The sequence below is a fragment of the Sporosarcina jeotgali genome, assembly GCF_033304595.1.
Classification (GTDB): domain Bacteria; phylum Bacillota; class Bacilli; order Bacillales_A; family Planococcaceae; genus Sporosarcina; species Sporosarcina jeotgali.
Genome location: NZ_CP116341.1, coordinates 220,343 through 278,013 on the forward strand (window position 1 = coordinate 220,343; position 57,671 = coordinate 278,013).

A 57,671-nucleotide genomic window follows, 5' to 3' on the forward strand; every position below is an offset into this window, starting at 1 on the left:
CAGGGGGTGACACATAGGGATGATGGTCGCCGTATTTTTAGCAGCCATGATTCCTGCGACTTGTGCGACCGCGAAGACATCCCCTTTTTTATTTTTACCGTCTTTAATTTGATTGTAAATCGTTTCGTTGACCAGGATGGACGTGCTCGCAACAGCAGTTCGGGATGTAATGGATTTGTCGGATACGTCGACCATGCGTGCGCGTCCTTGGTCATTAAAATGAGTGAGTTCAGACATTCGAATCATTCCTTTCAACTCTGATACACTTAGTATAACAGAAGAAAGCAGGTGCTTTTGGTGGAAATAAGAAAGCCGATCCCGGTTGCTGAAGCAGTAGCGCAAGTAATTGGACACGTTCAACGGTTAGGAACCGAATCGATTTCATTGGAACAGTCTATGGGCCGTATTTTAGCTGAACCAATTGTTGCCCGGCACAATGTCCCGCCATTTGACCGGTCACCGTATGATGGATTTGCGATCCGGGCAATAGACAGCAAAGGAGCATCAGGTGATAACCGTGTTCCGTTTAAAGTCATCGGAGAAATTGGTGCGGGCTACGTAGGCGGGCTGCCAGTCGGACCGCATGAAGCGTATCGAATCATGACAGGCGCTCAAATCCCTGAAAGTGCAGATGCTGTTGTGATGTTTGAACAGACAGTTGAAACTGAAGAAGGATTTACGATTAGAAAACCATTTGAAACCGGGGACAATATCTCTTACGCAGGAGAAGATGCTTCTAAAGGCGAGATGCTGATTCCGAGCGGTACTCTTATTCATGCAGGAACGATTGCATTGCTTGCGACTTTTGGATATGCAGATGCAGTGGTTTATCGGCAGCCGGTCGTCGGGGTCTTATCTACGGGAACGGAATTATTGGACGTGTCGGATGACTTGGTGCCGGGTAAAATCAGAAACTCCAATGGCCCAATGGTGAAAGCGCAGCTAAAGCGACTGGGCGTACCATACAAATCATATGGCACTTCTTCAGACGACTTGGATGCGTGCACAGAAGTGATTGAGCGTGCGCTGCAAGAAACGGATGCACTCATTACAACAGGCGGCGTTTCAGTAGGAGATTTCGATCATTTGCCTGCCATCTATGAACGGTTAGGTGCAAAAGTGTTATTCAACAAAGTTGCCATGCGTCCGGGAAGTGTGACGACGGTTGCAGTCCTGGGAGACAAGTTCTTATTCGGACTTTCGGGCAATCCATCAGCTTGTTTTACAGGATTTGAATTGTTCGCACGTCCTGCCTTGCTGTCACTGATGGGATGCACGGCACCATATCTGCCTTATTTAAAAGCCAAATTAGCAGAGGATTTCACAAAACCGAACCCATTCACTCGATTCATCCGTGCGGTGTGGCAAATGACTGGTAACGGTGTAACCGCAGCTCCAGCAGGATTCAATAAATCCAATGCAGTATCATCGATTGCCCGAGGAAACTGTCTAATTGTGTTACCAAGCGGTACAAGAGGGTATTCTACAGGGGATGAAGTGGATTTATTGCTGATTGGCGCGGAACAAGGTGCAGAGGATTGGGTCCTTTGAAGACGCTCCATATTGTTGGCTATAAAAACAGCGGAAAGACGACGCTGCTGGAACGCTGGATCGGTTATGTGAAAGCGAAAGGACTGACGGTTGCTGTGCTGAAGCACCATGGCCACGGGGGACAGATTGAGCTTCCTTCAGCAAGCACGGATACCAGCCGTTTTTTCGACAAAGGCGCAGATGTGACTCTCGTTGCTGGCGGCGGCAGTGCCCAGCTTTTATTGAACAATGAGCCTTCGTTTGAAGCATTAAAAGCGCTAGTTACATACGATTCACCAGATGTGCTGCTGATTGAGGGCTATAAAGAGGAACGCGGGGAAAAGGTTGTCCTCATTCGAAAGGATGAAGACTGGGGTCCGTTGCAAGAACTTGAAGGAATTCAGCTGATCATTGGGGAAGTCGACTCTAGTGATTATCCAGTTATCAGAGAACGAAGCGATGCGGTGCAGCTCGATAGCTGGTTTGCAGATTGGTTGAATAGGGAGGGACATTATGAAACCATTTGAAGTGGTGGAAGCACCGATTGAAGCGCAAGTATATTCGGATTATGTGCTCCATGCGGGCGCCGGCGCGGTCACAGTGTTTACGGGTCACGTTCGGGAATGGACGCACGGCGTACGAACCGTCTATTTAGCGTATGAAGCATACGTACCAATGGCGGAAAAAAAGCTCGCGGAAATCGGTGCGGAAATGGAAGCGAAATGGCCGGGGGTCAAAGTTGCGATTGCACATCGTATCGGTGAATTGCACATATCTGATATTGCAGTCGTGATCGCGGTTTCATCTCCGCATCGAAAAGCAGCTTACGAAGCGAATGAATACGCAATTGAGCGTATTAAAGAAGTTGTTCCCATCTGGAAAAAAGAGATTTGGGAAGACGGAGAAGAATGGCTGGGCGCCCAAAAGAAATATCCTGACAAAGGAGTGGATTCTGTATGATTCGCGTTCAATATTTTGCAAGACTAAGAGAGCTTGCCGGTAAAGGCCAAGAAACGCTGGACCGTGAACAGATGACTGTGCAACAGCTGTTAGACTGGGCGGAAGAGACTTATCCTGGCTTTGGTAAAGATGATATACAAGTGGCGGTGAATGAAGAATATGCTCTTCCTGAAGACGTCATTCAATCAGGTGATGAGTGTGCGTTCATTCCACCTGTCAGTGGAGGGTGAGGTCGTGATTGGTATCGTATTAGCAGGAGGTCAGTCGAGACGGTTTGGGTCGCCTAAGGCATTCGCAACGTACAATGGAAAATGCTTTTACGAGTATGCAATCGCTGCATTAACGCCTCATTGTACCGAAATTGCAGTCGTCGCCAGACCTGAAGACGCTGCCCGCTTTCCTGGCACACTGCATGTCACCACGGATCTGCAAGAGTTTGCGGGGCAAGGCCCTCTAGCAGGGATTTTAACAGGAATGAATACCATTCAAAGCGACTGGTATGCGGTGCTGCCGTGTGATGTTCCGTTTGCAGATGACTCGATTATCCGGGAATTAATGAACCACCGGGCGGGCAACCTGTCCGTTGCGATCGAAGAAGACGGAAAGTGTCATCCGCTGCTCTCCATTTGGAGCAAGGGGGCGGAACCGCTGATCCGCTCATCGCTCGAGATGGGGAACCGAAGTGTCCGGCCGCTCATTCAACATTGGGTGGATGGACAAGCATTATTGGGGATGAAGCCATCACTTTTTAATAATGTAAACAGGCCTGAACAACTAGAAGGGAGATGACAGCATGGAGCCAATAACAGATAAGTTTGGCCGTCCGATTCGGGACTTGAGAATATCCGTGACAGACCGCTGTAACTTCAGATGCTCCTATTGCATGCCGAAAGAGATTTTTGGAGACGATTATGTATTCCTTCCCAAAAATGAGTTGTTGTCATTTGAAGAAATTGAACGTCTGGCGCACCTTTTTGCGAAGCTTGGCGTGAAGAAGTTGCGGCTAACAGGCGGTGAACCGCTTATGAGAAGAGGACTCCCTGAACTTGTAGAGAAACTGATGCAAATTGAAGGAATTGAAGATATCGGGCTTACGACAAACGCCGTGCTGCTCGGTCAATATGCAAAGCCATTATATGACGCAGGCTTACGCAGGTTGAATATTAGTCTGGATGCACTGGACCCGGTATTATTCGGAGAGATGAACGGCCGCGGAGTCAAGCCTGAAGTCATACTTAAAAATATCGATAAGGCTCACGCGTTAGGGTTTACGATAAAAATGAACATGGTCGTGAAAAAAGGAACGAATGAGCAAGAAATTCTGCCCATGGCCCAATACTTCAAAGAGCGCGGCATCACGTTGCGATTCATTGAATTCATGGATGTCGGTAATGACAATGGCTGGAGCTTTGAGAAGGTTGTGACGAAGAAGGAGATTTTGGAACGGCTGCAAGGTGTTCATGAACTTGATCCGGTGGAAGAAGAGTATTATGGCGAAGTGGCGAAGCGCTGGCGGTATAAGGACAACGGAGCCGAGGTTGGTTTCATCACATCGGTATCTGAGTCATTCTGTTCAACGTGCACACGTGCTCGTCTTTCATCCGAAGGGAAGTTATTTACGTGTTTGTTTGCGTCAGAAGGATTCGATGTCCGCGCGCTCATTCGTGATGGGGCGACAGACGAAGAACTTGCTGCAGCAGTAACGGGAGTATGGGAAAATCGTGCAGACCGTTATTCAGATGAACGTACAGAACAAACGGTGAAAAATCGCAAAAACAAAAAGATTAACATGAGTTATATCGGAGGCTGACTAACAGCCTCCTTAACTAGTCGGGGGGATTTGAACATGACGGGACGAAACGAACCATGCCCATGCGGCAGCGGTAAAAAATATAAAAAATGCTGCGGGAAAGTTGGCGATGATCTGCTCAGTGCTGTCGTCAATGAAGAGCTTGACCGTATACTAAGTCAATTTTTCGATACATATCCAACGGAAGACAAGCGCGAATCCATGATGCTTCTCATGCGTCAGTGGGCTGAAAAACTTCGTGGCAGCTGGGAACCGGCGCATATTGAAGAAGCAGCCTCTGAATTTTATTTATTCGTAGAAGACAATTCACAATGGAAAGAGTACATCCGCAAGCAAGAAATCGCTGCGGCCCGCGGCACGGTGCAGGATGTTTTAAAGAAATGGGAAGAGCCATTTATGCTGCTGGGTGAAATTACAGCGGCAAAGCCAAATACGCTGGAGATTACAAAGCTATTGACGGGCGATGTTATTGAACTTGCGCGCATAGAGGGAATGCCTGCAGATGAAGGTACGTTGCTGTTTGGCGTTGTTCTGCCGGATACGCGCCGCGGTGATAATGCAGTAGCACCGGTTTCATCTATGCTGTTTTTAGCGAAATGGAGCAAACAGACGAAAAAATCCTTGCTTGAATTATGGGAGAAATCATCCGATCAAACGCCTGAGGAGTTCATCCGCAAACATACGCTTGAAATCTATGAGCTGCTCGTAAAACGCAGCATGGCTTCTATGAATGAAATGATTGAAGATGTGCTGGCGCCGGCACAGTTAACTGCCTTGAAGCAGCTTGACGAAAAACTTGCAGAAGCAGATGAGCCTGCAGATGTCAGAGAAATGCTTCAGAAATTAGCGGTTGCTTACTTTTTGAATACGGAAGTAACGGATGATGCTGAACTCGATGGGTCTGCGTTTGTACAGGCATCACTTCAAGTCGGACAGTCGTTATCACTTGTGAAAGACGGGACTGCGATTGAACCGGCAGAGGATACGGAAGAGGTTGAACGCTTCGCGAAAGAATTGAGAGAGTTATACGATGCAATGATGGCAGACGGAGACGCTGCAGCCGCTGCAATTTACGAAATTGGTACAGACCCAAGACCGACAGAATCGGAGTTATGGGAAACGGCGATGACGACTTCAGGTGTTGTCGAACCAGAGCGCCGTCCGGGGGTAGATGAAGGGCGTGCACAGCGGCTTGCATATGAAGCGTTTGGCGCAGAAGACGAAGAAACGCGCCGGAAGCTGGCAGATTCGGCATTGTCCATTGTTCCTGACTTGTCTGACGGGTTATTGCTGAAAGCAGAAACGGAAGAAGATGTAGAGAAGGCAAGCGGGCTTTATGAGCGGGCGATTCGGGAGGCGAGTAAGCGTTTCGAAGCGGGCGAGAACCCGTGGCAAAACATTCCGAATCGGCCGTTCATGCGTGCCGCATTTTCATATGGCACTCATTTGTTCATGCACGGGGAGTTCAACGAAGCTGCCGAAGTGTTCTTGGATCTCGTTCGCATGAATACGACCGATAACCAAGGGGCGCGCTATGAAGCGATGGCTTCGCTGATTCATGCAGGACGTTTCAACGAAGCAGGAGAGTTATTAGTTCGTTACGAACGCGGATCGGAAAACGACGCCACGTATTGTTACTTGGATTGGAAGCTCGAAAACGAAGCATCTGGCGGCGAGTCCGAGGAAGAGGCGGATATGCTGAAGAAAGCATCTGCAGCAAACGGCAACGTCATGCATTTGATGGCGTTCCGTGCCCAAACGATTGAATACCCGCGCCACGAGCGTCTTGAACCGGGCAGTAAAGAGGAATCTCGCTATATTTGGCTGTTGTTGAATGGACCAAGCGGCGTGAAGGAAACATTGGAAAAAAGAAAGCAAAGCGCTGTAAAGTAATCTTTTAGCGATGGAGTCATCGTATAGACAAAGTGAAGAGCGGAAAAGATTTGATTGGTTAAGGGCACTAAGTGCTTGGCTATTTTTTGCGAGGACGGGAGTCACTGCTAGATGGATGTGAGGAAGGATAAAGCTCATAAACTTCTGGAAGCGCTCATAACTCGTGAAAATAGCTCATAAACATAGGAATATGCTCATAAAATCTGGGATAGCGCTCATAAATTTTGAAAAATGATCATAAGTCCAGAAATGTGATCATAACTCATGAAAAAAGCTCATAAAACATGAAACGTGCTCATAAACTCCAAGCGCAACGCAATTGCGCACCCAATAAACAACCAAAAAAGCTGTCCGCAGAAGCGGGCAGCTTTTCGTATTCATTTAAAAATTATTTTCCGCCTAACAAATCGAATAATCCACCTGCAACGCTGCCTTCGCCTTTAGAACTGCTCCCTGGCATTTGAGGTGCGGAAGCAAATACCCGGCTTGCAAGACGTGAGAACGGAAGGGATTGAATCCATACAGTTCCAGGTCCGCGCAATGTTGCAAAGAATAGTCCCTCGCCACCGAAAAGTGCAGTTTTCACACCTTTTACAGTTTCAATCGAATAGTCAATGTCGTGCGTCATTGCAACTAAGCATCCAGTATCTACACGTAATGATTCCCCGGGCTGCAGTTTCTTTTCAATGATGGTCCCGCCAGCATGCACAAATGCCAGACCGTCACCTTCCAGCTTCTGCATAATGAACCCTTCGCCGCCGAAGAATCCAGTACCGAGCTTGCGCTGAAACTCAATTCCGACAGATACACCTTTAGCTGCTGCTAAAAATGCATCCTTCTGACAAATGATTTTGCCGCTATGTTCACTTAAATCCATAGGAATGATTTTTCCTGGATAAGGGGAGGCGAATGAGACATGACGTTTGCCGGATCCAGTATTAGTGAAAGTCGTCATGAACAAACTTTCTCCAGTCAGCACCCGTTTGCCGGCACCCATAATCTTTCCAAACAAGCCGCCGCCACTGCCTGATCCATCGCCAAAGATGGTTTCCATTTCAATGTGATCTTCCATCATCATGAGGGCGCCAGCTTCAGCTACGACCGTTTCCTGGGGATCCAGTTCAACTTCAACAAACTGCATGTCATCGCCGTGAATTTTATAGTCAATTTCGTGATTATTCATTGTCAGTACCTCCGAGTTTAAATTTGTTACTCAGTTATACGTTGCGGCCAGGAGGAAGGTTTCATTAATTCGCAGTGCAAGTTCCTTTTTCCCGCAGCTCTTTCACTACTTTAATTTGACAGCACAACTTCGAGATATCGTCGGCATACATTGTAGATGAAAAGTGTTCTTGAAACGAAGCCGTAACGGATTCCAAAATCGTCGGCCCGCTATTTCCTGTGACAAGCTCTTCTAAAAGAAATGTTACATATTCGATTCCTTTTTCTTCCCGATCTTTTTCGAAACAAGAAAGGAAGTTACGGAGTTCTTTCATGAGAACTTCTTTAGTATTTTCGTTATCTGTGTATGTCAACTTGTCTAGCAATGCTTTACCCAGCAGTTTATCTCCGCTGGCTGTCATCCCCGCCATTAGATCGTCAAGCCGCCGAATTGCGAATGGAACAAGCTGCTCATAATTGAATGAATTCTTTTCTCTTCCGCCGATTTTCACGAAATGATGGATATGCTGCATCATACCAACGAGCATCACAGCTCCATCCGCATTATAGGGTTCAGACTCTGGACCATACACTTCGAGTAACCGTCCGGATAACCAGGAGATTTCGGAGAGGTATTGTTTTTTTACGAAAGATCGCATCTCTTTATCATTAGAGAAGAAAACCGCTTCATAGATAGGAAGTAAATTACGTTCCCGGTCAACATGTGCGCGAGTTACAATTTGCATCGCAAAAATTGTTTTGTCGGTTCGATCTTGTCCTAGAAGTAACTTGCGTCTTCTCGTGATTGATTCTTCATTGGCCATTTCAAGAATGGCCAATAGGCATTCATTCTTTGAAGTGAAATAATTGTAAAATGTACCTTTTGAAATTCCTGCTGCTGTTAAAATATCTTGTACGGAAGTTGCAATAATCCCTTTATCTTGAAAAACTTTTTGAGCAGCTAGAATCACTTTCATTTTGCGCTCGTTCATTACATCACCTTTTTGTTTTAAGAGTATACTGGTAGTCTACTCCCAAAACCCTTATTTATCAATGTAATTAATTCTCCGGAATTTTTTTGTTGATTTATTTGGACTGTGAGTATAAAATGTTCTTCATGATGTTTTTCGAACTTCGAACTAACTAGAAAATGGAGGAATTGCTGGATGGACACTACTGAACAAGTTAAGAAAATGCATGATAAGCCGCCATACGGCATTATTGCGATACTATTCATCGGGGCATTTGTCGCGATCTTGAACAATACATTGCTCAACATTGCACTCCCGACAATCATGGACGAATTTAAGATCACCCCTTCGCAGGTGCAATGGTTAACGACGGGCTACATGCTTGTCGGCGGTATAATGATGCCGGCCAGCGCTTTTTTCATTCTTAAATTTAAAAACCGACACCTATTTTTAACAGCGATGACGTTGTTCTCATTAGGAACTCTTTTGGCGATTGTCACGCCGAACTTCTCATTATTAGTTGCAGCACGAATGATTCAAGCTTCCGGTGCAGCACTTCTAATGCCACTTTTAATGAACGTCATGCTCGTTGCGTTTCCTATTGAAAAACGCGGGCAGGCACTTGGTTACTTCGGACTTGTCATGTTTACGGCTCCGGCGATAGGACCAACACTTTCAGGTTTCGTCGTGGAACACTATTCATGGCGTGCATTATTCATCATCGTGTTGCCGATTGCACTATTCACGATGGTCTATGCTTATTTCAAACTGCACAATATTACACCGAATAAACCAGTCAAAGTCGATGTCTTTTCTATCGTACTTTCAAGTATTGGATTCGGCGGACTGCTTTACGGATTCAGTTCAGCGGGAAGTAAAGGCTGGTCAGCGATTGAAGTGTACGGAACGATCATTATTGGTGCCATCGGTCTTCTACTATTCGTGACTAGACAGCTTAGAAAAAAAGATCCGATGCTCGATTTCAAAATCTACAAGTATCCGATGTTTGCGCTCTCGTCAGTCATTTCGGTCGTCGTATCGGTTGCTATGTTCTCTGGTATGATTCTGACACCGCTTTACGTTCAAAGCGTACGTCACATTTCACCTTTAGACTCTGGATTACTGATGCTGCCAGGTGCGGTTTTGATGGGAATTATGTCTCCGATTACAGGAAAGCTGTTCGATAAATACGGACCCAAAGCGCTTGCAATTACAGGGCTAGCGATTACAATGCTGACAACGTATATGCTGAGCCAACTTACGATGGATACAGGCTATTACGAACTGATGTTTATATACAGTGCGCGGATGTTCGGATTATCCATGGTGACAATGCCGATTATGACAAACGGTATGAATCAGCTGCCGATGGTATCGAACCCGCACGGTACGGCTATGAACAGTACAGTTCAGCAAGTCTCCGGTGCAATTGGTTCCGCGATTCTATTGACACTTATGACAAAACGCGCGGAATCAGCAGGTGCTGATATTGCAGCGGATGCAGCGAAGTCAGGCAGTCTGCCTACAGATGCAGCTGGAATGGCTGACTTCAAAGTGCAAGTAGCCCAGCAAGCTCAGCTCGACGGTATTAACCATGCGTTCTTCATCTCAACAGTTATTGCAGGTGTCGCACTTGTATTAACGTTCTTCATGAAACGTGTGATGCCGCCGAAGTTTAAAGATCAAGCTAACCCGCTGAAGCCAGCGGAAAAGCAGGCTCAAACACAGCTGAATAGCGACAATGCATAATCAAAAGCCTTCTATTGGGATGGAATTTCCAATAGAAGGCTTTTTGTTTGGAATTAATTCAATTAAGCAGGCTCATCTCTATCCCGCGAAAGGAATGCCATGCTTTCACCTAACACTATCACGCGACCAATTAATAGGACTGGGGAGAGCGCTCATAACTGGCGGGAAGTGATCATAACCATGGAAAAGAGCTCATAAACCGCGGAAAGTGATCATAACCCCGGGGAAGCGCTCATAAACCGCGGAAAGTGATCATAACCACGGAGAAGCGCTCATAAATCTAGGAAAATGATCATAACCATGGAGAAGCGCTCATAAACCGCGGAAAGTGATCATAACCACGGAGAAGCGCTCATAAATCTAGGAAAGTGATTATAACCCCGGGGAAGCGCTCATAAATCACAGAAAGTGATCATAACCCATAACCCTAAGGCTGCTTACATAACATCACACCGCACCCCTCAATCAGAATCTACAACTATCTACCGAAAGGAAATACTTAACTCCTGTCGAATAGAATAAGAAAGGGCTTACAAATCTATCAACCTATTTTGAAAGGGGAATGCAGCAATGAAACTGAACAATTACATCAATGGACAATGGGGTACAGATACAGGAGCAGACTATACAGCAGTGAAAAATCCTGCAAACGGGAAGACACTTGCGGAAGTACGGTTATCCACCGCAGATGACGTCAGCGAAGCGGTCGCTGCCGCGAAAGCCGCTCAAAAGAAATGGGCGCGTGTCCCTGCGCCGAAACGGGCGGATTACTTATATGAAATCGGTCGGATCATGATTGAAAAGAAAGAGCATCTATCCCAAGTACTCACAAAAGAAATGGGGAAAGTCATAGAAGAAGCGCGCGGTGAAGTTCAAGAAGGCATCGACATGGCTTATTATATGGCAGGCGAAGGCCGCCGTCTCTTCGGTGAAACGGTGCCATCTGAACTTGATAACAAATTTGCGATGAGCGTTCGTGCGCCAATCGGTGTCGTCGGATTGATCACACCGTGGAACTTCCCGGTTGCGATTGCTACGTGGAAATCGTTCCCGGCAATTGTTGCGGGCAACACATTCATTTGGAAGCCGGCTACTGAAACACCGATGATGGCGTATGAAATGGCGCTCATATTTGAAGAAGCTGGTTTGCCTGAAGGCGTGGCGAATGTCGTATTCGGAAGCGGCGGCACAGTCGGAACTGCAATGATTGAAAACCCGGATGTCCGTGTTATTTCATTCACCGGATCGACGGAAACAGGACGACGCGTCGCAGAGCTGGGCGGGCGCCACTTGAAAAAGGTATCCCTTGAAATGGGGGGCAAAAACGCAATTATCGTCATGGACGATGCGGACATTGACCTCGCAGTTGATGGCATCCTCTGGAGTGCATTTGGAACCGCTGGACAGAGATGCACTGCATGCAGCAGGGTCATCGCGCATACGCATATAAAGCAGGAACTTGAGCAAAAGCTGCTGGAAGCGATGAAAGGTTTGACCATTGGCGACGGGGCAGACGAATCGAACAAAATCGGTCCGGTCATTAATGCAAAAGCACTCGAGAAAATCAGCTATTACGTGAACGTTGGGAAAGAAGAAGGAGCGAAACTGCTGGCAGGCGGAAATACGCTGACGGAGGGCCATTATACAGGCGGGCACTACTTCGAACCGACCCTTTTCACAAACGTTGCAGCAGACAGCCGTCTCGCACAAGAAGAAATCTTCGGACCTGTCATTTCCTTGATTGAAATCAGCAGCTTGGAGGAAGCGATTGAAGTGAACAATAGTGTCGTGTATGGCTTGTCCAGCTCGATATTCTCTCGCGATGTCAACAAGATTTTCCAAGCACAGCGTGACCTCGATACAGGGATTGTCTATGTGAATGCTGGAACTACTGGTGCAGAAATCCACTTGCCATTTGGCGGGACAAAAGGAACGGGCAACGGTCACCGTGACTCAGGTGTTGCGGCGCTTGACGTCTTTACGGAGTGGAAAAGCATTTACGTTGATTTCAGCGGCAAGCTGCAGCGGGCGCAGATCGATAACAACTAAAAGGAGGATGATTGGATGAAAGTCGTCGTATTAGGTGCAGGGTTAATGGGAAAAGAAGCCGTTCGGGACTTGGTGAAGAGCGATGAGGTCACAGCTGTCTATTTAGCGGATCAAGACGTTCGAAAAGCGGAGAATTTTGCAGATGAACTTTTGTCCGACAAACTTAGTATTTTAGTACTGGATGCTCGCAATGAACTACAGCTGAGTGAAGTCATTGCACTCGGCGACGTCGTCATCAATGCCTTGTTCTATACATTCAATGAAACGGTTGCCAAACTGGCGATAGCAGCTGGCGTTCATAGTGTAGATCTCGGCGGACATATCGGCGGAGCAACAGATGCTGTTCTTAATATGAAAGAACAAGCCGAAGCGCGCGGAGTCACGCTTATTCCAGACTTAGGGGTGGCGCCTGGGATGATCAACATTCTCGCAGGTTACGGTGCGAATAAGTTGGATCATGTAGAATCCATCCGTTTGTTTGTTGGCGGTGTACCCGTCAATCCTGATCCGCCGTTTAACTACAACATCGTGTTTTCATTGGAGGGCGTATTTGATCACTACACGGACTCGTCACGAGTAATCCGGGATGGCAAAGTTTTAGAACTGCCATCACTGTCTGAAATTGAAACCGTCTATTTTGAGGATTTCGGCAACATGGAAGCTTTCCATACATCAGGCGGCACATCGACACTCATTGAATCCTTTCCGGATGTCAAAACGCTTGAATACAAGACTTTGCGCTATCCAGGACATGCGGAAAAGTTCCAATTGCTCGTCGACCTGGGCTTGCTGTCACGTGAATCGACCATCCAAGTTGATGGGAAGCCGCTGCGTGTGCGTGACGTCATGCGTGCGCACCTAACACCGCAAATGCTGCTGGGTGACAAAAAAGATGCAGTCCTGCTCCGCGTTCTCGTAAGCGGTGAAGCTTCCGGCATGCCAGCAACTTATGAATACAACATGACCGTAACAAAAGATACGGATATGAATGAAACCGCAATGGCTCTCGCGACTGCAAATACCATTTCGGTGGTTGCACAAATGATTGGCGGAGGTACGATTACGAAACGCGGCGTTTATCCGCCTGAATCGATCGTACCGGGCGAACTCTATATCGAAGAGATGGGCAAACGCGGGGTCCTCATTACCGAAACTATTCATACAGGTGAAGCTGCACGCTAATCCGAGCACTTCGAGGAGGGACAGAAATGGATTTCAACTTTACGGAAGAACAGCAGTTGCTGCGTAAAACAGTGAGACGTTATGTCGATGATCGAATCCTTCCGAATATCGCAAAGTGGGATGCGGAGGGTGGTTTTGATCCTGAAGTTTGGAAAGAACTTGCTGAACTCGGGTTTATGGGGACGTGTATTCCCGAACAGTACGGCGGAAGCGGTATGGACTATAATGCGCTGGCTATTTTGTGTGAAGAACTGGAACGCGGGGATACCGCGTTCCGAACCGCGGTATCGGTTCATACGGGTCTGAATTCGTTAACGCTTCTGCAGTGGGGAACGGAAGAACAGAAGCAGAAGTATTTGATTCCCCAAGCTAAGGGGGAGAAAGTCGGTGCGTTTGGTCTGACGGAGCCCGGTGCGGGATCAGACGTTGCAGCAATGGGATCTACTGCTATTCGTAATGGAGAGTATTATGTATTGAACGGTCAGAAAACTTGGATCTCATTATGCGACAGTGCCGATCATTTTCTCGTCTTTGCCTATACGGATAAATCGAAAAAACATCACGGAATATCTGCGTTCATCGTGGAACGGACGATGCCCGGTTTTTCATCCAGAGCCATCAAAAACAAATACGGCATCAAAGCCGGGAATACGGGCGAACTGTTTTTTGAAGACATCCGCGTACCAGTTGCGAACTTGCTTGGAGAAGAGGGAGAAGGGTTCAAAATCGCCATGTCTGCACTCGATAACGGTCGTTTCACAGTTGCTGCAGGTGCGGTAGGTTTAATTCAAGCCTGTATGGAAGCGAGTGTTGCGTATTGTGAAGAACGCAGTACATTCGGAAAGCCGATTGGACAGCATCAGCTCGTTCAGCAAATGATTGCACGGATGGAAGCAGGTTATCAAATGAGCCGTTTGCTCGTCTATCGGGCCGGGGAGATGAAAAACACAGGGCAGCGAAATACACGTGAAACGTCGCTGGCTAAGTGGCAAGCGTGCGATTTTGCCAATCAAGCTGCGGACGATGCTTTCCAAATCCATGGAGCCTATGGGTATTCGGACGATTACCCCGTAGCGCGGTTCTTGCGCAATTCGAAAGCTCCGGTGATCTATGAAGGAACACGGGAAATCCATACGATTATGCAAGCGGAGTATGTGCTTGGATATCGGCAGGACAAGCCCCTCAGCAACATGCTGCCATCTTGGCCATTTGACGAAAACGTGTAACTATCCTGCTTCAAAACCGACTCATCTAGTAAAGGAGATGAGACTATGTACAAAAAAGCTGTACTTGCGGTGGCGGTCGGGGCTGCGGTTGTCTTATCCGCGTGCGGAACGGTCCATGCCCCCGTGAAAAAAGAAGAATCGAAGCCAGACAAAGCAGCTGTAAGTTTTGATGAAGACGACTTTTTGAAACTGAGTGACCCGGCTAACGAGCTCGGTAAGCAGCTGGTAACCATGGTAAAACCAGATGAAGACGGCAATGTTTTCGTATCTCCAGTCAGTCTCTTGATGGCATTGTCCATGCTTCAAAATGGGGCGAATGGAGAGACAAGGGACGAAATTCTGGAAGCGGTACAATTAAAAGGCATGGATGAAGAAGCCATTAATCGTGCGAATGCATCGTTGCTGGATTATCTTCAGCGTTCAGACGAAGAGTTGACGCTGAAAACAGCAAATTCCCTATGGATGAATGATACTTACACGCTTCAAGACGCTTTCAAAAGTGTCATCCATGACTATTTTTCAGCGGATGCAGAAGAAATCGATATCAGCGACTCGAAATCTGCAGCCCGTATAAATGCCTGGGTGAAGGCTTCGACGAACGGTAAAATTGAGAAGATGGTTGACGCACCCCTGGATAGTGATCTTGTCATGTATTTGATGAATGCAGTGTACTTCAAAGGATCTTGGACGTATCCGTTCAACGAAGAAATGACAGAAAACGGGATCTTCAATCTTGAAGACGGCAGTGAAGCAACAGTGCCATTCATGACGCTGCACGAATCTCTTCCTTATTTCGAGAATGACCAGTTCCAAGCGGTCTCGCTGACTTACGGGGATGAAGGAAAGATGACGATGGACGTGTTTGTGCCGAAAGAAGGTCAAGACGTGGAGTCCTTCCTAAAGTCATGGACGGCTGAAAACCGTACAGCATGGAACGATTCTTTTGAAACTGCGCCCGGCTCAATCCGGATGCCGAAGCTTCAACTGGACTATGAAGCGGATATGAAAGCCCCGCTAATGGAATTAGGGATGCAAAAAGCCTTTAATGGCGGATCAGCGGATTTAAGTTTATTGGTACAAGAAGAAAAAGAAAGATTATTTGTCAGTAAGGTGAAACAGAAGACGTATCTATCGATTGATGAAAAAGGGACAGAGGCGGCTGGCGTCACTTCCGTTACAGTGAGTATTGAATCAGCACTTAGCGGCGAGCCGTTTGAAATGTCTGCAGACAAGCCATTCTTCATCACCATCCGCGACAAAGAAGCAGATGTGTTGTTGTTTGCAGGGAAGATTGCAAATCCTGTTCAAGGAAACTAGTTGTTTAACGTCTCGATGCCAGCAAAGGTCATTGAGACTTTTTCTTTTATGATGAATATATGTCTGATAAATCTAATAAAATAGTTTTTTATTGGAAACTATGATAAAATAGAGTAGTTGAAATGAATCAGCATTTTTTTGCACTAGATTGTGAAGAATTTCACAAGAGAGGGGAAACTAAAATTGAATATTACGATTGTTGGTTCAGGGCACGGAGGTTCTACCGCGGCAGCTTGTCTCGCGCGCGATGGTCACCAAGTGAGTATGTTGAAGCTAAGCAATCAGCCAAACGAGCATTTCGCAAGACTGGAAGAAACAAAGTGCATCACATTGAAAGAGGGGGAAAAGGAACAAACCGTCCCGCTTCATGCTGTGACACGCAATCCTGCAGAAGTAATCCCACACGCAGATATTATCCTCATTTATTACGTCTCAAATTACCACAAGTCCCTCGCGAGCGCTCTAGCTCCGCACTTGCAAAAGCATCAAACGGTTTATATTTGTCCGGGGTATCTCGGCAGTATATTCTTCTTGCATGAGTTAAAACGAATCGGCAGAACAGGAGACGCACCGCTATTTGCAGAAGGTGAAACGCTGCCGTACAGCTGCAGAATTACAAATCCAGGTGAGGTTACACTGTATTCCGTGAACTACGGTCATCCAATTGCGACCATTCCGGCTGATCGTGTTCAAGAGGCATGCCGCACGTTAAAACCAATTCTCGGCAATTGTATTCCGCGTGAGCATATTGCTGAAGTGGCACTGCACAACCCGAACCTCATTATGCATACCGTCGGGATTGCATTAAACGCAGCGTACATCGAAAACTCGGATGGTCAATTTTCGATGTATACGGAAGGGTTCACTCCATCTACATGGAAAGTGGCAAACGAGTTAGATCAGGAAAAGATGGATATGCTTGAAAAGATCGGTTCGAAGCCCCGTTCATACATTGAAGAGTTCAAAGTGCGCACGTTCACTGACCCGGATGCCCAATCAGATGATGAAGCGTTCGCCTTTTACGCAGACAGTGTTAAAGATCTGCATACGAAATCCGTTAATAACCGGTATATTACAGAAGACGTACCGATGGGCCTAGGACTTCTGCACTCTCTTGGCAAGCATATTGGCATGCCAACACCCGTCGCAGACTCCATCATTACGCTTGCAGGTACAATGGTTGGGGACGATTATTTCGTCGAAGCCCGTACAATTGAAGAATTAGGATTTTCTACGGCAGAGGAATTGTTAACCTTCATCAGTCCTAACAAAATGACAAAAGTATAATAACGAGTGAAAACGGAGGAGCAAGTATGTCCTTCGTTTTTACTTGTCAACAATTTGAGAAAAAAGGTTGCAATCTAATTATAGGGAGCGTATTATAAGGAATGACCGAATGACCATAATTGAATTATAGTCATTTTATGATGAAAGAGGTGGGCACATGGATCGCAGAACGGAGATTTTAGAAGCCGCTGCAAAATCCTTCTCACTGTTTGGCTACAAAGCGACTACGATGGACCAAGTCGCTAAAATTGCAAACGTTGGGAAAGGTACGATTTACACATTCTTCGCGAACAAAGAAGAACTGTTCAACGCCATTGTCGTCGGAATGATTGAAGAGATGAGGACAGAAGCGGAAGCCGCTGCAATTGAAGGGGCAACATTTGAAGAAAATGCGCACGCTCGTCTTATGTCAATTTTGAAATTTAGAACGACGCACCAACTGTACGCCAAACTGATTGATGAAGGGAAAGAAATCCGGACGCCTGCCGTACAAGAAGTCCTCGTAGATATCGAGAAACAGATTGTAAAATTCATTGCCGAGAAAATCCAAAAAGGCATTAATCGCGGTGAAGTCAAACCATGTAACGTTGAAATGGTCGCGTATTTGCTGTTTAAATCGTATATGGCACTCGTTGTAGACTGGGGGAAAACCCACGGTACAGAGTTGGATCAAACAGAGATCATCGATTTACTGAGTAGTACCATTTTTAAAAGTCTCTTAATTTGAGACTTCTTTTTTCAAGCATTAATGACCAGAAAGCAAAAGCGGTCAACCAGTCAAGGAGGAGAAAAGATGAAGAAGACAATGACAGGAGCGGAATGGAAGCAGTTATTGCGCACACGAAAAATGATTGTGCCGATGATTGCGATTCTATTTATACCGGTATTATACGCAGGAATGTTTTTATGGGCGTTTTGGGATCCGTACGCAAACATGGATGCATTACCCGTTGCAGTTGTAAATATGGACGAAGGCGCAGAGTTTGAAGGGAAAGACTTGGATCTAGGGACCGAACTGGTCGATAAACTCGTCGACAGTAAGCAGTTTGACTTTCAAAGTATAACGGAATCCGAAGCTAAAAAAGGTCTTACGGATCAGGATTACTACATGACGATCGAAATTCCAGATAATTTTTCGCAGCACGCGACAACGTTATTGGATGAAACACCTGAGAAACTAGCATTAATCTACAAACCGAACGAAGGTTACAACTTCCTATCGGCGCAAATCGGTGAAACAGCGATGGATCGCATCAAAGCGGAAGTGAATGAAAAAGTATCATCCACGTATGCGGAACAGCTTTTTGACTCCATTAAAAAAATGGGGGATGGGTTCGGAGACGCAGCAGACGGTGCAGGAAAACTTCATGACGGTTCTGGCAAACTTGTTTCAGGAACAGACGATTTAAAAGGATACTTGGCGCAGCTTGCTTCAAGTACAGTAACACTTGCAGACGGCTCGGATAAGTTGAAAAAAGGTGTTATCGAAGCTGCAAATGGCGCGTCTTCATTAAATTCGGGACTAGGAACATTATCGTCAGGTGCTGGCGAGCTTCAAAACGGTGCTCAAAAAGCATCTGCGGGTGCAAGCGATTTGAATGCAGGCCTGACTCAATATACGCAAGGTGTTGGGAAACTTGCAAGCAGTTATCAGCAGATTGGTGCAAAAGAAAAAGAATTCGGAGCAGGTGTGAACAACCTTGCTGAAAAGTCAGGCTCCCTCAATGCAGCAGCTGGTCAGCTAACTGGCGGAGCGCAGCAAGTGAACGCAGGACTCGGTCAATTATCGGAACAGCTTGCACCGATTTTAGCTTCCCTTCCTGAAGAACAAAAAGCAGCAATACAAGGCGCTCTTGGTGAATTGAAAGCAGGCAGTGCCCAAGTAGCAGGCGGACTTGGCGAGTTATCACAAGGAACTGCGGCACTTCAATCAGGAGCAAAAGAATTGAATGGAGCAGCCGGTCAATTAGCTGGGGCACACGCTCAAGCTCTTGCAGGAGTCAATGAATTGAACAGTAAATCCGGACAATTGCTTGCAGGATCCTCTGCGCTGGCTGAAGGAAACAGCGCGTTGAATGCAGGTGCTGGCAAACTCGCTGCAGGCGCAACTGCTGCAAAAGAAGGATCTGGCAAGCTGGTCGATGGACTATCGGCGTTATCAGCTGGAACAAAAACATTAACAGATGGAACAGGGACACTTGCTTCGAAATCACAAGACTTAGCAACGGGTTCAGCAGCACTTGCTGACGGAGCGAAAGAATTGGATGAAGGAACAGGAACCCTTCAAGAAAAATTGACTGAAGCGAACGATACCGCTTCCGAAGTCAATCCATCAGACAAAACTTATGACATGGTAGCCGCTCCAGTAGATGTAGAGAAGTCAGCGGTCAACGAAGTACCGAACTACGGAACAGGATTTGCACCATACTTCCTATCCCTGGGATTATTCGTCGGTGCGTTACTATTATCCATCGTATTCCCGCTAGTTCAACCAGCAATTTCACCAACAGGTCCATTCCGCTGGTTCGCAAGTAAAGTTTCTGTGCTCGCAGTCGTCGGGCTCATTCAAGCATTGATTGCTGTAGGCGTCATTAAATACGGGTTAGGCATGGATACCATCAACACCCCAATGTTCATTCTTACAGCGATTATCACAAGTTACACATTCATCGCGCTCGTACAATTGTTTGTTTCTGTATTCAGTGACGCAGGACGCTTCCTGGCGATTCTCGTCTTGATCATGCAGCTCGTCACAAGCGCGGGAACGTTCCCATTGGAATTGATTCCAGAACCGCTTCAGATTTTCAATAAATTCTTGCCGATGACATACTCTGTTCAGGCATTTAAAGCATCAATTTCTACAGGCGATATGACACATCTCTGGACGTCGAATGGCATATTGCTTGGCTTTATGGTTGTGTGTCTGGCGTTGACAGCAGGCTATTTCGCATTGTTGTTCAAAAAACGTCATTCTGCACCAGAAGTTGCAGAAGCATAAGAAAAAATTCAAAACCGGCAGACGGAATACACGTCTGCCGGTTTTTTGTGGATAAAAAGTAAGGGGTTTGAAAAGTTATCGACGGACAGCGATGAAGTTATGCCCAATTGGGGATTGAAGCGGGGTTATCCACAGAGAAATTATTTTGTTATGTGTCAAGTTGGTGTTGGATAAGAGTTATCCACTTGTTATGGGTATGAATCGGTGATATCTCTGCAGGATGGAGTGTTTGCTGAGCGGCGATGTAGTTTCTAGATCAGCTTGGTTGACTTGTCGGTCACTCTCGGGTGTTTCTCGATCAGAGATGTTGACTTGTCCGACACCGGCTGGGATTTCTCCGACACATAGGAGAGTTTGTCGATAACGGGACACAATTCAAGTGCGAAAAGGGATTAATTGGTAGCGCTGCGCTTGTTTTTGCAGTGAATTCTTGTGGCCAGGGGTGAATCGGCCAGATGGGAGTAGAAATCGGCCACATTGCGTGATGAATCAGCCAGATCCAGAGATGAATCGGCCAACTCGAGACGACAATCGGCCAGATGAGCAAATGAATCAGCCACCGCACACAATTAATCAACTTAAGAGGGCTTCCCCCAGGCAGCGGGCTACCGCACTAAGAACCTTAGATCAACAAAAAAGCAGCAATCCCCGACACTCGGGAATTGCTGCGCTCGTATGAAATTACGATCCCACAAAGTCTCCGCCATCGACGTGGATGGTTTGGCCTGTCATATAGCTGGAATCGTTTGAAGCGAGAAACACGTAGGCGGGTGCGTTTTCTGCAGGCTCGCCGCGGCGCTTCATCGGTGTATTATCTCCATGTTTTTTAACGGTCGCTGCATCGAACGTCGATGGGATGAGGGGCGTCCAGATTGGACCTGGCGCAACGGCATTTACACGAATCTTTTGATCGGCCAGATTTAGGGCAAGCGAGCGTGTAAACGTCGTAATTGCTCCTTTGGTTGCGGAATAATCGAGAAGCCCTGGAGATCCGTTATAAGCGGTAACTGAAGAGGTGTTGACGATTGAGCTCCCTTCCTTCAAGTGAGGCAGCGCGGCTCTAGTCAGATAGAAGAGTCCGAAGAAGTTCGTTTCAAACGTTTCACGCAGCTGGTCGCCTGAAATATCCAGCAATGATTTTTGCGGAAATTGCTTTCCAGCATTGTTCACGAGCACGTCAAGTCCGCCAAATTCTTCAACGACGGCCTCGACCAACTCTTCGCAATTCTCTTCTTCACTAATATCGATACGTTTTGCAAATGCTTTTCCGCCGTACTTTTCAATGAGTTTAACGGTTTTATCCGCATCCACATCTTCTTCCGGACTTAAATAAGCAATTGCCACGTCTGCGCCTTCTTTTGCGAAAGCAACGGCTACTGCGCGTCCGATTCCGCTGTCTCCTCCCGTGATTAACGTCTTCTTCCCAGCTAGCTTTCCAGAACCTTTATACAGTTCATCGTCGTAAATCGGCTGGGGTGACATTTCTGCTTCTACACCAGGCTGCTGGTCTTGGGTTTGGGGTTTTACGTTCTCGTCGATTTCTTCGTATTTATCTTTTGTCATTTTAAATCCTCCTAACCGGTTATCTAATAAAAGTATTCCCATATGCAATAGTGGCAAACCTCGTGTGTTTTTGAATATACTATTAGGGAAGAGTAAGATTAATAGGTGTATCAAGTGGGGGGATGTTGGTGTGAAAAGTGTTACCCTTTGGCAGCGGCTTCAAATGCCAATCGCTGCAATCGTTTGGCTGACATCTGCTGCGGTATTGCTGTGGCTGCAGAGTGATCAGAATTCCTTATACGTGTTAGTAGGATTTGTCGGGGCTGCGGTCCTATTTTTCTTAGCAACTGACCGCATGGCTTTTTTTATTTTTATTTTATTAACGTTAGCGACGGTTTTTTACTTTTTGTACGAAGCATTTTTGGAGGGCTGGTCACCAGGTGAGCAAGCTGCCGGAATTGGCACTCACTTTTTGTTCCTGCTGCATCTTTTTGCACTTTACAGTATTGCAAAGTACGTCTATTCATATCGTTTAGAAAATATGACCTTGAAAAGTCGTTTGGAAGAGTTGCAGGAATACATTTCTGAACATGGTGTATTGACGAAACGAGAATTTGAAAAGCAATCTTCCTTAGTGCTGTCCACCATGGCAAGACATAGTGAACCGGGATACTTCATTCAAGTAGATTTATCGGAACTCCGCAAAACAGCACGTAAACAAGCGTTAATTACGTGTTCATCTATCATTTTCGGTACATTGCGGAAGCATTATGATCTCGTAGGTCATTTTAACGACAAGACGATTGTTGTGTTATTGCAAAACATTAGTGAAGACGGATTCAAGATTGTCGAGGAACGGCTGAAAGAAAAGATGAAAGTACAAATCGAAGAGGGAGCTTACGAGCAAATCAACTGGAACGTCCGTCAAATAGAAGGAGAGCGTTCCATTGAAGAATTGTTGGTGATTCGATGAATAAACGTCTCGTCCTTATGCTCGTTTTAGCAACTGTCTTTCTAGTGGGACTTGTGCTGGCTGCAATCTTTAACGTGAAAATTCTTCTGTTTATCACAACAGCTCTGTTTTTGACATTGCTTGGCTACTATTCACTCTTGACGCTCGCGGGTCTTTATAATCGCTTGAAGAAACGTGAGATCCCGGAATTGAAGTTTTATCCGGGCGTTGATATTTTAATACCAGCTCATAATGAAGGTGTGGTCATCAAAGATACGATTGAAGCGATGACGGCGCTTAATTACCCGGGAGATTTGCAAATCTACGTGTTGAATGATAATTCGTCAGATGAAACCGGAGAGATCGCGGACGATTTTGCAGCCACTTTCAAAAACGTCCATCACATTGAAGTACCTCCTGGTGAACCGCGCGGAAAGTCCCGAGTGCTCAATTACGGGTTAAGTATTTCATCGAATAAGTATTATTGTGTCTATGATGCGGATAATCAGCCAGATTCAGAAGCGCTGATCAAGTTAGTCGCAACAGCTGAAGAAAACAAGAAATCAGCCGGTGCTGTGGGGTATGTGAGAACGATTAACGAGCAGAAAAACTGGCTGACTCGCATGATTTCAATTGAGTTCCAAGTGTTTCAATTGCTGATGCAATCAGGACGCTGGCAATTATTCAAAACGGGTTCATTAACTGGAACGAACATGCTCGTAAAACGCAGTGTGATTGAGGAACTCGGCGGATATGATCCGTATGCGATTGCAGAAGATGCTGAACTGACGCTTCGAATTACGAAAGCGGGATACTATTTACCGATTGTTCCGGATTCCATTACATGGGAACAGGAACCTGAGACGCTCGGAGTTTACTTAAAGCAGCGGACACGATGGCTGCAAGGGAACTTGTATATTGTTGAAAAAACGTTAACAGAACCAGGCTATTTCAAAGGAAAGCTTCTCGTTCACTCAATTCATCAGTTACTCGTGTACGTGATCTTTTGGCTGTTCCTCATCATTTCGTATGTGTGGTTTGCGTTAGGGATCTTGGATATCTTCTACATCGAGTATACGTATCCGCTGCTGTTCATCTGGTATTTAGCGTACATTGTCTACACGACGCAGCTGTTTGCCGCACAGGCAACGCAGCGAACCTTCACTCCGCTCAATGTGTTCATTAGCGTGATTATGTACTTCACCTATGCGCAGCTGTTTTCGTACTTGTTCGTCCGCAGTCTGATTTTGTATGTGAAAGCGAAAAAGAATCGACAAGTGATCGGCTGGGATAAGACGCAGCGTTTTAAATCGAAATGAGCACCTGCACCAAAAAAGAGCAATTCCAAGTCCCTGCGAAAGGGGTTCGGAAAAGCTCTTTTTATTGGAGTCACTTAATGAGTTTTTCTGCCGGAACCGGAGCACCGATATAATACCCTTGGACGGCATCGATTCCCATCGTTTTCAGCAAGTCGTATTGTGCTTTATGTTCGACTCCTTCAGCAATTGTGTAAAGGCCCATCGATTTACTGAATTGAATCATTCCTTCAACAAGCTGTTGTGTTTTTGGATGCGAGAGAAGGCTGTTCATATAGACTTTGTCGATTTTCACTTTTGAAATCGGCAAATGCTGCATATAGCGGAAAGATGCATAGCCTGTACCAAAGTCATCGAGGATGAATTCAACTCCGGCATCCTGCAATTCTTTCATCTGCTGGATAATGGATTGCTCTTCTTCAGCTTGGAATGCGAACTTTTCCGTGATTTCTAATTCAAGCTGACCCGGTCGGCACGAAGTCTCCTGCAGGATGCCAAGAATATTGTCTTTCATCGGATTGTTGGAGAATTCACGAACGGACGTGTTGACTGAAACGTGAGGCGAACCTTTCTTTCTATCCAGTTTAACAGCTAACTGCGCAGCCTCCGTCATTACGTATGCACCAATATTGGCAATCAATCCATTCGCCTCGGCAATCGGAATGAGCTCATCAGGCGTTACAGTGCCAAGCTCATCATCTTCCCAGCGAACGAGGGCCTCGTAGACTGAGATTTTATCGGAAGCAATATCGTATTGCGGCTGATAGACGACTTGCAGTCTATTATGATCAAGTGCGGTTAATAACTTCCGGTTAATGAGTGAACGGCGGTCAAGCACTTTGTGAGAAGATGCGGATAACGAAACAATCTTCCCGCCGCCTTGCTGCCGGACTTCTTCTAATGTCATAGCGGATGCTTCCAATAAATTCACAAAGCTTTTCTGGTCCTCAGGGTAGCGGGCAATCCCGCCGCTAATCGAGAGAGGCAGGGCTTCGTTGCCCACATAGATCGGCTGCTGTTCAAGAAATTCCAGGAATCCTTGAACGTACCAGTCGCCAAAAGGAGTTAAAATGACAAATTGACTTCCTCCGACGCGTGCAATCGGGTTATCTTGGAAGTAGCGCTTTAAGCGATTGGCAAAGGCTTGGGTAAGCTCTGTCTCGGCAGTTCCTGCCTGAAGTTCTTTTAACGTATAATAATGGTCGATTGACAAGTAGACGAAGGAAAAACTTTTTTCATCCTTTATCATCTCGTTCACGAGCACTTCTAATTTATGACGGCTCATTAGACCCGTTTCTACATCGATGAATGCAATCTGTTCAAGGCGTTCTTTCAAATGCACTTCTTCCGTAATATCAAGTTCAAGGAACATCGTACTTTCCAGCATCCCGTCTTCTGACATGGAAGGGACAGCGAGCAAGTTGGTATAGTACGTTTCACCTGTGCGTTTCAGCTTTTGTGCAGTTCCGAACCAAGTCTTACCTTCTTTGAGCTGTTCCCAAATAACATGGATAGCATCTTGTGCTTCCTCGTTTTCATCGAACATTTGCCAAATAGTTTTGCCTAAAATACGTTTAGGAGTCCAATTGCTTACGTTCAGAAAATTTTTATTTACCGAAATTACGAGACCTTCGGCATCAGTTCGGGTTACCATATAGTAATGATCAAGACTGCGACGGATGTCAGGCATGTCCGGATCGATTTGTTCACGCAAGGTTGTCATGCTGTGTTCCCCTTTCAACTAGTTCATAAGACTAGTATATAGGAAAACAAAGAACTTTTCACCTATAAGTGAAAATAAAAATAGTGTAATTTGATATAGATAGATTTTATAGAAATGAAGGTGATTTAATGGAGCGGATAAAAGGACTAGCAATGATTATCATCGGTGCGTCATTATGGGGACTATCGGGTCCGATGATGGAATGGACGCTTGGGCATAGCGGGATGTCCGTCTCATTTTTACTGACAATTCGCCTTCTTACAGCAGGTTTGCTGCTAATTGCCTATTTAAAAATAAAAGGGAAGCAAGTGACGCGGCCATGGCGCCAAAAAGTATGGGCCCGCCAAATGCTGATATTTGGGGTTGTGGGAATGCTGGGTGTGCAGTTTTCATTCACCTCTGCAATCGCACAGAGTAACGCAGTTATTGCGACACTCTTCCAATTTTTGTCGCCCATCTATGTCATTCTGTTCGTGTCAATCCGTCAGCGGTTCATCCCGCCCGCTGCGCAGATCATTGGCATGTTTGTGACGTTAGGCGGTCTCTTCTTATTACTGACAAATGGATCTTTATCCGGCTTCAGTTTAAGCCCGAGTGCTGTATTCTGGGGAATTGCAGTGGGATTTGCATTCACATTTTACACGCTTTATCCAGTTCGACTCATGCAAGAGTGGGGCGTGCTGCTATCCATTGGCTGGGCAATGGTTGTTGGAGGATCCACCTTGCTAATTACGAACCCAGTCATGATGGTCCGGGATTTCAAGTATCTGTTTGACTGGAAAATTACGCTGATGCTGCTGGGGGTTATCATTGTCGGAACGGTTGCATTCTTGCTGTTCTTATCCAGTATGAAATACATCTCTCCAATTGAAACAAGTATCCTTTCCAGTTTCGAACCGCTGACTGCCATGATCGTATCGGTTATTTGGCTCGGTGCTGTTCTCGGTGTCTGGCAGCTGACAGGCGCAATCGTCATGCTGCTGGGGGTTACAGGAATTTCCATTGCCGGAGGACGGATGAAAACATAGTATTTTGAACGCTCTCCTTTGAGGGCGTTTTTTTATACATTAAATAGCTTCATCATAAAATCCGGGGTTCTGATAATTCTGTTCAATTGCTATACAGCCTTTAAGGAATATGGCATACTTATGATAACTAAGTAGTTCGAGAAACGAAACAGTTCAGGAAGGATTATGCCGATGAAAACAGTATTTTCTTATGCAAAGCCATATAAATGGCCGATAGTCATTGCACTCGTTCTAATGTTAATTGAGTTGAGTGTTGAGCTCATACAGCCTCTTCTCATCGCTAAAATAATTGACGACGGAATTACCGCAGGCAACCGGGAAACCATCATCCTTTATGGAAGCATCATGATGGGGCTCGCGATTCTCGCATTAATATCAGGTGTGACAAATTCTTTCTTTGCGGCTCATGCCGCGCAAAGTTTTGGGTATGACTTGCGACAAGCGCTTTTCAAGCAGATTCAGGCATTCTCCATGGCGACATTTTTACGTTTTCCGACGTCTTCTCTCATTACAAGATTGACGAGTGATGTGACGATGGCGCAAAACATTCTGTTCATGGGGCTCAGAATTTTACTGCGGGCTCCGCTCGTTGTCATTGGCAGTCTGGTGATGGCAATGCTTGTGAATGTGAAGCTAGCATCGTTCCTGTTAATAGGCATCCCATTTCTATTTGTCTTTCTATTTGTTATGGCTCGAAAAGGAGTCGGGTATTTCTCGGACGTGCAGCGCCGCCTGGATCGCGTGAATCGGGTCATTCAGGAAAATCTGCAAGCTGTCCGTCTTATTAAAGCCTATTTACGCGGCGTCTATGAAGGAAGCCGTTTTTCAAAGGTCGCTGATTTATTAAGAAAAGATACGGTGAAGGCATTCCGGATGATGGAACTGATTATGCCGATTTTACTGCTCATTATGAACGGAAGTCTGATGATTGTGCTGTGGTTTGGAGTAGGGGTCGTTCGTACAGGGGATGCGCAAGTCGGTGAAATCGTTGCGATTGTGAATTACGCATTCCGAATCACTGGCGGCTTCTCGATGTTTTCATTCCTCATTGTCGCATTCTCACGTGCTCAAGCGTCTTCTGTCCGTATGGAGGAGGTACTGCTTGCGGATGATGACAGTGAGATCATCGTGCCGGGTGAATCTGAGAATGGAAATGAAAAGCGCGGTGCGTTGGAGTTTAATCATGTAACATTCCACTATCCGGGTCATCCGGAAAAGGTATTATCCGATGTTTCGTTCGCCATTAATCCCGGAGAGAAAATTGCCGTAATGGGAGCTACAGGATCGGGTAAGTCAACCATGCTGAACTTGATTCCCCGGATTTTCACAGCAACTTCAGGAGTAATCCTACTTGACGGAAAAAGTATTGAAGACTGGCCGCTGGAAGAGCTGCGTAATGCAATCGGTCTCGTGCCGCAGCAATCAGTTCTCTTCACAGGGACAATCCGTGAAAACTTAGCATGGGGAGATCCTGAAGCGCGTGCGGATGAACTGGAAGCTGCAGCGGAAAAAGCTCAGATTCATGCATCCATTCAACGTTTTCCGGCGACTTATGAAACGCGTGTCGGCCAAAAAGGAGTCAATTTATCCGGCGGCCAAAAACAACGGTTATCCATTGCTCGGGCGCTCGTTCGAAAGCCTGCTATTCTTTTGCTGGATGACAGTACGAGTGCGCTCGATGTGAAAACGGAGAACGCGTTATGGGAAGCGCTGGAGGGTGAACGGGCAACGATGATTGTCATCACTCAAAAGATCCATACCGCTCAAGGAGCTGACCGCATCCTTTTGCTGGATGAAGGGGAAGTGGCTGCGTATGGCACACATGAACAGCTCATGGACCAATCGGAATTATATCGAAAAATAGCTGAGTCCCAGTTGGATGAGGAGGTGGCGGACGATGGTGAACAACGCAAGGAAGCCCTTCGGTTACGAACCGATCATTAAACGCGAGAATTTGAAAAAAGGCGCTAAACGCAAACGGGAAGAAGTGGGCGACTGGAAGCAGGCATTGCTTAACGTGTGGCGGCTTGTAGATGAACAGCGCGGGCTTCTCATAACTGTGCTGGTTCTGGTGTTCGCGAGCTCCGGGCTTACGCTGCTAGGTCCTTTTCTAATCGGGAAGACCATTGATAACTTCATCATTCCGATGAAAACGGATGGACTTGCTATGCAGATTGGCTTGTTGTTATCGATTTATGCAGGAACGTCACTCACCATGTACTTCCAAAACTTCTGGATGGTCGGGATTGCTCAAAATACAGTTTATAAATTGCGTTCCGGACTATTTAATCACTTGCAGAAACTCCCTGTATCGTTCTTCGATAAGCGCCAGCACGGGGAACTCATGAGCAGGATGACAAACGATATCGAAAACATTAGCCAGACGCTGAATTCATCGTTCATCCAAGTATTCTCGAGCATTTTAACCCTGGGCGGGACACTTGCAGTCATGCTTTATCTCAGTCCGCTGCTCACTGTGCTGACGATGACGATCGTTCCTGTAATGTTCATCGCCATGCGCTGGATCACGCGGCGTACTGGAATTTTATTTAAAGAACAGCAGCGCGCCATTGGTGAGTTGAACGGAATGATTGAAGAGACAATGTCCGGTCAGCGCATTGTTAAAGCATTTTCTCAAGAAGAACGGATGAAAGAAGAGTTCGCAGCGAAAAGTGACCGGTTGAAGAAAACCGGTTTCTGGGCATTGACGTATTCAGGGTTCATCCCAAAAGTAATGAATATGTTAAACAACGCGGCATTTGCGATTGTTGCTGGAGTCGGCGGCTTGCTGGCTCTCCGAGGGGATGGAATTGTAACAATCGGTACAATCGTTGTGTTCGCAGAGTATGCGCGCCAATTCACACGCCCGCTAAACGATTTGGCGAACCAATTCAATACGGTGCTGTCCGCAATTGCCGGTGCGGAACGAGTATTTTCAATTATGGAAGAAGACGTTGAACGGGATGCTGCGGAGGCGAATGGAGAGATCCAGCTAAAAGGGGACGTTGAATTCCGTAATGTTTCATTCGGTTATGCGCCAGAAACGGATGGATACACAGTGGAGAATGTCTCGTTACATGTGAAAGCAGGGGAGACCGCGGCACTTCTAGGTGCAACGGGTGCCGGGAAAACGACGCTTGTTCAATTGATTGCGAGGTTCTATGAAGTTGATGCAGGAACGATTTTGATAGACGGGATTCCGATTGACGAGCTGCCGCGTGCGACCTTGCGCAGTCAGACTGCATTCGTTTTGCAAGATCCGTTCTTATTTGAATCGACAGTACGGGAAAACATTCGATATGGAAAACTGGATGCGACGGATGAAGAGATTGAAGAGGCTGCGAAGAAAGCAAACGCTCATGAATTCATCAGCCGTCTAGAAGAGGGGTACGATACGCTGCTCACGGCTGACGGAAGTGAAATCTCCCAAGGGCAGAAACAGTTACTGTCCATTGCGCGGGCGTTCGTTGCAGATCCAGTGCTGCTATTGCTGGATGAAGCGACGAGCAGTATTGATACAGTGACGGAGTTGGAAATCCAAGCGGCACTTGAAAAGCTCATGACTGGCCGCACCAGTTTCGTCATTGCCCACCGGCTGAATACGGTGAAAAAGGCGGATACCATCTATGTCATGGACCAAGGCAAGCTCATTGAGTCCGGGAGTCAATCGGACTTGATCGCCCAAAAGGGTATGTATTATACGATGCTGCAACAATCGAAGTTATAAAACGAAGGCGCTCCCCAATTGGCGGGAGCGTCTTTTTGCGGGATGTGGGGAACGTGCTCGTTTCGTCACTGAACCCGCACGTTTCGGCGTCCAACCCGCTCGTTCCGTCACTGAACCCGCTCATTCAGGCGTCCAACCCGCTCGTTCCGTCACTGAACCCGCTCATTCAGGCGTCCGACCCGCTCGTTCCGTCACTGAACCCGCTCATTTCGGCGTCCAACCCGCTCGTTCCGTCACTGAACCCGCTCGTTTCGGCGTCCAACCCGCTCGTTCCGTCACTGAACCCGCTCATTTCGGCGTCCAACCCGCTCGTTCCGTGTCCGCCCCACTCGTTTCGGCGTCCAACCTGCTCGTTCCGTCACTGAACCCGCTCATTCAGGCGTCCAACCCGCTCATTCCGTCACTGAACCCGCTCATTTCGGCGTCCAACCCGCTCGTTCCGTCACTGAACCCGCTCATTTCGGCGTCCAACCCGCTCGTTCCGTGTCTAAACTCGCTCATTCCCGCATCAAATCCCTTCCACACCCCCGCCCTACCAAAACCCTGCAAAACAAAAAAGCCACTAGAGCAGCGGCTTTCCATTAACGACTTATTGTTTATCCTCATAATTCATCTTGGTGCCATCATCAAACTCGACGTCGAGCTTGAACTTCGAATACAGGTCAATCTGGAAGTACTCTAAGATTTTTTCTCGCGCTTCCTCACCGGACATATCGTGTTGAAGGTTAATGGTCGAGAACATCTTGTCGAGCTCGGCCATAGCGTCCTCGTCTTTTAAGTCGATGTTGGTCAACTTATTTTGGAATTCCGGCTCAAAGTCTTTTTCGACCTCATACTCGGCCTCGACCGCGTCTTGGTTGTCGACGTCAATCTCCAAATCGAATTTGGTGAAACCAAATCCATCACCCGTATCCCGGTCGCCGCCTTCTTTTTGCTCATTTGTTATAATGTCTGCTTCTTCACGGTTGTCTTTGTTTGCATCTTTACCCATATTTCCGCATCCATTGACAAATAGAACGCTCGCAAACACTACAGAACCCATTGCTGCTAGCTTATTCAACGTCTCACGTCCTCTCTGAATAATTCGACTGCTTGATACTACTGTACCTTTTTTCGAACGAATTTAAACGAGAGGGGTCAGTGAACGATTACCACTTCGCTTGAAACGCCTCACAGGATCCTAAAAGGCTGCGAACCGACAGCCATTCTCCAGACTCCAACTGTACTTTCCCGTTGAAGTAGCCGAATAGCTGAGTGAAATCTGCTTTTAATCCCCGGCGATGGGCATTCGCTTCCCGTTCGAAAAAAGGGGTGAATGACAAATCTACGCAATCTGTGAACTTAGTATGGATTGTCCAGGGCTCCATCATACGTTCCGGATTAAAAGTGAAAATCACATCTTCATGGATTTTCGTCATTACGCCGTCGACGAATACCGCATTTTCTGTCATACCTGTGCCATCTGTCCAAGAACCTCCGAAGTTTAATCCGATCCGCCGGCCTCTAGAACGCTGGGAAGCCATTGCCCAGTTCCATTTCGTCATCTTTGGCCAGACGCCACGCGTATAATTCAATACCGTGAAACTGTAATCCGGGTTGAATTCATACCGTTTTTCACCAATTTTCAAGAATCCGGAAGTGGGTAACGTATGGTGCTTTGCGGTAAGTTGGAACGTATTCCTGTTTTTCGGAACGACGACATTTAATGATTGATCTTCTGCAGGATGGCTGATGTGAAGATCTGCATGCAAGGTTTCATTATCAAACTCAGCGATGGAGACAAATAAGTGCGTCTCTTCAGTGGAATAGGTCGCATGTATTGAGAGACGATTATCTGCAAATTTAATATCCGTGAGCACATCTTCAGGCATCTTCACATGACGTGCAAAGGGCAAGGAAATCCGCTTCTCGAAAAAGCGCTCCGTTTCATAGTCGAGGAAATAGACCAGACAGACAGCACCGATGTCAAAGTGAGCAATGGTAGCTGTGAACAAGACTTCTTCTCCGTAAACGGTCCACGTATTCCACTTTTTCTTGTTTGGGAACTGTCCCTTTAAATTACTTTGGATAATCGGCTTCTGAGCATAGCCAATCGCTTCAGGATTCAGTAATCCTTTGCTGTCACAAAGCAATACAGGCGAAGTCAGTTCGCGTTCTGCATGTTGCATAAGCCGTCCTCCTAAACATTGTCATCTATCGCAGTTGTTGCTATACTTTTAATTGTATCAGATTGGAACTGAATTAGCGTTATCCAGCAACGCCATTTTCCAATTGAAAATCTGTGAAATCACGGGGCATTAGTTCAGCGGGAGAATACTTCGCTGGCAGCGAAGGGGTCACCGGTTCGAATCCGGTATGCTCCATATTACCAGCGTCCGCTCAGCGGGCGTTTTTATGTATAATTTTAAGGATGAAACTCTGGCTTCTCACATAGAATAGGGTGAGGAGGCGAATCGATGTATGACCGCGAAGCCGCTGTTTGGTATGCGGACAAATGGTGGGATGGGCGAAATCCACAATATCCTTCATTCGATGTCGATTGTACAAATTTCATCTCACAATGCTTGCGTGCAGGCGGAGCACCTATGCACGGAAGCCCGGTGCGTGATCGAGGATGGTGGATTACAAATTCGAGCTGGAGTTTCAGTTGGTCTGTAGCACATTCCCTGCGTTGGTACTTGGGAGGTTCCAAGAAAGGATTAACTGCCTATCAAGTTCAATCAGCTGAAGAACTGAACCTAGGAGACGTCATTTTATATGACTTTCAAGGAGATGGCCGCTTTGACCATTCAACAATCGTGACAGCTAAAGATGGTGCATCACCGCTCGTCAATGCCCACACGTATGACGTGCAAAGAAGAAGCTGGGATTACAAGGATTCCTATGCATATCGGCCAAACGCAAAATACATCTTCTTTCGGATAAACGACGAGTTTTCGTAACAGCATACTTACTAATGAAATTAGAAACTAGACATCGAAATGATGTATACTGAAATTTAACAATGACAAAAGGGGATACAAAAATGGATGAACAAGCACTATCAGTAAGAGATGCAATTATTTCGCGCCGTTCCATCAAGAGCTTTAATGGACAGCCTGTAGAACAAAGCGAAATTGACGATATCTTAGAAGATGCAATTTGGGCACCCAATCACGGCAATCGTAATCCTTGGCGTTTCGTTCTTGCTGCGGAAGATAACTACGAGCAATTTTTAGAAGTCTTGCGTGAGTTCGGTGTACCGAAATGGAAAGAGTTATCGGATGAAACTTTGGAAAAACAAATGGGTAAATTTACAAGTGCAAGTGCAGCGATGTTTGTTATCGTCCCGGAAGATGCTCGTCAAAAGCAACGTCTGGAAGACTTTGCAGCAGCCAGTACGATGATTCAAAACATTCAATTGCTCGCTTGGGATAAAGGCATCGGCACATGCTGGAAAACACCTGGATTCATAGATGACCCGAAGTTTCGCAATGTACTGGGCGTCCAGCCGGGCGAACGAATCATTAGCATGCTCCAGTTCGGTCATTTTGATGAATTGCCAAAAACGAAACCGCGCACACCGGTTGAAGACATCGTCACTTACTGGCAAGCTGAACCAACTGAATAATCGACAGCCTCTTCCCTTTATGCGGAAGAGGCTTTTTTATTGGGAATCAACCTATTAATACCCTTGCCGACAAGGTATTAATCTTCCTCAACACAAACCTTCACCTGCTTAGAGAGGGATATACTTAGAAGTCTTGCACATCTACTGCAAAAAATCCCCTTATCGCGACCAATCGCAATAAAGGGATTCAAAGAATTATTTTTTCAGCTCGTCTTTAGACAGCGCAGAAAGTGCTTGGTAATAGTCGCCAAGTACGCGCAATCCTTTGTCGAAGTTCTCAAGTGTTAAGTGTTCGTTCGGTCCGTGCAGGTTCTCTGTTTCAAGCCCGAAGCCCATGAGGACTACCGGTAAGCCTAAAATTTCATCGAAATCAGCAACAATCGGAATCGATCCGCCCCCGCGTGTATACACAGTCGGTACCTTGTACACTTTTTCATATGAATCACTGGCAGCTTTAAGTGCCGGATGATCGAATGGGGTGATGAACGGACGTCCTTGGTCGAACGGTGTTACCGTTACTTTTACGCCTTCAGGCTTGTGCTTTTCGACGTGTGCTTTCAACTTTTCAACGATCTCAGCTGGATCTTGATCCGGAACTAGACGGCACGTGATTTTTGCACCGGCTTCTGCAGGTAAAACAGTCTTGATGCCTTCACCGCTGAATCCGCCGAATACGCCGTTAACTTCAAGTGTTGGACGGGCAGAAGTACGTTCAAGGAACGAATAACCAGGTTCTCCGAACAGTTCGGTAACTCCAAGTTCCTGTTTTAATGCTTCTTCATCAAAATTAAGGTCTTTGTAAGCCTGACGCTCTTCTTCGTTCAAATTGCGGACGCTATCATAGAAACCGTCCACAGCAATTGTTCCTTCCTGATCGTGGAAAGATGCTAAAATTTCTGCAACTGCATGGATCGGGTTCTGAAGACCGCCCCCGTAAACGCCGGAGTGCAGGTCGCTTTTCGCACCGTACACATCAATTTGTACGCCGCTCAATCCGCGAAGCGCATAACAAATTGCAGGCTGACCGGGTGCATGAAGCGCAGTATCAGAAATAACTAGTGTATCCGCAGCTAGCTGTTCCTTATGGTCTTCAATGAATGGCACTAAGTTCGGACTTCCAACTTCCTCTTCACCTTCGATAATGAATTTGACGTTAAGCGGAAGCTTGCCGTCCAATTGCATAAGCGCTTCGACTGCTTTTACGTGCATGAACACTTGTCCTTTGTCGTCTGTAGATCCGCGAGCGAACATTTTATCATCCCGGATTTCCGGCTCAAATGGTGCGCTTTCCCATAAGTGCAGCGGGTCAACAGGCTGCACGTCGTAGTGGCCGTAAATCAGAATGGTCGGCTGGCCCCCTGCATGAAGCCAGTCTGCGTAGACGACTGGATGTCCTTCAGTCGATTCGATGGAGATGTTTTCAAGTCCAGCTTCTTTGAAAGATGAAGACAGCCATTCTGCTGCTTTTTTCATATCCGCTTTGTGCTCAGACAGAGCACTGATGCTTGGAATACTCAAAAATTCTTTCATCTGATTAAGATGTGTGTCGCGATTCTTTTCGAAGTACTCATTCATTTGGTCAAGCGTTGCCATGAAAATTACCCCTTTTCGTTTTCATTTAGATACATGCAAGTCTGCAGCAGGGGAAACCCCTGTGAATTCCCATCATCCGCCATCAGAATTCAGCGCAATCCATACAAATGGAAAGGGATCACTGAGACGATGCTGATTCCTTTAGTATAGCAGAATTAGAGCGGATTCGAAAAAGAGGAGACTTCTGAATCCTTTTCTCTCTGGTACTTATGCTATACTATTTCAACAGCTATAAAATCGGATTCAAATTGTAGCCGTCTTAGGTTTGCAACTTCTGCAACTAGATATACGTCTATATATGCAAATCGAAACGAACCACGAATTTCTCGGGAGGAATCGCTCTTGTTCATCGCACTTGCTTTCTTTTTGGTGATGTCATTTTTCTTATCAGGAAGTGAAACTGCACTAACTGCCGTTAATCGGATGAAAATCCAAATGCGTGCAGAGCAAGGAGACCCTAAAGCAATTCGGCTCCGCGCCCTCGTTTCGAAACCAGATCGAATGATTACCGCAATTTTAATCGGTAATAATATCGCAAACATCATGATGCCGACCATCGTAACTATGATCGCCATCGACAAAGGCCTGAATGTCGGTCTGCTCACTGGACTTTTAACAGTGGTGCTCATCATTTTCGGAGAAGTGCTGCCGAAAACCATCGCTGCCACCTTTGCAGATAAGTTAGCCTATACGGTCGCGCCTGTCATCCGGGTGATTGTTAAATTACTAACGCCGCTCACGTACTTGTTAGCGCTTTTCACGAATCTGTTCATCCGCATCCTGTCAAAAGGTGCAGTGACGGAAGCAACATTGACTAAAGAAGATTTACGTTCGATGGTCGATCTCGCGTCAACGGAAGGGACGTTCCAGCAAGAGGAATCACTGCGGTTAAAAGGAGTCCTCGACTTTCCAGAAAAAGACGTCTCAGACGTCATGGGAACCCACCGGACGGACGTTGTTGCTCTGCCGCTCGATTCAACCTATGAAGAGGTTCGGGGGACGGTGCTCGAGTATTTCTATACACGGTATCCGATCTATGAGGAAAGCATCGATAAGATAATTGGTGTGTTCTATTCTAAACGGTTAATTGAATGGTCTATGACACCCGAAGAACCATTCAAGGATATGATTGACCACGATCCATTGTTTGTCGTCCAGACGGCGAGTGTCGAGAAAGTATTTAAAATGATGCTTGCCCACAAGAAGCATATGGCAATTGTACTGGACGAGTATGGCGGAACGCTTGGTATTGTCACGCATGAAGACATTATCGAAGAAATGATCGGTCAGGAAATTGAAGATGAAACCGACGAAGCTGAAGACGCAATGGTCTATGAACATACCGAAGACACACTCGTTTGTCAGGGACGTCTTGAAATCGAAGAGGCGGTAAGACTTCTCGGAATCGACCTGCCGACAGAAAACGAAACCATCGGCGGCTTTGCGTTCCAGGAGCTGGATCATGTACCGGAAACCGGGGAACGTTTCACATACGGTCCTTTACTGTTTGAGATCGAAGAGATGGACCGCAACCGGATTGTCCGCCTCAGAATCATACGCCGTCCGGAAGAATTGATAGACGACGAATCTTAATATACAGCAACCTTACACGTTTGTAAGGTAACTGAAAGAAACTCCGATAGTTCAGCATCGTGTTCTAGTGCATACTAAACGTAACAGCTAGAACACGGAGGCGTTAACGGATGAAACCAACACTCAATGAATTACATGATGAATATGGCAGATACTTATATCACTTATGTTTGAAACTAACACGAAACAAAGAAGAAGCAGAAGATCTTATGCAAGACGTTTGGGTTAAAGTAGTCCGTACGAGCGATCGGATGGAAGGCGTAGACCGCATGAAAGCATGGCTGACGACGATTTGCATGAATACGTTCAGAGATCGTTATCGTAAGGATGTGCGTCGCAGCAAGTATGTCATGAATCAGCCGGACACCCTGGACGTTCCATTGCTCGATTTAGTGCCGAGCGGCAGTCCGCTGCCGGGCGAAATCGTTGAGAAACAGGATCTTCGCGCTGCCGTTCAAAGTAAAATCAATGAGCTGGATGCAATCTACAAGACGACGATCGAGTACTTCTATGTCAATCAATACTCACTTATTGAAATTGCTGAAATGATGCAAGTTTCTATCGGTACAGTAAAGTCTCGCTTGTTCCGTGCGAAAAAGTATTTAAAAGAGCTATTAACGCAAGATCAGTCGGTTAACGAACTCGTGATTGCTTGATAATAACAATTTTGGACTTCTCCTGGTTTAGGGGAAGTTTTTTTGTTTTACTAATAGTTTGACGCAATAGCAGATAGGGAATGCTACAGTGATGAACTCAGAGCGGGGGAGAAGGCGTGGGAAAGAATAAACAGAAGCGCAAGCGTTTTACAAAAAAACAGAAACGGATCATATGGCTCGTGCTGGGTGTGTTTATACTCATCTATATTGCTGTCATTTTGTATCATACATATAAGCCATTACCAAAAGGTGTTAGTTATGAAGGAGATGTCCATTGGACAGATGATGTGGAAGTATTCACTGATCTGACCTACTCAACAGATAAGAAAAAAGAAAATATGAAACATGAGCAGAATATCTTCCAGGAAGTATATTCAATGATTGACGAAGCCGATGAGTTCATCGTGCTGGATTTCTTCTTAATGGATCATTATTCAGATGAAGACCTCGACTTCCCGAAGATTGCTGAAACCATCACGAAGAAGCTGGTGGATAAAAAGAGTGAACATCCGGATATGCCAATTGTCTTTATCACGGATCCAATCAATAACGGGTATGGCTCTTACGAATCGAAATGGTTTGGAAAGCTGAAAGATGCAGGGGTGGAAGTGGTGTATACCGACTTGGATCCGCTGCGTGACTCCATGCCGCTCTATTCAGGATTGTACCGGACATTATTCCGCTGGGGGGACGTCGGAGGGAAAGGATGGATACCGAATGCAATGGCGTCTGAAGCACCAAAGTTTCGTTTGGCTTCGTATGTTAAATTACTGAATGTGAAGTCCAATCATCGGAAAATGATTGCCACGGAAAAAGCAGGACTAGTGACATCTTCCAATCCGCATGACGCGAGTGGTTTCCATGGAAACGTTGCATTTAAAGTAACAGGGCCGATCATTAACGATATGTTGGAATCCGAAGAAGCCGTACTGAATTATACGACAGGGCAGTCTGGACAAACGCTGCCGCGTATTGAAGCGGAAGAACCCGAAGACGGGGAATACGCTGTTCAATACGTAACTGAAGGTAAAATTAAAGAGGTGCTGATGGACGAACTCATCGCCGCGCAATCCGGTGACCGCATCCGGATGGGCATGTTTTTCATTGCTGAACCAAGTGTTGTGAAAGAAGTAACGGAAGCTGCTAAACGCGGTGTCGAAGTGAAACTCATTTTAGATCCGAACAAAAACTCGTTTGGGAATGAAAAATCAGGACTGCCGAATCGTCCTGTCGTACAAAAACTCGTTGAAGACAGCGATGGCGCAATCGAAGTCCGCTGGTACAATACCGTCGTAGGCCAGTACCATACGAAGCTCGTTATGATTGAACGGGATGACAACGTGCATATTTTAAACGGGTCTGCCAATTTAACGGAGCGTACACTTGATAACTATAATTTGGAGAACGATTTGTATGTCATTGCGCCGACAGACAGCGAACTTGCGGATGAGCTGGATGCGTATTTCGAACGGTTATGGACGAACAAAGATGCACTTTTCACACTGGATATGGAAGAATATCAAAATACCTTTACTCGCCCGCAGCGTGTCATTTATGCACTGCAAGAGTGGTTGAAATTGACTTCCTATTAAATTGAATGAAAGACCGGGAAACAACAAAAAATCCTCTTACCTGTTGCGGGTGAGAGGATTTTAGTTTTCATTCACAATGAATTGTTGATCATCGGGAAGCAGTATTCAAAAAGCAGCTAGCTGTTCGTTAAGTTCTGCGAGACGATCTTCCATTTTAGCGAGGCGTGCTTCGGCTTTTTGGACAGAGTCACCATGGCCGGTGGACTCCAGTTTTTCAATATCCCCTTGGAGACTGATGTAGTCCATTTTAAGTTCTGCGATTTCGGATTCGATTTGTGATTTCGTCATGTCGATCGTCCTCCCCGTACAGTTTCCCTCAGTTTACCACATCACGAAGGGGTTTGCCGGGGACTGCGCGCTTCGGATGATCCAGTAAATAACGAGCGGTTTCAAACAAAGTATCTGCCTCTTCACCAAGCGGCAAGGCAAGCTGACGGTCAATGTCCCGCTTCCGCAGGGAGTCGTGCAGCAGGGGCTCCATGATTGCGTTCAATAGGTTGGACTGCTTCACTTTGCGTCCAAGTCCTAAATGGGAGAACCCGTCGCGGTCAGTTGGAAATTGAAGCTCGGATTCGAAACTGCTTTGTGCAAGTACGATACACGGTACCCCGATGCTTGCCACGTCATATGGCATATAGCCTCCTCCGCAGAGCACAATGTCCGCTTCTGCAGCAAGGTCAAGGAAGTCATGAGGTGCTTTTTTGACAGACGTATTTCTTCGGCTCAATGCCATCATTTGCAGTGTGCTCGCATCGTGTTCATACGATTTACCGAGCAAAATCGTGACATTCAGCGGGATTTGCAGGTTCATCACATGACGGAACGCGCGGAATGTCAAGTTGCCTGGATCTTTTTCCCCGAATGCAATGAGCAGGCGTGGAGGATCGCCGAAAGTTTGCAAATCCCGCTTTGCGCGTAATTCTTCGCAGCGTGGATCGGGCATGAATGTTCGAATTCCTGTTTTGAATTGATCCGTAACATCCACAGCATTTTCTCCATATAATGTTTGGATAACGAAGTCAGCGGCATGTCCGCCTTCACCGAAATCATCGAAATGTAAGATGGAAGGAACGAGTTTCCAAATCGCTTCCACTTCGTCTTTCACGGTGCTGCCCGTATCGCGTATAAGAAGATCGGGTTTCAAAAAGGATACAACTTGAAGAAGGGTACGATGAGTAGCGGCCTCCATAGTTCGATACGCTGTGGGAATATCAGGCAGAGGGACATCTGTGATGAAAACAATGGTAGCTTCAGAAGACAGTTCTTCTGCAATCCTTAACGCTCTCCGTAAGGGATAGCCATTTTTTTCTTCAGTAGATGAAAGACAGAGTGCAATCAGCTTTTTGGGTTGAGTCGTAATAGGAATCATCCTTTCTATGAAGTCTCTTCACCTCCTACTCTATGAAGAGAGTACTGGACTTATGAAGAATTCTATTGAAAGGTTTTCCAAGCTGATTTTTAAGAGGGGATAAAACGGACAGTTGGAATGGTGTGAGGGATGATTAAGGGGAGTCATGATCAGGTTCGCAGAGTTATGATCATATTTCAGGATTTATGAGCGGAACTATTGAGTTATGATCACATTTAGGGAGTTATGAGCGGAAATCCAGATTTATGATCACATTCAGGGATTTATGAGCGGAATTCTAAATTTATGATCAGAATCCAAAGTTTATGAGCAAATCATCTTGATCCGTTGAATGGTTGTGTGTGTTTGATCCATAGGAAACAGGTTTATAGGGTTCCAGCTGGATTATTCATCACAAAACCGCAAAAAAGTGGTTTCATAGAGTAGATGTGGTACACTAATACGAAATTTCAACTGATAGGAGTGGCGACATCCAATGTTCGGATCTATAGCTGCAGACCTTATGCTCGTTGTGCTGATTGGTATCCTTTCACAATGGGTGGCCTGGCGGTATCGCCTTCCTGCGATTGTCGTTATGGCGATTGCCGGTTTGCTCGTCGGGCCTGTATTCGGATTCATCAACCCGAAAGAAACGTTGGGAGAGCTATTCAGTCCGATTATCTCGTTTGCGGTTGCAATTATATTATTTGAAGGAAGTCTGAACCTCGACTTCCGTGAAATTAAAGGGTTCAGTAAACCTCTGACGCGCATCGTCACGTTCGGTGCATTCATTGCTTGGATCGCAGGATCGCTTGCGGCACACTATTTGGCGGGGCTGTCCTGGGCAGTTGCCTTCATTATTGGCGGGTTGTTCATCGTCACAGGTCCAACGGTGATTCTGCCGATGCTCAGGCAGGCGAAACTGAAGCCGCGCCCAGCAGCACTTCTTAAATGGGAAGGGATTATTGTCGATCCATTCGGCGCACTGCTTGCCGTATTTGCTTTTGAGTTCATTAAGTTCATCAATGGGCAGGCGTCTCTTTCCGCGCTTGGATTATTCATTGCAGCGTCTGTTTTCGCTGTATTCATCGGTTGGGCGTCTGCACGAATTCTGGGATACGCATTTGAAAAGGGCGGCGTACCGGAATTTCTGAAAGCCCCCGTGCTATTTGCTGTCGTTTTGTTTGCGTTCGTCATTTCGGATGAACTCATGCACGAAACAGGATTGCTCGCAGTCACGGCGATGGGGATTGTCATGGCCAATATGCATTTGACGTCCATTCATGATATTCGTCAATTTAAAGAGAATATTTCTGTGCTTCTCATTTCAGGGATCTTTGTGATGCTCACGGCATCATTAAACCCCCATATCCTCATTGAAATTTTTGACTGGCATATTATTACGTACGTGCTGGCGATGTTGTTCATCGTCCGGCCGCTATCCATATGGGTGTCTACAGTTGGCACGGATTTATCGAACCGGGAAAAGAATTTGCTTGGATGGGTCGCACCGCGCGGCATTGTGGCCCTCACCGTTTCAGGGTACTTTGCATCGATTCTTCTGGAAAATGGCTACAAAGATGCGGAATTGCTCACTGCGCTCACGTTTGCGTTAGTGCTCTCAACGGTTGTGCTGCATGGATTCACAATTGGACCATTTGCGCGGAGATTGAACTTGACGACGACGGATGAATCAGGTGTCCTGCTCGTTGGGGGAACCAAGTTTGCGGCTGAACTTGCACGGTCGATTCAAGACACAGGCAATGACGTGCTGCTGATGGACACTTCCTGGGCAGGGTTATCTCATGCGCGTAAACTCGGCTTATCGAGTCACGTCGGGGATATTTTGACGGAGCAGACCGAGTATACGCTAGATTTGTCGCCGTATCGATATATGCTTGCGATGACGAAAGCGGACACGTACAATGCGCATATTTGCGCAGATTTCCTGTATGACGTAGGACGGGAGAATTTATTCCAAACCTCCTTCCATGTTGGAGAAGGGGTAGAATCGTTTAATGTTACTGGGGGCCGTACACTATTCACACCGGCACTATCGATCTATGATTTGGAAGAACGTATGAATTCGGGCCACGTATTCAGGAAAACCGTGCTTACTAAGCAGTACAGTTACACACAATACTTGCGTGAGCGAGACGATCGATCCGTGCTGCTCTACATTTTACGGGTGGATGGCACCGTTGAATTTTATACGCCAAACGAAGAACTGCAGGCTGTTGCCGGTGATACAATTGTCGCGCTTTCACATCCGATTAAACAGATAGAACGGGCCAAAGAACGGATTGCCGAGGAAAAAGGCGAGGAAGAAGTTCAGCATGAGAAAATAGAAAAACGTTTCAGTGAGGATCAAGGGAAAACAAAATCACCTATCCCTGGCCAAGCGCCGCCGCCGATTCAAAGCGGACCGGCAAGAAATCCATCAAGCTGATTGCAAGGAAATTTCCTTACATTCTGATAGGATGTAGAGTGAGAATATTACTGGGAGGTACGGTCATTTTGAAAGTTTTGTTTGTGGACGGGACCATTATCGGCAACAAAACGGGTGTAGTGCTCGAAGCTGTACAGCAATATATAGAAGAAACAGGCTGCGGTTTTGAAATAGAGAGATTGAATTTCTCAGAGTATGATCACCAGTTTGTCGATGGGCGACCTGCAGGAGAATATAATGAAGATATGAAGAAACTAATCCGGAAGTTTGAGGAAGCGGACGGATATATTATTGCAACGCCGGTATTCCAGGGGTCAATTCCAGGCGTACTGAAAAATGCGTTTGATATGCTTCACCCGCGCACGATGCGCTACAAACCTGTATCTATCGTAGCAAACGGCGGTACGTATCAGCACCACCTCGTCGTAGAAAATCAGATGAAACCGATACTCGACTATTTCCGATGTCTCGTAACACCGAACTATGTGTATACGCATCGTGATCATTTTGATGAAAATAGTAAAATCATAGACGAAGATGTACACGACCGCTTGAAGGAATTAGCGCGTGTATTCGTGAAGTATACAGAAATGGGTAAAGAACTGACCCACGGCATGCTTGACGCACAATAATGAATCAGAACGTCCGTCCGAGCGGAATTTCCGCGGGATGGACGTTTTTCATATGGTCAGAACTGAAGAAACTGGGCAACTTGCGTATAATGGAAACAACGAAAGGGGATTGAACGATGTCTAAATCACTCGTACTTGCAGAAAAGCCATCTGTCGCACGCGATATTGCGCGTGTGCTTGGCTGTCATAAAAAAGGAAACGGATTTCTTGAAGGAGACCGGTACATCGTCACATGGGCCCTTGGCCACTTAGTGACTCATGCAGATCCTGAAGGATACGGTCAGGAATTCAAAGAATGGAAAATGGAGCATTTGCCAATCATTCCGGAACCCTTTAAGCTGACGCCGATTAAACAAACAACAAAACAATATAACGCTGTGAAAGCGCAATTGCGCCGCGGAGATGTGAAAGATGTCATCATCGCAACAGACGCGGGGCGCGAAGGAGAGCTCGTCGCACGCTGGATATTGGAACTTGCGAAAAACCGTAAGCCGATCAAACGATTATGGATTTCATCTGTAACCGATAAGGCCATCAAAGACGGATTCGCCAATCTAAAGGATGGCAAAGCTTACGATAACTTATATGAAGCAGCGGCTGCTCGTGCAGAAGCCGATTGGGTCGTAGGCATCAATGCCACGCGCGCGCTCACTGTTAAACACAATGCTCAATTATCAACAGGACGTGTTCAGACTCCGACGCTTGCGATGATTGCGAAACGCGAACAGGCAATTCAGAAATTCCAGCCGAAACCGTACTGGGGCATGCAGGCACTGACTGAAGCCGGACGTTTTACTTGGCGCGATGGGGGCGGGCAAACTCAAGTATTCGATGAAACCGTCATTGATGCGAAGATGAATGCATTGGAAGGCGTTACAGAAGGCAAAATCATCGACCTGAAATCGACACCTAAATCTCAGCCGGCCCCTCATTTATTTGACTTGACGGAACTTCAAAAAGAAGCGCACCGCCGCTGGTCATGGTCTGCCAAAGAGACGTTATCGACACTGCAAAACTTGTACGAACGGCATAAAGCAGTGACATACCCGCGGACGGATTCGAAGCACTTAACTGCAGATATGACGAGTACGTTGAAAGATCGTGTGAAAGCGGTTGAAATCGGTCCGTATCGTAAAGCTGTCAATTCATTGCTGCGTAAAGGTCCCGTCAAACCTCAAAAAGGTGTCATTAATGACAGCAAAGTATCCGATCACCATGCGATTATCCCAACGGAGGAAAGTCCGTCATTGCATTCGCTTTCGGACAAAGAACAACGTCTCTATGACATTATCGTTAAGAGATTCTTAGCTGTGTTCTATCCGCCGTTCCAATATGAGCAATTGAGTGCGGAATTACAAGCTGGCAATGAAATCTTTACATTGAAAGGCCGGACCGTGACGGATGAAGGCTGGAAAGCTGTTTATTCATCAGATGAAGAAGAAGCGGATACAGACGCTTTGCCTGCTATGAAAAAGGGTGAGACACTTCAAATACGTGCAGTTTCTCGAACTGAAGGCAAAACTAAGCCCCCTGCGCGGTTCAATGAAGGAACGCTGCTGGCTGCGATGGAAAATCCGGCACAGTTCATGGCGGGAGAATCGAAAGAATTGATCAAAACAATCGGGGAAACCGGCGGATTAGGGACAGTTGCGACACGTGCAGATGTTATCGAGCGGTTATTCGGCATGTTTGTCATCGAGAAAAAAGGGAATGATATTTACACTACGTCTAAAGGACGCCAGTTGCTGGAACTCGTCCCGGAGGATTTAAAATCACCGGCACTCACTGCGGAATGGGAGAGCGACTTATCTAAAATTGCAGCTGGAAAACTGAAGAAAAATCAATTCATCCGCACGATGATTGACTTTTCGAAGAAGACAATCGTCGATATTAAAGCGGACGAAACGAAATTCAAACATGATAACGTTACCGGGAAGAAGTGTCCGGACTGTGGAAAGCCGATGCTTGAAGTGAACGGCAAACGCGGTAAGATGCTTGTCTGCCAAGATCGCGAATGCGGTCACCGTCAGACGGTTTCCACACTTACGAATGCACGCTGTCCTACTTGTAAGAAAAAGTTGGAACTTCGCGGTCATGGCGATGGTAAAATCTTCGTTTGTAAATGCGGGTATCGTGAAAAGCTGTCCTCGTTTGAAAAGCGGAGAGCACAAACAACAGGTAAAAAGGCCGACAAACGTGATGTTCAAAAGTATCTTAAGAAGCAAGAGAACGAAGAACCTGAAAATACGGCAATGGCAGATGCGCTAAAGAAACTATTTGACAAGTAAAAAAATGAAATCGTTCGGCTCATGAAAGCTGAGCGGATAAGCTATATAATTAAAAGACTAATTTATGACGGGGTGAGTTCATGGTCTCAATTTCATCAAATCCGGCAGTTACGGAAAATACAAGATATGAGAATGCAAGAAAACGTTCTGCAGAAGTGGCTTATACCCGTCATGCGGATTATGCCGGCGGCAACGAGGCGAAACGGAACGAGTTGGCGCAGCGGTTAACGAATACTCAGGCGGATGCACAACCTAATGAGTTTAAAAAACTGAATGCCGGTCTACTGAAGCAAGTCGTGTTGCCGCTCGGAGAAACATTGGAAGAAACGATTCAGAGCTGGCGTCAAGTACGAAGTGAAGCGCTTTCTAACCCAGAGCCCTCTGAAATGGACCATCAGCTTGCTGCAGTGGCATCAGCTAAAATTGCGGAAACCCAAGCGCAGCTCGCGTTGGAAGATCGTTTGCGTTCGGCGCAACTAGCGGAAGCAAGTCGTGAAAACTCATTGATGCAGCCGCAGCAGCAGAACTCGGAAGCGAATTCCTCACTGGCGGATGCAATGCGGAAACTGTACGATCAAGCTGCAGCAGCCTACGCAATTCAAACAGGTGCAAAACAGCATGGATATATGACGGCAAGCCCGGCATACTCACTTATTGCATAATATGTATTGATAACCCGCCTTCGTGTTGGCGGGTTTTTGCATTGAATAAAGGGAGGCACCCATCATGGCGAAGAAGAATAAACATATTAAAACGAATGCGATTCGTATTTTAGAGACTGAAGGAATCCCCCATGAGCTGCTCGAGCGCGATTTGTCAGAGGAAGCAAATGCCGCAGCAGACGGCGGGCTCGAAGCTGATGTCTATAAAACACTTGTGACGACAGCGGGTACTGCACGCAATTATGTATTTGTCATCCCGGTATTATGTGAGCTTGACTTGAAAAAGGCGGCACGCGCAGCAGGAGAGAAAAAGCTGGAGATGCTCCCGCTTAAACAGCTGACAGACGTGACGGGGTATATCCGCGGCGGATGTTCGGCAATCGGGATGAAAAAGACGTTTCCTACTTTTCTGGATGTCTCTGCCCAATCGAAACCAGCCATCTACGCCAGCGCAGGGAAACCAGGATTCCAGATGAAACTCGCGCCTTCCGATTACGCGAAAGTAACGGATGCACCGTTTGTGGACTTGTGTAAATAAAACCCGCGCCCGCAGATGGACGCCTACTTTTAATACATCTCCATCACGTGACCAATTAAGTACTTTCTTCAGGCAGTTGGAGAAGGTGCTCATAAATCACGGGAAGTGCTTATAACGCAGTGGTGGCCGCTCATAAACCGTGGAAAGTGATCATAACGCGGAGGGGAACGCTCATAAACCGTGGAAAGTGATCATAACGCGGAGGGGAACGCTCATAAACCGTGGAAAGTGATCATAACGCATGGGGAACGCTCATAACTCATGGAAAGTGATCATAACGCATGGGGAACGCTCATAACTCGCGAAAAGTGATCATAACGCAGAGAAAGCGCTCATAACTCATGGAAAGTGATCATAACGCAGAGAAGAACGCTCATAAACTCCCAAAAGTGATCATAACCCAAAGAGCACACACAACACCCTCTCACAAAATCCCCTCACCCGCCTGCACGCCAGACATGCTACAATTGCGTATAGAGAATACGCCGCCCGGTTCATTCAGCGGCTCGCGGAAAGAAGAATGCAGATGATGACGTTAAAAAAATGGAGATGGGTCTTTTTCATAGTAGGACAAATGATCCTCTCGTTAGGGATAGCGATGACTATTAAAGGGCAACTGCTTGGCATTGGGCCATGGGATGTCCTGCATGTCGGTCTCTATCAAAATATCGGACTGTCCATCGGATCGTGGAGCATCATTACAGGATTGCTCATCGTACTGATCACTGCAGCTGCGCAAAAAAAGTGGCCGAAATACGGGACATGGCTCAATATGCTGCTGCTCGGAACATTTATTGATCTGTTCAATTGGCTGCTGCCAGACGTCACGTCAATTGCAGCTCAATTAATCTTTTTCATCTTGGGTGTCGTAATTATGTCATACGGCATCGGACTGTATGTGTCTCCTAATATGGGGGCAGGTCCGCGGGACAGCTTAATGCTGCTGATCGTGCACAAATTCAACATCAGTGTAAAAATTGTACGGACGTCCATAGAAGTCATTGTTGCCTTACTCGGCTGGGCACTCGGGGGACCGGTTGGTATAGGTACCGTGCTCATCGCATTGCTGATAGGACAATTCGTCCACTATGCGATGCCGCAATGTCAGCGGCTATTACTGAAAGTAGCAAAGCAGGAAAATAGTGAAATTCTATTATAATGAAGGGCACAGTCAACCCGGGCTGTGCTTTTTTTCGTCGCCATTTCATAAGCTATTCTGAAGAACTTCAGAAAGGGATGGTCACGATGAATGGAAACTTAACAGAATCGATGGGCACGGCCTATACAGGAGGAGGGCTGTCTCACAAGTACGAGCACCTCATCCAGCAAGCAGCGACAACTGTCTTCATTAAATCACCGCCTACCTTTGCGCTGTCTAACATTTTGAATGAGCTGGCAATCTTCTATGTGAAACGAGGATTTGACGTTGACCGTTTCAGAAGTCCATTGCATACCGAAAAAACGGATGGCATTTATGTGAAAGGCCACGAACTTTTTTATATCGCCGCCTCCTATCCAGTGCCGCTGGAACCCACAGACCTTGGCGGGAAACATCGCGTTGTCAGCTTTTATGATGTTTATGACGAAAACAAATTACGTGCAAATAACCCGCAAATCGCAGGTCACTTAGAAGAGGCCGCCACCTATTTGGAAAAAGCACTCGCAGCGCTTTTTGAAGCAAAATCGATTCATGATGAATGGGAAACCGTCAACATCCGACGAATGGACTGGAAAGCGCACGAAGCAAAGATTCAGTCACTCGCAGCTGATTTATTTGGCACACTTGATTTACACAAAAATGCGGCCGTTTCACATCGCATTATTGGGTCGTTATCTACAAAAGGAGCACATGACTTCATTCCATCTATTACTAAATCCCTGAAGCGCAGAATTTTAATCAAAGCCCTTCCTGGAACAGGAAAGTCCACGATGATGAGAGCGCTCGGAGAAGAAGCGGAAAAGCGTGGCATCGATGTCCTGTATGGCTGGTGCGGATTGGATGCGGGAAGTATCGATCTCGTCCAGTTCCCGGAGCTGTCTGTTTGTCTGTTCGACGCAACGGAACCTCACGTGTATGATGCAGAACGGGAAGGCGATGAGATTCTGGATTTGGTTGCCATGTGTGCACCGAGTGAAAAAGCAGAGCAGGAAATTGATGGAATCCGTCTGCGGTACAAAGAAGCGATTGCGAATGCTGCCGGATACATGCAGTCGTACGCACGATTGACGAGTCAAATAGATGCAGGGATGGACAGTGCGCTCGATTTGAAAGCATTCCATGAAAAAGCAGAACAACTGACAGAACTTATCGCTCCGTAACGCGCTTCAGTTATCGGGAAAGGCACAAATATGCTACACTATTAGCATCACGTGTCTGAAAGGAAGATTAGTTTGTCTACTATATTAAATGCATTTCTAGACGAGAACTTGCAAGAACTTCGAGATCAGGGACTTTACAACGAAATTGAGCCAGTCGAAGGTCCGAATGGTCCAATCATTAAAATTAAAGGCAGCGACCTCATTAACTTATCATCGAACAACTATTTAGGTCTTGCAACAGACGAAGACTTGAAAAAATTGAACATTGCAGCTGTGAATAAATACGGTGTCGGAGCAGGAGCGGTGCGTACCATCAACGGTACACTTGACATCCACATCGAACTAGAGAAAAAGCTGGCGGAGTTCAAAGGAACAGAAGCTGCGATTTCATTCCAATCTGGATTCAACTGCAACATGGCGGCAATTTCCGCAGTCATGAACAAAAACGATGCAATTTTATCAGATGAATTAAACCACGCATCCATCATCGACGGCTGCCGTCTTTCTGGCGCTAAGATCATCCGAGTCAAGCACCAGGACATGGACGATTTGCGTGCAAAAGCAAAAGAAGCGACAGAGTCCGGGTTATACGGAAAAGTCATGTACATCACGGATGGCGTATTCTCGATGGATGGAGATATCGCAAACCTTCCGGGTGCTGTTAAAGTTGCGAAAGAGTTTGACCTGATCACATACGTGGACGATGCTCACGGTTCAGGCGTAACTGGTAAAGGGAAGGGAACTGTCAAGCATTTCGGACTTGAAAAAGAGATTGATATGCAGATGGGAACACTTTCAAAAGCAGTCGGAGTTGTCGGCGGTTACGTAGCTGGAACACAAAAGCTGATTGACTGGTTAAAGGTCCGTTCACGTCCGTTCTTGTTCTCAACAGCGGTACCGCCAGGCGATGTTGCAGCAATCATGGGTGCGCTTGATAAAATCAGTGCATCCACTGAACTGCACGACAAGCTATGGGAGAACGGGGACTATTTGAAAGCGGGCTTGAAGAAACTCGGCTTCAATATCGGGAACTCAGAAACCCCAATCACGCCTTGTATCATCGGCGAAGAAAAACTGACACAGCAATTCTCGAAACGTCTGGCTGAAGAAGGCGTCTATGCAAAATCCATCGTATTCCCAACAGTTCCAAAAGGGACAGGCCGCGTTCGCAACATGCCAACCGCTGCCCACACGAAAGAAATGCTGGACGATGCACTTAAGATTTATGAAAAAGTCGGTAAGGAACTCGGCGTTATTCAATAACGTACAGGATCTTAACTAAATTCCATATGAAAACAAAAAGCAGTCTGGAGAGTTTTATCCTCTCCAGACTGCTTTTATTTCGTTGTATTTTCGACAGGCCGCACAACCTCTTCATGGTACACAGTCGTTAATTCCCCATTCGCAAGTTCGATGTCATACTGCGTACGCTCGTCAACTCGAACAAGTACAATCAGCCCTTTGCGGCCGTCATGCAATTCTACATAAGTCTCTTCTTCATAAATCATGGCCATCCCTCCTCTTAAATAATGGGAGATACTTGGTCTTGACGCTGGAACAGGGAAACCAATACATAGTGCTGAATACCGCATGCGTGAGAGGTGGAGAGCTCCACTTCTTTGCGATAAGCAGTTTGGTCACCGGACTGCTTGGCGATACTGGCTTGAAGGGCGTGTTTCATCCATTGCTTTTTAATGGCAGTTTGCAAGGTTTGAGCGCGCTCTAGATTTCCTTCCATTAACAATGCGCTTGCCGTATAGTAATTCACATAATCCGCTGTCGGCAAGTGAATCGCAAGGCGATGCAGCGCCTCCATATCTTGTTGCCAAACCGCCAGATTCGCGGCGTACACTGCCTGGACTTTAGGTTGTTTATGAGTTTGTAAAACGGTTTCAATGGTTTCGATAATCGTTTCATCGGATTCATGAGCAATTGCATAAGCGTAAGCGAATAATGTATTGGACCGATTCTTCGTTAAGAACTTATCGATTTTGTCCAAGTTTTTCGTTCCATAAATGATATAAATCGGCCAGCCAAGTGTAATTGCCATATATACAGCCATGACAATAACGAACACAGCCCAAAAGGGAATATTCGCGAACAATAGGATTACGGTAAGGAGAACTCCACCGCCAAATAATAATAGCCAGCGGGCTGCACCGCGGATGAGAAAAGGATTATCTTTCAAGTTGTACACCCTCCAATTACCTTCATTATAACATACAATTCCGATAACGAGAGAGAATGCTATTGAACGAATTGTATTTTCCAGCAGAACAGTTTATAATCAATTTCAGCTAATAAAACTAGAAATTTCACTTGATAAATAACGACTGTCCTCTCCAAAAATACAAACATTCATAGGGGGAATACACGATGAAAAAAATTATGGTGACCGGAGCACTCGGTCAGATCGGATCAGAATTGATCACCAAACTGCGGGCTGAATATGGAACGGAAAATGTCCTGGCAACAGACATTCGCGAACCGCAAACAGAAATGGATGGACCATTTGCAATTCTTGACGTCACAGATGGAGCGAAAATGACAGGACTTGCACAAGAGTTCGGTGCAGACACGCTCATGCACATGGCGGCATTACTTTCCGCGAAAGCAGAAGAGAACCCGATGCTCGCATGGAACTTGAACATGGGAGGACTCGTAAATGCGCTGGAGACAGCACGTGAACTGGACCTTCAATTCTTCACACCAAGCTCAATCGGCTCATTCGGACCATCTACACCAAAGGACAACACGCCGCAAGATACATTGCAGCGTCCGACGACTATGTACGGAGTGAACAAAGTATCGGGTGAACTGCTTTGTGACTATTATTATCAAAAATTTGGCGTTGATACGCGCGGAGTTCGATTCCCTGGGCTCATTTCATACGTTGCCCAGCCAGGCGGCGGTACAACCGATTACGCGGTCGACATTTTCTACAAAGCGGTAGAAGAAGGCAAGTACACATCCTTCATCGCTGAAGGTACCTACATGGATATGATGTACATGCCAGATGCGCTTCAAGCGATTGTGGACTTAATGGAAACGGATGCAGCTAACTTGAAGCATCGCAACGCGTTCAACGTAACAGCAATGAGCTTCGAGCCATCTGAGCTTGCGGCCGCTATCCAAAAATACATTCCAACATTCGAAATCAGCTATGACGTCGATCCGGTACGCCAATCCATCGCAGACAGCTGGCCGAACTCCCTCGACATTTCCGTCGCAGAAACAGAGTGGGGCTTCAAAGCCACTTACGGTCTCGACGCAATGGTGTCAGATATGCTAGAAAAGATCCGCGAAAAAGTGAATGCTTGATAGAATGAACCCCCACGCGCCTGTAACAACCAGGACGAGGGGGTTTTTGCGTGGAATGGGGATGGGGAGAGGCAGTGTGTGCTTTTAAAATATGGGGAAAGTGCTCATAAACCAAGGAAAGTGTTCATAAGCCAGGGGAAGTGCTCATAAGCCAGGGATAGTGATCATAAGCCAGGGGAAATGATCATAAGCCAGGAAAAGTGATCATAAGCCAGGAAAAGTGCTCATAAATCAGGAAAAGTGATCATAAGCTTGTGAAAGTGCTTATAAACCAAGGAAAGTAATCATAAGCCAGGGGAAGTGCTCATTAACCAGGAAAAATGATCATAAGCCAGGGAAAGTACTCATAAACCAGGAAAAGTGATCATAAACCAGGGGAAGTGCTCATAAACCAGAAAAAGTGATCATAAGCCGGGGAAAGTGCTCATAAATCAGGAAAAGTGATCATAAGCCAGGAAAAGTGATCATAAACCAGGAAAAGTGATCATAAGCCAGGGGAAATGCTCATAAACCAGAAAAAGTGATCATAACCCCAAAAAACACAATCATACCCACCGTCAACTTCCGCGCATCACAACTATAATCCCCGCACAATCCAATCTCGCGACCAGTCAAGCACTGCCCTAACCACACAAAAAACTCCCCCCTGCAGCCAACCAGCCGCAGGGGGGAGTTCCTAATTTTATTTAAAACAACAAGTGTGCAACGCCTGCTACGATTGGCAGCGCGATGATTGTACGCAGTAAGAAGATTACAATCAAATCCCAGATGTTGACGGGAATCTTAGTTCCGAGTATCAACCCGCCCACTTCAGATAAGTAGATAAGCTGAACGACAGAGACAGTCGCCACTGTGAAAAGGGTAATCGGATCAGAAATCATTCCGTCTGCAAGAAGAGCAGGCAGGAACATATCTGTAATCCCGACAACCATTAGCGAACCAGCTTCAGCTGCTTCAGGAATTTGAAGCAGATTCAAGTATGGAACAAATGGTTTTCCGAGAATCGTAAATAGACTCGTATACTCTGCAAGCATCGTTGCAATCGTACCAAACGCCATAACGATTGGAGCTACGCCAATCCACATATCCAGAACGTTACGGAATCCGTCGCCAACAACTTTACCTGCAGAACGGTTTTTATCCGCAGTTGCAAGAGCGTTTTCAATACCATGAGAGAAGACATTGTATCCCTCAGGCAGACTTTCTTCTGTTCCTGTCTGAGGCGTGCCATCAATGAATTCGTCCGGTTTCTTAGAAAGTGGATAAATTCTTGGCATGATAAGTCCCAATACAAGACCAACCACTGCAACTGTTGCGTAAAACGGAACGAAGTAGTCTTCGAGACCAACCGTCCTAATAATAACAAGAGAGAAGGTAATGGAAACAATCGAAAACGTCGTAGCGATTACAGCTGCTTCACGTTTCGTGTAATGTCCATCTTCATATTGCTTGCTCGTCAACAGGACACCAATCGTCCCGTCTCCAACCCAAGACGTCAACGCGTCGATGGAAGATCGTCCAGGAAGTTTGAACAACGGACGCATGATTTTCACCATCATTGTTCCGAAAAACTCAAGCAATCCAAAATTCAAAAGAAGCGGCAGGAACAATCCTGCAAATAGGAAAATCGTAAACAGGAATGAAACCAGACCATCTGGAGAGAGCAGCAAACCACCCGTGTTCTCACTCCAAATCGCTTCAGGTCCGAGCTTGAACGTTACCATGACTGCAAAAATCGCACCGACTACACGAGTCAGTGTCCAAAATGGTGTCACTTTGAATAAAGTTTGCATAAAAGTGGGTTTTGCTGTTCGATCTGCCGAAACAAATAAGAATAATACCGATCCAACTGCAGAAATGATAATGAGCACCATTGCTGCGAAAGGCATCGCAGGTTCTATAAACCCAGAGAGCTTATCGGCAAGGACTGCAATCGGTACTTTCCAGCCGTCGCCGATCTTCAGTGGAATCATGAACAAGATGACTCCGATAATAGATGGAACTAAAAACAATAACCAGTTGGATAAAGACGCTTTTTTCATGGATGAGCTCCTTCGTAAATAGTAATGCATACTATGTATATTTATTCATATTAATGAATGAATACCGAAAAGTAAACTAGAATTTTTCTCCAAAGCCCTATATGTATACCCGGATTCACTAGCTAGAAAACTAGTGAACCGAGAACTGCCGCATTGAAAGCGGTTTCCTTACTTAAAGGAATATGTGTAGAAATGTTCTGTCTTTAACCATTTTAACGCATCAGGATCCTGCGCGTCCAGACGTTTTTGCATATCTTCCATCATCCAAACGGTTTGGGATGCATGAGCATTCATGGCACCGAGCTTTTTCTCTGTCACACCAGACACATCATGATGGACATCCGGATGCCCAATTTGCTCAACTGTTTTATTGTCGAACGCAATTGTGTACAGCTTTGGACGGTCAAATTCTGTCATTCTGCGAACCGCTTCCACAACTGCACGGCCTGTAGCATCATGATCTGGATGTACGGATAAACCTGGATAGAAGGAGATAAGCAATGAAGGATTTAATTCTTCAATCAAATCTGCAACAAGCTTCACCATTTTTTCATCGTCCTCAAACTCTACAGTTTTGTCGCGAAGACCCATCATGCGTAAATCCGTTAGTCCCATCGCGTCCGCGGATGCTTGAAGTTCTTTTTTGCGGATCATTGGCAGCGTTTCGCGGTTGGCAAATGGCGGATTCCCGAGATTCCGTCCCATTTCACCGAGTGTTAAACAAGCGTATGTCACAGGGACGCCCATTTCGATATAAGTTGAAATTGTTCCCGAAACACCGAAGGCTTCATCATCCGGGTGCGGGAAAATGACTAATACGTGACGTTCTTTTTCCATCTCTATTGGTCCTCCTTCTATTAATACGTAAACGGAGTTTCGCTGATTTCGAGGGCTACGGCCAATTTACCATCTGGTCCAAGACCCGCCATTAGCAGACGTCCGTGTTCATCCAATTCATAGTGTGTAATTCCTTGTGCGTAAATCCACCCTGAAGGCAGTTTCAACCCGATGCGGTGAGGGGAGTCGCCCGCCACTTTTCCAAGTTCGTAATTCACGACAATATTGCGGATGAACGCACCTGCGTTAAAGAATCCTTCTTGAAAATGCGCAGCATAAGAGCCGTTTGTCGTCTCCAAATGAATGTAAACATCTTTGCCCGCAAAGGAATCGATCAAGCGTTGCAGCTGATCTTGTTGTACAAGTTCCACATGTCTTCCTCCTCTGGCTGTTTTTTTACTCTGCCTTCAATTATATCCGGTAAACGAAACAATTGCGATTATGCCGTTTCAGCAACAAAAAAGCACGGAAGGACAAGTCCCGCCAGTGCTTGAAAAATTTAAACTTCAGTTGTTGTAATTTCAGGTCCGCCAAAACGGCTCTTAGCGCCGTGCATGACAGGTCCTACATACTCGTTCAACTTCCATCCGTTTGCGATGGCAGCAGCAACGAAAGCTTTTGCTTCAATTACAGCATCCTTAATATCTTTCCCATTTGCCAAGTTTGCTGTAATCGCAGCTGCGAACGTACATCCAGCTCCATGGTTATAGTGGGTATCCGTTTTTTCGGATTCCAATAAAAGATGCGTCTTTCCGTCATAGAACAAGTCCGCTGCTTTATCGTGCTGCAGCTGTTTGCCGCCTTTAATGACAACATTACGAGCACCGAGTGAATGGATTTTCTCAGCTGTTGCTTTCATTTGCTCAATCGTGCTGGGGGTCTTCATGCCAGCCAGCTGTCCGGCTTCAAATAAGTTTGGCGTCACGATTTCAGCACGCGGAAGCAAGTATTCAATCATCGCGTCGACAGTTCCAGGATTCAAGACTTCATCTTCACCTTTACAAACCATAACAGGGTCAATTACGACGTGTGACAGTTCAGTTTCTGCGATTGCTTCACCTGCAGTTTGAATGACTTCTTCTGTACTCAACATGCCTGTTTTAATCGCATCGATTCCAGTAGAAAGGGCAGTTTTGATCTGCGCTTTGACGACATCGATGGGAAGGGAGTAGACATTATGGCTCCAATGCTTGTCCGGATCCATTGTGACGACAACCGTTAATGCAGTCATGCCGTATGTACCAAGTTCTTGGAAAGTTTTAAGGTCCGCTTGTATACCGGCGCCGCCGGATGTATCTGATCCTGCAATTGTCAAAGTCTTTTTCAACGTCATTATAGAGGACTCCTTTACGAATAGGGTATACTTAAGTGTACTCAATCAGAAAAGCAAATACAAATTGTGCGAATTATGCTCGTGCCAGCTTGAGTAGGATGAATCCAAGGCCGCCTCCTGCGACTAAACAGGTTGCACTTCCTATATAATGGCCGCCTTGTGCGAGACCGATAGTCAGGGCAATTAGAAACAATACGGCGATGCCGAAGATGCCGTAAAAGAACAGCATGCCTGCACTTTTAGAGGACTCGGAATACGATTCCCCATCTTTTGCAGCAGCTGCAATACGCTTCACTTTTTCGCGGATTGGAACATTGGACACATCAATCCCTCCTTCGCGCCATCATACCATGACAGAATACTTGTCTGCACGAGAACTTTCCCGCAAACTGAACGTACTGATTCCGGCTGCTTTTTATGACTATAATGAAAGACCAATAGCTGGAATCGCTGCGGAAAAGGAGGACTGACATGAA

At 46.2% G+C, this 57,671-nt stretch carries 54 protein-coding genes and 1 tRNA gene (2 of these 55 running past the window's edge); 37 read left to right on the plus strand and 18 right to left on the minus strand.

Annotated features, from left to right (window positions below):
• Positions 1 to 237, minus strand: partial view of a cyclic pyranopterin monophosphate synthase MoaC gene (gene moaC, locus PGH26_RS01135; protein WP_323692203.1) — the beginning only. The gene continues 258 nt to the left of window position 1, outside the view; the window shows 237 of its 495 coding nt (coding positions 1-237); its start codon is at positions 235 to 237; its stop codon lies off the left edge, out of view.
• A 57-nt stretch (positions 238 to 294) separates the two neighbouring features.
• Here moaC and PGH26_RS01140 point away from each other — a divergent pair, with 57 nt between their 5' ends.
• Genes PGH26_RS01140 through PGH26_RS01170 form a run of 7 tightly spaced genes read left to right on the plus strand, consistent with a single transcriptional unit; the run spans position 295 to position 6,193 of the window.
• The gene (locus PGH26_RS01140; RefSeq protein WP_323692204.1) at positions 295 to 1,551 is read left to right on the plus strand and encodes a molybdopterin molybdotransferase MoeA; all 1,257 of its coding nucleotides are present in this window, start codon (positions 295 to 297) and stop codon (positions 1,549 to 1,551) included.
• Positions 1,548 to 2,057 (plus strand): molybdopterin-guanine dinucleotide biosynthesis protein B, encoded by a 510-nt coding sequence (gene mobB, locus PGH26_RS01145; RefSeq protein ID WP_323692205.1) that lies wholly within the window; start codon positions 1,548 to 1,550, stop codon positions 2,055 to 2,057. Before PGH26_RS01140 ends, mobB begins: the two co-directional genes overlap by 4 nt.
• Positions 2,044 to 2,490 carry a molybdenum cofactor biosynthesis protein MoaE gene (locus PGH26_RS01150; RefSeq protein ID WP_323692206.1) on the plus strand — a complete coding sequence of 149 codons (447 nt, stop codon included), beginning with the start codon at positions 2,044 to 2,046 and terminating at the stop codon, positions 2,488 to 2,490. Before mobB ends, PGH26_RS01150 begins: the two co-directional genes overlap by 14 nt.
• Positions 2,487 to 2,720, plus strand: coding sequence for a molybdopterin converting factor subunit 1 (gene moaD / locus PGH26_RS01155; RefSeq protein WP_323692207.1), 234 nt, complete (start codon positions 2,487 to 2,489; stop codon positions 2,718 to 2,720). The genes PGH26_RS01150 and moaD overlap by 4 nt, the downstream gene beginning before the upstream one ends.
• A 4-nt stretch (positions 2,721 to 2,724) precedes the next feature.
• On the plus strand, positions 2,725 to 3,279 hold the full coding sequence (mobA, locus tag PGH26_RS01160) for a molybdenum cofactor guanylyltransferase (protein ID WP_323692208.1): 555 nt from the start codon (positions 2,725 to 2,727) through the stop codon (positions 3,277 to 3,279).
• Between the two features lie 4 nt (positions 3,280 to 3,283).
• Positions 3,284 to 4,300, plus strand: a complete 1,017-nt coding sequence (gene moaA, locus PGH26_RS01165; RefSeq protein WP_323692209.1) for a GTP 3',8-cyclase MoaA — start codon at positions 3,284 to 3,286, stop codon at positions 4,298 to 4,300.
• Between the two features lie 36 nt (positions 4,301 to 4,336).
• Entirely contained in the window at positions 4,337 to 6,193 is a 1,857-nt protein-coding gene (locus PGH26_RS01170; protein WP_323692210.1) for an SEC-C metal-binding domain-containing protein, read from the plus strand.
• 388 nt (positions 6,194 to 6,581) lie between these two features.
• Here PGH26_RS01170 and PGH26_RS01175 read toward each other — a convergent pair whose 3' ends face one another.
• Positions 6,582 to 7,376: a TIGR00266 family protein gene (locus PGH26_RS01175; protein WP_323692211.1), complete on the minus strand. Its 795-nt coding sequence runs from the start codon at positions 7,374 to 7,376 to the stop codon at positions 6,582 to 6,584.
• A 64-nt stretch (positions 7,377 to 7,440) separates the two neighbouring features.
• Positions 7,441 to 8,346, minus strand: coding sequence for a TetR/AcrR family transcriptional regulator (locus tag PGH26_RS01180; protein WP_323692212.1), 906 nt, complete (start codon positions 8,344 to 8,346; stop codon positions 7,441 to 7,443).
• A 174-nt stretch (positions 8,347 to 8,520) separates the two neighbouring features.
• On the opposite strand from PGH26_RS01180, the gene PGH26_RS01185 reads away from it, so the two are divergent.
• The 8 genes from PGH26_RS01185 to PGH26_RS01220 all read left to right on the plus strand — a co-directional run bounded on the left by PGH26_RS01185 (position 8,521) and on the right by PGH26_RS01220 (position 20,133).
• Positions 8,521 to 10,074 carry a DHA2 family efflux MFS transporter permease subunit gene (locus PGH26_RS01185; protein ID WP_323692213.1) on the plus strand — a complete coding sequence of 518 codons (1,554 nt, stop codon included), beginning with the start codon at positions 8,521 to 8,523 and terminating at the stop codon, positions 10,072 to 10,074.
• A 570-nt stretch (positions 10,075 to 10,644) separates the two neighbouring features.
• Positions 10,645 to 12,123 (plus strand): aldehyde dehydrogenase family protein, encoded by a 1,479-nt coding sequence (locus tag PGH26_RS01190; RefSeq protein WP_323692214.1) that lies wholly within the window; start codon positions 10,645 to 10,647, stop codon positions 12,121 to 12,123.
• A gap of 15 nt (positions 12,124 to 12,138) precedes the next feature.
• A complete protein-coding gene (locus PGH26_RS01195; protein WP_323692215.1) occupies positions 12,139 to 13,305 on the plus strand; it encodes a saccharopine dehydrogenase family protein in 1,167 nt (388 codons plus the stop codon).
• Positions 13,306 to 13,331: 26 nt separating this feature from the next.
• Entirely contained in the window at positions 13,332 to 14,531 is a 1,200-nt protein-coding gene (locus PGH26_RS01200) for an acyl-CoA dehydrogenase family protein (protein ID WP_323692216.1), read from the plus strand.
• Positions 14,532 to 14,576: 45 nt separating this feature from the next.
• On the plus strand, positions 14,577 to 15,848 hold the full coding sequence (locus PGH26_RS01205) for a serpin family protein (protein ID WP_323692217.1): 1,272 nt from the start codon (positions 14,577 to 14,579) through the stop codon (positions 15,846 to 15,848).
• Positions 15,849 to 16,031: 183 nt separating this feature from the next.
• Entirely contained in the window at positions 16,032 to 17,135 is a 1,104-nt protein-coding gene (locus PGH26_RS01210) for an NAD/NADP octopine/nopaline dehydrogenase family protein (RefSeq protein WP_323692218.1), read from the plus strand.
• Positions 17,136 to 17,292: 157 nt separating this feature from the next.
• Positions 17,293 to 17,862 (plus strand): TetR/AcrR family transcriptional regulator, encoded by a 570-nt coding sequence (locus tag PGH26_RS01215; RefSeq protein ID WP_323692219.1) that lies wholly within the window; start codon positions 17,293 to 17,295, stop codon positions 17,860 to 17,862.
• A gap of 66 nt (positions 17,863 to 17,928) precedes the next feature.
• Positions 17,929 to 20,133 (plus strand): YhgE/Pip domain-containing protein, encoded by a 2,205-nt coding sequence (locus tag PGH26_RS01220; protein ID WP_323692220.1) that lies wholly within the window; start codon positions 17,929 to 17,931, stop codon positions 20,131 to 20,133.
• 681 nt (positions 20,134 to 20,814) lie between these two features.
• Here the strand turns inward: PGH26_RS01220 and PGH26_RS01225 are convergent.
• Positions 20,815 to 21,696: an SDR family oxidoreductase gene (locus PGH26_RS01225; RefSeq protein ID WP_323692221.1), complete on the minus strand. Its 882-nt coding sequence runs from the start codon at positions 21,694 to 21,696 to the stop codon at positions 20,815 to 20,817.
• A gap of 130 nt (positions 21,697 to 21,826) precedes the next feature.
• On the opposite strand from PGH26_RS01225, the gene PGH26_RS01230 reads away from it, so the two are divergent.
• Together PGH26_RS01230 and PGH26_RS01235 are read left to right on the plus strand one after the other, a co-directional pair.
• Positions 21,827 to 22,609, plus strand: coding sequence for a hypothetical protein (locus tag PGH26_RS01230; protein ID WP_323692222.1), 783 nt, complete (start codon positions 21,827 to 21,829; stop codon positions 22,607 to 22,609).
• A complete protein-coding gene (locus PGH26_RS01235) occupies positions 22,606 to 23,907 on the plus strand; it encodes a glycosyltransferase family 2 protein (RefSeq protein ID WP_323692223.1) in 1,302 nt (433 codons plus the stop codon). Before PGH26_RS01230 ends, PGH26_RS01235 begins: the two co-directional genes overlap by 4 nt.
• Positions 23,908 to 23,977: 70 nt before the next feature.
• Here the strand turns inward: PGH26_RS01235 and PGH26_RS01240 are convergent, their stop codons facing one another.
• Positions 23,978 to 25,627 carry a sensor domain-containing protein gene (locus PGH26_RS01240; protein WP_323692224.1) on the minus strand — a complete coding sequence of 550 codons (1,650 nt, stop codon included), beginning with the start codon at positions 25,625 to 25,627 and terminating at the stop codon, positions 23,978 to 23,980.
• 128 nt (positions 25,628 to 25,755) lie between these two features.
• Here PGH26_RS01240 and PGH26_RS01245 point away from each other — a divergent pair, with 128 nt between their 5' ends.
• The 4 genes from PGH26_RS01245 to PGH26_RS01260 all read left to right on the plus strand — a co-directional run bounded on the left by PGH26_RS01245 (position 25,756) and on the right by PGH26_RS01260 (position 30,747).
• Positions 25,756 to 26,655 carry an EamA family transporter gene (locus tag PGH26_RS01245; protein ID WP_323692225.1) on the plus strand — a complete coding sequence of 300 codons (900 nt, stop codon included), beginning with the start codon at positions 25,756 to 25,758 and terminating at the stop codon, positions 26,653 to 26,655.
• 171 nt (positions 26,656 to 26,826) lie between these two features.
• Positions 26,827 to 28,599, plus strand: coding sequence for an ABC transporter ATP-binding protein (locus PGH26_RS01250; protein ID WP_323692226.1), 1,773 nt, complete (start codon positions 26,827 to 26,829; stop codon positions 28,597 to 28,599).
• Complete coding sequence (locus PGH26_RS01255) at positions 28,553 to 30,382, plus strand: ABC transporter ATP-binding protein (RefSeq protein WP_323692227.1); 1,830 nt, start codon at positions 28,553 to 28,555, stop codon at positions 30,380 to 30,382. Before PGH26_RS01250 ends, PGH26_RS01255 begins: the two co-directional genes overlap by 47 nt.
• 53 nt (positions 30,383 to 30,435) lie before the next feature.
• Entirely contained in the window at positions 30,436 to 30,747 is a 312-nt protein-coding gene (locus PGH26_RS01260; RefSeq protein ID WP_323692228.1) for a hypothetical protein, read from the plus strand.
• 10 nt (positions 30,748 to 30,757) lie between these two features.
• Here PGH26_RS01260 and PGH26_RS01265 read toward each other — a convergent pair whose 3' ends face one another.
• The 3 genes from PGH26_RS01265 to PGH26_RS01275 all read right to left on the minus strand — a co-directional run bounded on the left by PGH26_RS01265 (position 30,758) and on the right by PGH26_RS01275 (position 32,550).
• Positions 30,758 to 30,883 (minus strand): hypothetical protein, encoded by a 126-nt coding sequence (locus PGH26_RS01265; protein WP_323692229.1) that lies wholly within the window; start codon positions 30,881 to 30,883, stop codon positions 30,758 to 30,760.
• Between the two features lie 88 nt (positions 30,884 to 30,971).
• The gene (locus tag PGH26_RS01270; RefSeq protein ID WP_323692230.1) at positions 30,972 to 31,442 is read right to left on the minus strand and encodes a YusW family protein; all 471 of its coding nucleotides are present in this window, start codon (positions 31,440 to 31,442) and stop codon (positions 30,972 to 30,974) included.
• Positions 31,443 to 31,530: 88 nt separating this feature from the next.
• The gene (locus tag PGH26_RS01275) at positions 31,531 to 32,550 is read right to left on the minus strand and encodes a DUF2804 domain-containing protein (protein WP_323692231.1); all 1,020 of its coding nucleotides are present in this window, start codon (positions 32,548 to 32,550) and stop codon (positions 31,531 to 31,533) included.
• Positions 32,551 to 32,673: 123 nt separating this feature from the next.
• Here PGH26_RS01275 and PGH26_RS01280 point away from each other — a divergent pair.
• The 3 genes from PGH26_RS01280 (at position 32,674) to PGH26_RS01290 (ending at position 33,992) form a co-directional block, all read left to right on the plus strand.
• A tRNA-Ala gene (locus PGH26_RS01280) sits at positions 32,674 to 32,745 on the plus strand.
• A 93-nt stretch (positions 32,746 to 32,838) separates the two neighbouring features.
• Positions 32,839 to 33,324 carry an amidase domain-containing protein gene (locus tag PGH26_RS01285; protein ID WP_323692232.1) on the plus strand — a complete coding sequence of 162 codons (486 nt, stop codon included), beginning with the start codon at positions 32,839 to 32,841 and terminating at the stop codon, positions 33,322 to 33,324.
• Positions 33,325 to 33,407: 83 nt separating this feature from the next.
• Positions 33,408 to 33,992: a nitroreductase family protein gene (locus PGH26_RS01290; protein WP_323692233.1), complete on the plus strand. Its 585-nt coding sequence runs from the start codon at positions 33,408 to 33,410 to the stop codon at positions 33,990 to 33,992.
• Between the two features lie 195 nt (positions 33,993 to 34,187).
• On the opposite strand, the gene PGH26_RS01295 is transcribed toward PGH26_RS01290, so the two are convergent.
• Positions 34,188 to 35,585: a dipeptidase gene (locus PGH26_RS01295; RefSeq protein WP_323692234.1), complete on the minus strand. Its 1,398-nt coding sequence runs from the start codon at positions 35,583 to 35,585 to the stop codon at positions 34,188 to 34,190.
• Positions 35,586 to 35,927: 342 nt separating this feature from the next.
• Here PGH26_RS01295 and PGH26_RS01300 point away from each other — a divergent pair, with 342 nt between their 5' ends.
• The 3 genes from PGH26_RS01300 (at position 35,928) to PGH26_RS01310 (ending at position 39,426) form a co-directional block, all read left to right on the plus strand.
• Positions 35,928 to 37,178 (plus strand): hemolysin family protein, encoded by a 1,251-nt coding sequence (locus PGH26_RS01300; protein ID WP_323692235.1) that lies wholly within the window; start codon positions 35,928 to 35,930, stop codon positions 37,176 to 37,178.
• A 110-nt stretch (positions 37,179 to 37,288) separates the two neighbouring features.
• Positions 37,289 to 37,834: an RNA polymerase sigma factor gene (locus PGH26_RS01305; RefSeq protein WP_323692236.1), complete on the plus strand. Its 546-nt coding sequence runs from the start codon at positions 37,289 to 37,291 to the stop codon at positions 37,832 to 37,834.
• 116 nt (positions 37,835 to 37,950) lie between these two features.
• Positions 37,951 to 39,426 carry a phospholipase D family protein gene (locus PGH26_RS01310; protein ID WP_323692237.1) on the plus strand — a complete coding sequence of 492 codons (1,476 nt, stop codon included), beginning with the start codon at positions 37,951 to 37,953 and terminating at the stop codon, positions 39,424 to 39,426.
• A gap of 105 nt (positions 39,427 to 39,531) precedes the next feature.
• Here the strand turns inward: PGH26_RS01310 and PGH26_RS01315 are convergent, their stop codons facing one another.
• Positions 39,532 to 39,714, minus strand: coding sequence for an SE1832 family protein (locus PGH26_RS01315; RefSeq protein WP_323692238.1), 183 nt, complete (start codon positions 39,712 to 39,714; stop codon positions 39,532 to 39,534).
• 28 nt (positions 39,715 to 39,742) lie between these two features.
• Positions 39,743 to 40,795 carry a hypothetical protein gene (locus PGH26_RS01320; RefSeq protein WP_323692239.1) on the minus strand — a complete coding sequence of 351 codons (1,053 nt, stop codon included), beginning with the start codon at positions 40,793 to 40,795 and terminating at the stop codon, positions 39,743 to 39,745.
• A 475-nt stretch (positions 40,796 to 41,270) separates the two neighbouring features.
• Here PGH26_RS01320 and PGH26_RS01325 point away from each other — a divergent pair, with 475 nt between their 5' ends.
• The 8 genes from PGH26_RS01325 (at position 41,271) to PGH26_RS01360 (ending at position 50,925) form a co-directional block, all read left to right on the plus strand.
• Positions 41,271 to 43,223 (plus strand): cation:proton antiporter, encoded by a 1,953-nt coding sequence (locus PGH26_RS01325; protein ID WP_323692240.1) that lies wholly within the window; start codon positions 41,271 to 41,273, stop codon positions 43,221 to 43,223.
• Positions 43,224 to 43,291: 68 nt separating this feature from the next.
• Complete coding sequence (locus PGH26_RS01330) at positions 43,292 to 43,855, plus strand: NADPH-dependent FMN reductase (RefSeq protein WP_323692241.1); 564 nt, start codon at positions 43,292 to 43,294, stop codon at positions 43,853 to 43,855.
• A 116-nt stretch (positions 43,856 to 43,971) separates the two neighbouring features.
• Positions 43,972 to 46,143, plus strand: a complete 2,172-nt coding sequence (locus PGH26_RS01335; protein ID WP_323692242.1) for a DNA topoisomerase III — start codon at positions 43,972 to 43,974, stop codon at positions 46,141 to 46,143.
• 80 nt (positions 46,144 to 46,223) lie between these two features.
• Entirely contained in the window at positions 46,224 to 46,805 is a 582-nt protein-coding gene (locus PGH26_RS01340; RefSeq protein ID WP_323692243.1) for a hypothetical protein, read from the plus strand.
• A gap of 64 nt (positions 46,806 to 46,869) precedes the next feature.
• On the plus strand, positions 46,870 to 47,343 hold the full coding sequence (locus tag PGH26_RS01345; protein WP_323692244.1) for an aminoacyl-tRNA deacylase: 474 nt from the start codon (positions 46,870 to 46,872) through the stop codon (positions 47,341 to 47,343).
• 526 nt (positions 47,344 to 47,869) lie between these two features.
• Entirely contained in the window at positions 47,870 to 48,502 is a 633-nt protein-coding gene (locus PGH26_RS01350) for a YczE/YyaS/YitT family protein (RefSeq protein WP_431312510.1), read from the plus strand.
• 86 nt (positions 48,503 to 48,588) lie between these two features.
• Complete coding sequence (locus tag PGH26_RS01355; protein ID WP_323692245.1) at positions 48,589 to 49,662, plus strand: nucleotide kinase; 1,074 nt, start codon at positions 48,589 to 48,591, stop codon at positions 49,660 to 49,662.
• A 72-nt stretch (positions 49,663 to 49,734) separates the two neighbouring features.
• Positions 49,735 to 50,925 carry a glycine C-acetyltransferase gene (locus PGH26_RS01360; protein WP_323692246.1) on the plus strand — a complete coding sequence of 397 codons (1,191 nt, stop codon included), beginning with the start codon at positions 49,735 to 49,737 and terminating at the stop codon, positions 50,923 to 50,925.
• Between the two features lie 74 nt (positions 50,926 to 50,999).
• Here the strand turns inward: PGH26_RS01360 and PGH26_RS01365 are convergent, their stop codons facing one another.
• Positions 51,000 to 51,170, minus strand: a complete 171-nt coding sequence (locus tag PGH26_RS01365) for a hypothetical protein (RefSeq protein ID WP_323692247.1) — start codon at positions 51,168 to 51,170, stop codon at positions 51,000 to 51,002.
• A gap of 14 nt (positions 51,171 to 51,184) precedes the next feature.
• Complete coding sequence (locus PGH26_RS01370; RefSeq protein WP_323692248.1) at positions 51,185 to 51,850, minus strand: hypothetical protein; 666 nt, start codon at positions 51,848 to 51,850, stop codon at positions 51,185 to 51,187.
• 188 nt (positions 51,851 to 52,038) lie between these two features.
• Between PGH26_RS01370 and PGH26_RS01375 the strand changes: the two genes are divergently transcribed.
• Positions 52,039 to 52,983: an L-threonine 3-dehydrogenase gene (locus PGH26_RS01375; protein WP_323692249.1), complete on the plus strand. Its 945-nt coding sequence runs from the start codon at positions 52,039 to 52,041 to the stop codon at positions 52,981 to 52,983.
• Positions 52,984 to 53,669: 686 nt separating this feature from the next.
• Here the strand turns inward: PGH26_RS01375 and PGH26_RS01380 are convergent.
• The 5 genes from PGH26_RS01380 to PGH26_RS01400 form a co-directional block, all read right to left on the minus strand.
• Entirely contained in the window at positions 53,670 to 55,025 is a 1,356-nt protein-coding gene (locus PGH26_RS01380) for a YjiH family protein (protein ID WP_323692250.1), read from the minus strand.
• 168 nt (positions 55,026 to 55,193) lie between these two features.
• On the minus strand, positions 55,194 to 55,862 hold the full coding sequence (gene bshB2, locus PGH26_RS01385; RefSeq protein WP_323692251.1) for a bacillithiol biosynthesis deacetylase BshB2: 669 nt from the start codon (positions 55,860 to 55,862) through the stop codon (positions 55,194 to 55,196).
• A 20-nt stretch (positions 55,863 to 55,882) separates the two neighbouring features.
• Positions 55,883 to 56,233, minus strand: coding sequence for a YojF family protein (locus tag PGH26_RS01390; RefSeq protein WP_323692252.1), 351 nt, complete (start codon positions 56,231 to 56,233; stop codon positions 55,883 to 55,885).
• A 128-nt stretch (positions 56,234 to 56,361) separates the two neighbouring features.
• Complete coding sequence (gene thiD / locus PGH26_RS01395; protein WP_323692253.1) at positions 56,362 to 57,195, minus strand: bifunctional hydroxymethylpyrimidine kinase/phosphomethylpyrimidine kinase; 834 nt, start codon at positions 57,193 to 57,195, stop codon at positions 56,362 to 56,364.
• Between the two features lie 73 nt (positions 57,196 to 57,268).
• Complete coding sequence (locus tag PGH26_RS01400; protein WP_323692254.1) at positions 57,269 to 57,517, minus strand: hypothetical protein; 249 nt, start codon at positions 57,515 to 57,517, stop codon at positions 57,269 to 57,271.
• Positions 57,518 to 57,666: 149 nt separating this feature from the next.
• On the opposite strand from PGH26_RS01400, the gene PGH26_RS01405 reads away from it, so the two are divergent.
• Positions 57,667 to 57,671 carry the beginning of a DUF4230 domain-containing protein gene (locus tag PGH26_RS01405; RefSeq protein WP_323692255.1) on the plus strand. Its footprint extends 778 nt past the window's final position, so only the first 5 of its 783 coding nucleotides appear in the window; its start codon is at positions 57,667 to 57,669; the stop codon falls past the right edge of the window.

Coding starts and splice junctions, on each gene's coding strand:
- PGH26_RS01150 (WP_323692206.1), top strand. CDS start 2,044: ATGAAACCATTTGAAGTGGTGGAAGCACCGATTGAAGCGCAAGTATAT.
- moaD (WP_323692207.1), top strand. CDS start 2,487: ATGATTCGCGTTCAATATTTTGCAAGACTAAGAGAGCTTGCCGGTAAA.
- moaA (WP_323692209.1), top strand. CDS start 3,284: ATGGAGCCAATAACAGATAAGTTTGGCCGTCCGATTCGGGACTTGAGA.
- PGH26_RS01170 (WP_323692210.1), top strand. CDS start 4,337: ATGACGGGACGAAACGAACCATGCCCATGCGGCAGCGGTAAAAAATAT.
- PGH26_RS01175 (WP_323692211.1), bottom strand. CDS start 7,376: ATGAATAATCACGAAATTGACTATAAAATTCACGGCGATGACATGCAG.
- PGH26_RS01180 (WP_323692212.1), bottom strand. CDS start 8,346: ATGAACGAGCGCAAAATGAAAGTGATTCTAGCTGCTCAAAAAGTTTTT.
- PGH26_RS01185 (WP_323692213.1), top strand. CDS start 8,521: ATGGACACTACTGAACAAGTTAAGAAAATGCATGATAAGCCGCCATAC.
- PGH26_RS01190 (WP_323692214.1), top strand. CDS start 10,645: ATGAAACTGAACAATTACATCAATGGACAATGGGGTACAGATACAGGA.
- PGH26_RS01195 (WP_323692215.1), top strand. CDS start 12,139: ATGAAAGTCGTCGTATTAGGTGCAGGGTTAATGGGAAAAGAAGCCGTT.
- PGH26_RS01200 (WP_323692216.1), top strand. CDS start 13,332: ATGGATTTCAACTTTACGGAAGAACAGCAGTTGCTGCGTAAAACAGTG.
- PGH26_RS01205 (WP_323692217.1), top strand. CDS start 14,577: ATGTACAAAAAAGCTGTACTTGCGGTGGCGGTCGGGGCTGCGGTTGTC.
- PGH26_RS01215 (WP_323692219.1), top strand. CDS start 17,293: ATGGATCGCAGAACGGAGATTTTAGAAGCCGCTGCAAAATCCTTCTCA.
- PGH26_RS01220 (WP_323692220.1), top strand. CDS start 17,929: ATGAAGAAGACAATGACAGGAGCGGAATGGAAGCAGTTATTGCGCACA.
- PGH26_RS01225 (WP_323692221.1), bottom strand. CDS start 21,696: ATGACAAAAGATAAATACGAAGAAATCGACGAGAACGTAAAACCCCAA.
- PGH26_RS01235 (WP_323692223.1), top strand. CDS start 22,606: ATGAATAAACGTCTCGTCCTTATGCTCGTTTTAGCAACTGTCTTTCTA.
- PGH26_RS01240 (WP_323692224.1), bottom strand. CDS start 25,627: ATGACAACCTTGCGTGAACAAATCGATCCGGACATGCCTGACATCCGT.
- PGH26_RS01245 (WP_323692225.1), top strand. CDS start 25,756: ATGGAGCGGATAAAAGGACTAGCAATGATTATCATCGGTGCGTCATTA.
- PGH26_RS01250 (WP_323692226.1), top strand. CDS start 26,827: ATGAAAACAGTATTTTCTTATGCAAAGCCATATAAATGGCCGATAGTC.
- PGH26_RS01255 (WP_323692227.1), top strand. CDS start 28,553: ATGGTGAACAACGCAAGGAAGCCCTTCGGTTACGAACCGATCATTAAA.
- PGH26_RS01265 (WP_323692229.1), bottom strand. CDS start 30,883: ATGAGCGAGTTTAGACACGGAACGAGCGGGTTGGACGCCGAAATGAGC.
- PGH26_RS01275 (WP_323692231.1), bottom strand. CDS start 32,550: ATGCAACATGCAGAACGCGAACTGACTTCGCCTGTATTGCTTTGTGAC.
- PGH26_RS01285 (WP_323692232.1), top strand. CDS start 32,839: ATGTATGACCGCGAAGCCGCTGTTTGGTATGCGGACAAATGGTGGGAT.
- PGH26_RS01290 (WP_323692233.1), top strand. CDS start 33,408: ATGGATGAACAAGCACTATCAGTAAGAGATGCAATTATTTCGCGCCGT.
- PGH26_RS01295 (WP_323692234.1), bottom strand. CDS start 35,585: ATGGCAACGCTTGACCAAATGAATGAGTACTTCGAAAAGAATCGCGAC.
- PGH26_RS01305 (WP_323692236.1), top strand. CDS start 37,289: ATGAAACCAACACTCAATGAATTACATGATGAATATGGCAGATACTTA.
- PGH26_RS01315 (WP_323692238.1), bottom strand. CDS start 39,714: ATGACGAAATCACAAATCGAATCCGAAATCGCAGAACTTAAAATGGAC.
- PGH26_RS01320 (WP_323692239.1), bottom strand. CDS start 40,795: ATGATTCCTATTACGACTCAACCCAAAAAGCTGATTGCACTCTGTCTT.
- PGH26_RS01325 (WP_323692240.1), top strand. CDS start 41,271: ATGTTCGGATCTATAGCTGCAGACCTTATGCTCGTTGTGCTGATTGGT.
- PGH26_RS01335 (WP_323692242.1), top strand. CDS start 43,972: ATGTCTAAATCACTCGTACTTGCAGAAAAGCCATCTGTCGCACGCGAT.
- PGH26_RS01340 (WP_323692243.1), top strand. CDS start 46,224: ATGGTCTCAATTTCATCAAATCCGGCAGTTACGGAAAATACAAGATAT.
- PGH26_RS01345 (WP_323692244.1), top strand. CDS start 46,870: ATGGCGAAGAAGAATAAACATATTAAAACGAATGCGATTCGTATTTTA.
- PGH26_RS01350 (WP_431312510.1), top strand. CDS start 47,870: ATGATGACGTTAAAAAAATGGAGATGGGTCTTTTTCATAGTAGGACAA.
- PGH26_RS01355 (WP_323692245.1), top strand. CDS start 48,589: ATGAATGGAAACTTAACAGAATCGATGGGCACGGCCTATACAGGAGGA.
- PGH26_RS01365 (WP_323692247.1), bottom strand. CDS start 51,170: ATGATTTATGAAGAAGAGACTTATGTAGAATTGCATGACGGCCGCAAA.
- PGH26_RS01375 (WP_323692249.1), top strand. CDS start 52,039: ATGAAAAAAATTATGGTGACCGGAGCACTCGGTCAGATCGGATCAGAA.
- PGH26_RS01380 (WP_323692250.1), bottom strand. CDS start 55,025: ATGAAAAAAGCGTCTTTATCCAACTGGTTATTGTTTTTAGTTCCATCT.
- bshB2 (WP_323692251.1), bottom strand. CDS start 55,862: ATGGAAAAAGAACGTCACGTATTAGTCATTTTCCCGCACCCGGATGAT.
- thiD (WP_323692253.1), bottom strand. CDS start 57,195: ATGACGTTGAAAAAGACTTTGACAATTGCAGGATCAGATACATCCGGC.